This window comes from Pseudomonas sp. KH_040, assembly GCF_057839305.1.
The window spans coordinates 4637501-4695171 of the sequence record NZ_CM174487.1 but is presented as its reverse complement, the minus strand read 5'-3'; the positions used below and the strand labels follow the sequence as shown (position 1 = coordinate 4695171).

The window sequence follows — 57671 nt, the reverse complement described above, 5'->3', positions numbered from 1 at the left end:
CGGCCTTGAGCTTGGCCATCGACGCCAGCCGTGTCACATCCTGACCTTTCACGTATTGCTCGGTCGCCTGATAGACCAGCGCGCGCAGGCATTCGATTTCGGTCTGCAATTCGGCGAGGCGGAAGTGAATGACCTGGTTGTCGATCAGCGCATTGCCGAAGGTCTTGCGCTCCTTGCAGTACTCGATGGTGCTGTCGACGCAATATTCCAGGCCCTTGATCATGTTCGCCGCACCGAACAGACGTTCTTCCTGAAACTGCAGCATCTGCATCATGAACCCGGCGCCTTCATGGCCGATGCGATTGCGCTGGGGCACGCGTACGTTGTCGAAAAACACCTGTGCGGTTTCCGAACTGCGCATGCCGAGTTTGTCGAGGTGCGAACTGAGGCTGATCCCCGGCGTGTTCATCGGCACCATGATCAGCGACTTGTTGATGTGCGGTTTGTCGTCCGAAGTGTTGGCCAGCAGGCAGATGAAATCGGCGCTCGGCGAGTTGGTGATCCACATTTTGCTGCCGTTGATCACATAGTCGTCGCCGTCCTTGCGCGCGGTGGTTTTCAGCCCGGCGACGTCGGAGCCGGCGCCGACTTCAGAGACACCGATGCAGCCGACCTGCTCACCAGTGATCGCCGGACGCAGGAACTCTTCGCGCAGTTCATCAGAGCCGAAGCGGGCGAGGGCGGGGGTGCACATGTCGGTCTGCACGCCGATCGACATCGGAATGCCGCCGCAGTGAATGGTGCCGAACTCTTCGGCAGTGACAATCGAATAGCTGTAGTCGAGGCCCATGCCGCCGAATTTTTCCGGCTTGGAAATACCGAGCAAACCGAGGTCGCCGGCCTTGCGGAAAATTTCGTGAATGGGAAAGCGTCCGGCCTTTTCCCATTCATCGACGTGTGGATTGATCTCGTGCTCGACGAACTGGCGGACGGTACGGCGCAGGGCTTCGTGTTCCGGGGTGAAGATCATTGTTATTGTTCTCCGTAAGATCCGTGGCGGTCAGAACCGGCTGACGCCGAAGCTGTTGGGTTGCAACGTGCGAATGTCGGCTTCGTGGCAGATATCGAGCAAATAACCGAGCAGGGTGCGCGTGTCGCGCGGATCGATCAGCCCGTCGTCCCACAGGTTGGCGCTGCCATAAAGCGCGGTGGACTGGCTGTCGAGTTTCTGCGCGGTGACCTGTTCGAGCATGTCGAGCATCTTCGGGTCCGGCGTCAAGCCGTCCTTGAGCTGTTTGGCTTCGGTAACGATGCGCAACACCTTGCCGGCCTGCGCACCGCCCATCACCGCCGTGCGGCTGTTCGGCCAGGCGAAGATGAAGCGCGGGTCGAGGCCGCGGCCGCACATCGCATAGTTGCCGGCACCGTAGGAACCGCCGACGACGATGGTCAGTTTAGGCACCCTTGCATTGGCCACCGCTTGAATCAGTTTCGAGCCGTGTTTGATCACGCCTTGTTGCTCGGATTCGGTGCCGACCATGAAGCCGGTGGTGTTGTGGAAAAACAGCAGCGGGGTCTGGCTCTGGTCGCACAACTGGATGAACTGCGCCGCTTTGCTTGCACCGTTCGGGGTGATCGGGCCGTTGTTGCCAATGAACCCGCAGGCGCGGCCCTGAATCTTCAATTGGCCGCAGATGGTTTGCTGATCGAACTCGCCCTTGAATTCGACGAAGCAGGATTCATCGGCGATGCGCGCGATGATTTCGCGCACGTCGTAAGGCTTTTTCGGATCATCGGGGATCAGCCCGAGCAATTCATCGATCGGGTAAAGCGGCTCTTTGTATTGCGGCTCCGGCAGCCACGGCAGCTGCTCGTTCCATGGCAGCATACTGAGGATTTCACGCACCTGACGCACGCCATCGGCATCGTTTTCCGCGAGGTATTCAGCCGTGCCAGCGACTTGCGCGTGCATCTCGGCACCACCCAGTTCTTCATCGGTGGCGACTTCGCCGGTGGCGGCTCTGAGCAACGGCGGGCCGGCCAAAAACAGCTTGGCCTTGCCGCGCACCACCACCACGTAATCCGACAGCCCCGGCTGATAGGCGCCGCCCGCCGTCGCCGAGCCGTGCACCACAGTGATCTGCGGCAAGCCCATTGCCGACATCCGCGCCTGATTGGCAAAACTGCGCGCGCCTTCGACGAAAATCTCGGCGGCGTAATTGAGGTTGGCGCCACCGCTCTCGGCGAGGGTGATCACCGGCAGTTTGTTTTCCTGAGCGATCTGTTGCAGGCGCAGGGATTTTTTCAGGCCGCTGGGCGAGATCGTGCCGCCCTTGATCGCGCTGTTGTTCGCCACGATCATCGCGCGGATGCCGCAGACGTAACCGATACCGGCGATCAGCCCGCCACCGGCCGAACTGCCATCCTTGTCGTCATGCAATTTGTAGCCGGCGAGGCTGGCCAGTTCGAGGAATGGCGCACCGGGATCAAGCAACAGGTTCAGGCGCTCGCGGGGCAGCAGTTGCCCGCGCTTGTCGAATTTCGCTTTGGCTTCGGCGGCTTTGTTCAGCAGGTTCTGTTCGAGTTGCTGCACTTGTTCGATGGCCGTAAGCATGGCCGCACGGTTGCGGGCGAACGCTTCGCTGTGCGGATCGAGTTGGGACTGGATCTGCGGCATGAGCTACTCCTTGTCCTTCAGCACATCGGGCAAGTAGGCCCGGTGAAAGCCGTTGAATGACTCGCTGTGAGTGGCCTTGTGCAGTGGCCATGCGCGGCTGCCGAGGCTGGCCGCGCCGTCGATTTTCAACGTGCTGCCACTGATGAAGGCCGCCGCGGGGCTGAGTAGAAACACGATGGCGGCGCTGACTTCCGATTCGGTGCCGATGCGCTTGAGCGGTACATGTTCACGCAGGGTTGGAATCACCGCTTTGAACGCGCCTTCGTAAGTGTCCATGCCGCTGGAGGCGATCCAGCCCGGCGCCACCGCGTTGACCCGCACGCCGGCATGACCCCATTCGAACGCGGCGGTTTTGGTGAAGTTGTCCATGCCCGAACGCGCCGCGCCGGAGTGGCCCATGCCGGGCATGCCACCCCACATGTCGGCGAGCATGTTGACGATATTGCCGCCGTGTTTGCTCATCGACTGGTTGAACACTTCGCGAGCCATCAGGAAACCGCCGACCAGATTGGTGCGCAACACGGTTTCGAAACCTTTCTGATTGATCGAGGCCAAGGGCGACGGGTACTGGCCGCCGGCATTGTTGACCAGACCATGGATCGGCCCGTGTTCGGCAATCAGTTCTTTCACCAATTGCTTCACCGCTTCTTCATCGCGTATATCGCAGGCCTTCCAGGATGCGCGGCCACCGTCCTCGGCGATTTCGGTGGCGACTTTTTCGAGCTTCTCCGGCTTGCGCCCGACCAGCAGCACATTGGCCCCGAGCGCTGCCAGTTCATGCGCGGTGCAGCGACCGATGCCGCTGCCGCCGCCGGTAACGATGATGGTCTGGCCGCTGAACAGATCGGCGTTGAAAATCGACGCGTAAGCCATGCAAACCCTCCTCTAGTCGAGCTGTTCGGCGATGCTCTGTGGCACCGGGATCTGGATTTCCAACAGTTGCTGGGCGAAGGCTTTGCCTTGCGGGTCGATGCGCAGACTGGCCACGCCACCACCGCCAAGCGCGTTTTCCAAAAGAAAATTCAAACTGTGGGTGCCGGGCAGATACCAGCGCTCGACCCGGCCGTGGATCGGGTCGAGCACGTGGCTCATCCAGTCGACGATAACGGCTGTGGTCAGTGCTTCGGCGATCCACGCTAGGTACTCGGGTTTGCGCGGCATGACGCCGATGTTGCTGTGATTGCCTTTGTCACCGGAGCGCGCCACGGCCAGTTTCACCAAGGCCACACTGGCATCGGCGCGGCCCTGTGGTTTGGGCGGCTGATGGGGCAGAGGTAAATTCTCGCTGTCGAGCGCGCCTAGTGAGGGCAGGGTGCATGGATAGTGTTCACCGGCCATGTCGATGTGCAGCGAGCAAGCGCTTTTCTCGATCAGAAAGGAGAACAGACGGATCAACGGATACACCGTTGGCCGTCCGCCGACGATGCCGGTCAGCCCCGGTGCCATGCCGGTGGCGGCCTGGGCGATTTCCCGGGAGAACAGCACCAGTGCCTGTTTCAGCGGGTGGCGCACGGCGAGTTTGATCACCACTTCACGGCTGTCGCGGCGCTGGCCATGAGGGCCGTAGGTGGCTTCGCTGCCGAGCAGTTCGATGTTGATTTCGCTGTAGGGCGCCCAGCCGCGCTGGCTGAACATTTCCGAAGTCTTATCGATGATCGCCTGACTGACGCGTCGTGCCTTATCCACCGCATCGATGCCGGCGATCAGGCAACTGGTGGTACAGCGAAAGCCATCCGGATAGGTGGCGCTGACCTTGTATTTATCCGGCGGCGGCAGGCCTTTGGCGCCGTGGACATGAACGAGGTTTTTGCCTTGTTGCTGAAGTTTGACCTGAGTGAAATCGCAGACCACGTCAGGCAACAGATACGCCTGCGGATCGCCGATTTCATACAGCATCTGCTCGCCAACGGTCAGTGGTGTGACCAGGCCGCCAGTGCCTTCAGGCTTGCTGACGATGAATTGGCCGTCGGCGCTGACTTCGACGATAGGGAAACCGATGTGCTCGTAATCCGGCACCTCGCGCCAATCGGTGAAATTGCCGCCGGTGCATTGCGCGCCGCATTCGATGATGTGCCCGGCCAGCGCGGCCTGGGCGAGTTTGTCGTAGTCGTGCCACGACCAGCCGAATTCATGCACCAGCGCCGCACTGACCACGGCGCTGTCGACCACGCGCCCGGTGATGACGATGTCGGCGCCCAGGCGCAAGGCTTCGACAATGCCCGGCGCGCCGAGGTAGGCGTTGGTCGATACGCATATCGGCGGCAGCGGGGCGCCGCTGAACATCTCGGTGATGCCGCTGAGTTGTTTGAATTGTGGTTGCAGGTCATCGCCGAGTAACACGGCGATTTTCAGCAGGACGCCGGCCTTGTCGCAGGCCGCTTGCAGGGCGGCGGCGCAGGCTTGTGGATTGACCCCGCCGGCATTGCTGATGACGCGGATGTTCTGCTCGGCCAACTGCGGCAACAGAGGCGTGAGCACTTCGATGAAGTCGCCGGCGAACCCCGCCTGCGGATCCTTCATGCGTGCGCCGGCCATGATCGACATGGTGATCTCGGCGAGGTAGTCGAACACCAGATAGTCCAGCTTGCCGCCCTCCACCAACTGCGCGGCGGCGGTGGACGTATCTCCCCAGAATGCACTGGCGCATCCGATGCGAACGGTGGTGGGCATTTTTATCTCCGACTCAGCAACCTGCGACAGAAGTGTCTGGAGGCTACCAAGCAAGCGCTTGGTTTGTAAACAGTTGAAACTATCTTCTGCCCAAGCGCTTGCTTGGTTGCCGCTGGCGGCTTAAATTGCGCGCAACCCTGCGGTTTCAGGGGGCAACAGACTGATCGACTGTAGGAGAGAGCGGGTGGACGAGCAAAAAGCCCTGAGGGTCATGCGTGATTTGGTCGACGAGGGCCAATTGACCGACCCCGACAGCGCCCGTGGCAAATTGCTGCAAGTGGCCGCTCACCTGTTCCGTAACAAAGGCTATGAACGCACCACAGTGCGCGATCTGGCCGGCGCCGTCGGTATTCAGTCGGGAAGCATTTTTCATCACTTCAAAAGCAAGGATGAAATCCTCCGCGCGGTGATGGAAGAAACCATCCGCTACAACACTGCGTTGATGCGTGCTGCACTCGCCGATGCGGCTGATGTGCGCGAGCGCGTGCTGGCGCTGATCCGCTGCGAATTGCAGTCGATCATGGGCGGCAGCGGTGAAGCCATGGCGGTGCTGGTCTACGAATGGCGCTCGCTGTCCGAAGAGGGCCAGGCCAAAGTGCTGGCGTTGCGCGATGTTTACGAAGACATCTGGCTGCAAGTGCTGGGTGAAGCCAAAGACGCCGGATTTATTCGTGGCGATGTATTTATTACCCGACGTTTCCTCACCGGCGCACTGTCGTGGACGACCACATGGTTCCGTGCCGGCGGCAGTTTGAGCCTCGATCAGTTGGCCGACGAGGCGTTGATTCTGGTCCTTGAAGCGCGCTGAAGCACTTTCTATCCGGCCGGGAAACTGGCTAACTTGGCGAAACCGCCTAGCTTGAATGCATTGATCGGTATTTTTTCGGGGAGTGGGGTGTTTTGAAGTCTTCGCCAATTCGGACGGCCGCGGGTTTGATGCTCGCAGCGCTGGCTGCATTTTGGGTTTTGCCCGCTCAGGCAGCGCAACTGGTTCGGGTCGGCGCGGCGCATTTTCCGCCTTACACCATTCGCCCGGAGAACGGTGCCGACACAGGCCTCCTGCCGCAACTGGTCGAGGCCCTCAATCGTTTGCAAAGCGACTATCAGTTCGTCCTCGTGCCGACCTCGATTCCCCGGCGTTTCGGTGATTTCAAGCAGGGCCGGATCGACATGGCGATTTTCGAGAATCCTGATTGGGGCTGGAAAGACATTCCGCACACGGATGTCGACATGGGCCTCGAGGATGCGGAGATTTTCGTCGCGCAACGCGAAGACGGTCGTCAGCAGAACTATTTTGCCGACCTCACCGGCAAGCGCCTCGCGCTGTTCAGCGGTTATCACTACGAATTCGCCAACTTCAACGCCGACCCCAAATTTCTTGCACAGAATTACAAGGCCACGCTGACCTATTCCCACGACAGCAATCTGCTGATGGTCCTTCGTAGTCGCGCCGATATCGCCTTGGTGACCCGTTCCTATCTGTTCGATTATCTGCTGCGTAACGAAAAGGTGCGCGACGAGTTGCTGGTGTCACAACGTATCGATCAGGTCTATCACCACTACGCGATTCTTCGCCCGACGGCGCCGATTACCGGTGCGGCGTTTGGCAAGCTGCTTAAGGGGCTGCGCGACAACGGTGAAATGCTGAAAATTTTCGAGCCTTACAAGATTGCGGTGGTACCGGTGCCGAAGTAACGGCGTGTCATGCCCATCCGTTGGTCGGATACTTGGCTGACCCTGTCAGATCTGACAGTAGACGCGGTATTGGCTTCAGGTTTTGATTCCTTTCCACACCCGCTCTTTGTGAGCGGCTTGAGAAAAAGGAATTTGCCATGTCCAATCCATCCCCGATTTCACTGCGTTGTGTGCCTGCTCCATTCGTAGAGCAAGCCAGCGAGAATGTCCTCACCTTGAACAAACCCGATGGTTCGACCGGCATTACAGTCGAAGTGTCGAGGTGGCCCTTTATGGCGCTCGGGCAACCGACGACGCTGCATGCCTGTGGTCAGACAAGCGATGGTTCGCCAATCATGTTGCGCATCGCCGATGCTGAACCATTGACGCAGCAGGAATTTGAGGAGGGCTGGCGCAGAACGATTGCGTGGGATGACCTGCAGGATCTGAAACACAACAGTCAACTGATGCTTATTTTTCAGCTGGCCCTGAATAACGCGGGTTGTGATTGCCCACTGCTGTTTCCTCCGATCAGCCTCAAAGTGCGAGTTCCCTTCGAGGATCTGACGACCTTCTCCGACGCTGAAGAAGCGCCCTGGAACGGCTGGACAAAAGGCCCGGCGGCAATCGACCCCGGAGATCTGGTTGTCGCCAAGGACGGGGACATCTACGTTCTCAACAACCGCACGTACACCAACGCATCGGCTGGCATCATTCTGGAAAAAAACTTCGCGAACCTTGAAGCCGGTACGCGTTATGAGTTCGGTCTACAGGTTCGTCGAACCAACACCAGCTCCAGTGTGCCGAGTCTGTCGCTTGCAGCAGGCACCCAGACCGTCACTGAAGCCAAGGATTTTCCAGCCATGACTTGGGAATCACTGGAGGGCACGTTTACTGCGGATTCTTCGCAGTGCACGTTGGCAATCATCAGTCATACGGCGAGTGGCAGCGGAAACGATTACGCAATCAAAAGGATCTGTGTCAGGTCTGTTTAGTTTGAGAACATGGGGTTTGTCAGCTTCAGAGAGCCCCGCCAGCAAACAGCATCGTTAGATTGTTGGTGGGGATCTCTAAATTTTCCGGGCGCGATCACGTTCCAGCATTTAACTGTCGACGATTATCGTGAGCCCGACCCATGTCCAATCTGAATGACCTGACTGCCCTGGCCTTGCCTTCGGGCAGCCAACTGATCGCTGATGCCACCGAAAGCCGTCTGAGCCTGAGCCTGGACGGGCAACCGCTGATCCGCTTGCGCCTCGATCGAGAGGCAAAGGGACCGATCCAGATCGATGAGCGCTTTGCGTTGCCGCCCGGGCAGGCGTTGTGGGCAGCCTGTTACTGGCTGTTCGCCCGCGATCCGGCGTGCCAGCAATTGACTTGGCAACTCGATCAGCCACCCACCGAAGCCTTGCTCAGTGGCTTGCTGGTGAACACCGACGTGGCGGGTGAATACCGCTGCGAACGCGCGCTGTTCTGGCAATTGCCGCAACCTTGGCTCGGCACATCGCTGACCGGCAGCTACCCGCAGCAAATGGTCATCACCCAAGGCAAGCGCCATCCACTGCGGCCGGTGAAGCCGCGCGGTGAAGTGTATCGGCGTTTCGATGCCCGTCTGGGCGCGTGGATTTCCCTGCGCACGGTAGAGATCGAAGAGGATTTGCCGCGTTTCAACCGCTGGCAGAACAGTCCGCGCGTTGCCAGTTTCTGGCAGGAAGAGGGCAGCCTCGAGAAGCACCGCGAATACCTGAGCAAGCTCGATGCCGATCCGCACACGCTGACCTTGATCGGCTGTTTCGATGATCAGCCGTTTGCCTATTTCGAAGCCTACTGGGCCAAGGAAGATCGCATTGCGCCGTTTTATGACGCCGACAATTACGATCGCGGTATTCACATGCTGGTCGGCGAAGAGGATCACCGCGGCCCGCACAAAGTGGCGAGCTGGCTATCGGCGCTGGTGCATTACCTGTTTCTCGATGATCCGCGCACTCAGCGTGTGGTCGCTGAGCCTCGGGCCGACAACGCGAAGATGATCGGCCACATGCAGAATCAGTGTTTCCACTGTGAGAAGGAGTTCGACTTTCCGCACAAGCGCGCGGCGCTGATGATGCTGGGGCGTGAGCGGTTTTTTGATCGGTGCAAATTGGCCTGAGGTGATTTAAAAGCAAAAGATCGCAGCCTTCGGCAGCTCCTACAGAGGAATGCATTTCCATGTGAGAGCTGCCGAAGGCTGCGATCTTTTTTATCTGGCGACGCGGTCTTAACGACGACCGGCAATCACCGCATCCTGACGGCTGCCCGAGACCTTGCGGCAGTGCACCAGCGCATCACGAATCATGAAGTTGACCAGGGTTGGCGAAACGCCGAGCTCCTTGGCGATGTCCTTTTGCGGCACGCCATGCAGGCGGTACATCTCGAATGCATAGCGCGTGCGGCTGGGCAGTTCGGTCAGCGCGTCGGCGATGTTTTCCAGGGTCGAGAAGTTGATGTGCGAGGTTTCCGGCGAAGCACCTTGAATAACCACGTTCAGCCCTTCCTCTTCAGGGCCGGAGTACTTCTGCTCAAGCGCCTGTTTGCGGTAGTGATCGATGGCCAGGTTGCGCACGATCTGGAACAGATAGCTCAGTTGCGCCTTGATCGACGACGTGATTGGTGGCGCCGATTGCAGTCGGAAAAACGCATCCTGCACCACATCTTCGGCGCGCGACCGGCAGCCGGTAATACGGGCTGCAATCTTGACCAGAATCAGTCGATTGTCGACGAATGCCTGAAGTAGCGGTGAATCGCACTTGCTTGTGGATACTTGTTCCGTCATGGAAATCACCTTGCTGCCAAATAGGTTAGTGGGACGCCTGGGGACGAGGCCGTCCTACACATCGAGCGACAAATTATGTTGAATGATAATGATTGTCAATTGAGAAAGAGAAGTAATGCGCCACAAAGGTGCGATGTGAGAACTGCGACACGCCGCCACACCCCGGCCCCATTGGCGATCCAGCCTGCCGACTAATTATTTCAAGACGTCATCCGTTCTCATTGGTGAATGGTTCCGGGTGCACGACCCCGGCCAGACAGCATTCCAGCGCCTTGCGCGGTCGGCACAGACCGCGCCCAGCAGGCCCTTCGCGGGGCGTGACGCAACAACCCGATTCCATTAGCAAGCCGAATTCAGGCAGGAAACCTCATGACCGACGCGTTCGAACTCCCCAGCACCCTGGTCCAAGCCCTTCAGCGCCGCGCGGCCCTGACGCCGGATCGACTGGCCTTGCGTTTTCTTGCCGAAAGCGAAGAGCAGGCTGTGGTACTCAGTTATCGCGAACTGGATGAGCGCGCGCGAACTATTGCGGCCGCATTGCAGGTCGAAGCCGAATTCGGCGACCGCGCGGTGCTGTTGTTTCCCAGCGGCCCGGATTACGTCGCGGCCTTCTTTGGATGCTTGTACGCCGGCGTGATCGCGGTGCCGGCTTATCCGCCGGAATCTGCGCGGCGTCATCACCAGGAGCGGTTGCTGTCGATCATTGCCGACGCCGAACCGCGTCTGCTACTGACCAGCGCCGACTTGCGCGACGCCTTGCAGCAGATCGAAGGCGCGCCGCCGTTGCTGTGTGTCGACACTCTCGACCGCACGCAGGCCGAAAGCTGGGTTGAACCGAGCTTGCCGCAAGACCATATCGCTTTCCTGCAATACACCTCCGGCTCCACCGCGTTGCCCAAAGGTGTGCAGGTCAGCCACGGCAATCTGGTCGCCAATGAACTGTTGATCCGTCACGGTTTCGGCATCGATGTAAATCCGGACGACGTGATCGTCAGCTGGCTGCCGCTGTATCACGACATGGGTCTGATCGGCGGTCTGTTGCAGCCGATTTTCAGCGGCGTACCGTGCATCCTGATGTCGCCAGCGTACTTCCTCGGCCGGCCTTTGCGCTGGCTGGAAGCGATCAGCCAATACGGCGGCACCATCAGCGGCGGGCCCGACTTCGCCTATCGCCTGTGCAGCGAGCGGGTCAGCGAATCGGCACTCGAACGCCTCGACCTGAGCCGCTGGCGCGTGGCCTATTCCGGCTCCGAGCCGATCCGTCTCGACACCCTCGAGCGCTTCGCCGAGAAGTTCACTGCGTGCGGCTTCAGCGCAGACAGTTTCATGGCCTCGTACGGTCTGGCCGAAGCGACGCTATTCGTCGCCGGCACCCCGCGCGGCACCGGCATCCCGGCACTGCGCGTGGACGATCAGGCGCTGGCGCAAAACCGTGCGGAGCCGGGTGAGGGCAGCCCGATCATGAGCTGCGGCATCAGCCAGCCGGAACACGCCGTGCTGATCGTCGAACCCAATACCCTCGAAGCGCTGGCCGACAATGCTGTCGGCGAAGTCTGGGCTACGGGTCCGAGCATCGCCCTCGGCTATTGGCGCAACCCGGAAGCCAGCGCCAAGACGTTTGTCCAGCATGCCGGCCGCACCTGGCTGCGCACCGGTGACCTGGGCTTCGTCCGCAACGGCGAACTGTTCATCACCGGGCGCCTGAAAGACATGCTCATCGTGCGCGGCCACAACCTCTATCCGCAGGACATCGAGAAGACCGTCGAGAACGAAGTGGAAGTGGTGCGCAAGGGCCGCGTCGCTGCATTCGCGATCAATCAGAATGGCGAAGAAGGCATCGGCATCGCCGCGGAAATCAGCCGCAGCGTGCAAAAAATCCTGCCGCCGGAAGCCTTGATCAAAGCGATCCGCCAAGCGGTAGCCGAGGCGTATCAGGAGGCACCAAGCGTTGTTGTACTGCTCAATCCAGGCGCCTTGCCGAAAACCTCCAGCGGCAAATTACAGCGTTCGGCGTGCCGCAATCGTCTGGCCGATGGCAGCCTCGACAGCTACGCGGTGTTCCCGTCGACCACAGCCGAAACCGCAGAGTCGGCCACCAGCGCCTCCGAACTCGAAGCGTTGATCGGCAACATCTGGGCCGAACAACTCAACGTCAAACAGGTCAACGCCGACGATCACTTCTTCCTGCTCGGCGGCAACTCGATCGCCGCCACGCAAGTGATCGCCCGGGTTCGCGAAGAACTCAGCCTTGAGCTGAGCCTGCGTCTGCTCTTCGAAGCCCCGACACTGTCGGCATTCGCTGCTGCCGTGGCGCAACAGCAACAGGACGGCGGCAGCGCCCAAGGCGCAATCATTGCGTTGTCGCGCTCCGAGCCAATGCCACAATCGCTGGCGCAAAACCGTCTGTGGATCACCTGGCAACTCGACCCGCAGAGCAGCGCCTACAACATTCCCGGTGCCCTGCGTTTACGCGGCGAACTGGACGAAGACGCCTTGCGCGCCAGCTTCCAGCAATTGATCGAGCGCCACGAATCCCTGCGCACACGCTTCTTCGAACGCGACGGCGTGGCCCTGCAACAAGTCGCTGCCGCCGCCGAATTCAATCTGCAACTGATCGACATCAGCGACCTGCCGGCCCATGAGCGCGAGGCCCGTGCGCAACAAATCCGCGAAGATGAAGCGCGCACCCGGTTCGACCTGGAGAAAGGCCCGCTGCTGTGGGTGACGCTGGTGCGTCTCGACGACGAAGATCACCAACTGCTGGTGACGCTGCACCACATCATCGCCGACGGCTGGTCGCTGAACGTATTGATCGACGAATTTTCGCGCCTGTACGCCGCCGCTTCGCAGGGCGCGACCGCGACCCTTGCGCCGCTGCCAACCCAGTACGCCGACTACGGCAGTTGGCAGCGCCAATGGCTGGCGCAGGGCGAGGGCGAGCGGCAACTGGCGTACTGGAAAACGCAGTTGGGTGACGAACATCCGACCCTGGAACTGGCCACTGATCATCCGCGCTCGACCCAACAAAACCACAGTGCCGCGCGCCACACCGTGCGTTTGGGCGCGCACCTCAGCGAGGCGATCCGCAACACCGCGCAAGCGCAACAAGCGACGCCGTTCATGCTGCTGCTCTCGGCATTCCAGAGCCTGCTGCATCGCTACAGCGGTCAGCGCGACATTCGCATCGGCGTACCCAACGCCAACCGTCCGCGCCTGGAAACCCAAGGCTTGATCGGTTTCTTCATCAACACCCAAGTGCTGCGTGCGCAAATCGATTCGCGCCTGTCGTTTGTCGAGCTGCTGGCCCAGACCCGTCAAGCCGCACTCGGTGCGCAAGCGAATCAGGATCTGCCCTTCGAACAACTGCTCGAAGCCTTCCCGCAAGCCCGTGAACAAGGCTTGTTCCAGGTCATGTTCAACCATCAGCAACGCGACCTGAGCGCACTCAAGCGTCTGCCGGGTCTGCTCGCCGAAGAACTGCCGTGGCACAGCCGCGAAGCCAAGTTCGACCTGCAACTGCACAGCGAAGAAGACCGTAACGGTCGCCTGACGCTGTCGTTCGACTACGCCAGTGAACTGTTCGATTCGGCCACCATCGAGCGTCTGGCCGAACACTTCAGCAACCTGTTGCGCGAAGTCTGCGAACGTCCGGAGCAAGCCATCGGCGACCTGCAATTGCTCTCCGGCGGCGAACACGATAAGCAAAAAAACTGGGGCGTCGCACCGTGCACCCCGGCGCAACAATGGCTGCCGGAACTGCTCAACGAACAGGCGCGTCAGACCCCGGAACGCACCGCGCTGGTGTGGGACGGTGGCAGCCTCGACTTCGCCGAAGTGCACACGCAGGCCAACCGCCTCGCCCATTACCTGCGCGACAAAGGCGTCGGCCCGGACGTTTGCGTGGCCATCGCCGCCGAGCGTTCGCCACAACTGTTGATCGGCCTGCTGGCGATCATCAAGGCCGGTGGCGCCTATGTGCCGCTGGACCCGGATTATCCGGCTGATCGTCTCGCCTACATGCTCAGCGACAGCGGCGTCGAATTGCTGCTGACCCAAACCGAATTGCTCGAGCGTTTGCCGGCCAGCGACGGCGTCAGCGTGATCGCCATGGATGCGTTGCACCTGGAAAACTGGCCGAGCCAGGCGCCAGGTCTGCACCTGCACGGCGACAACCTCGCCTACGTGATCTACACCTCGGGTTCCACCGGCCAACCGAAAGGCGTCGGCAATACCCACGCAGCACTGGCCGAGCGCCTGCAATGGATGCAGAACGCTTACGCGCTCGATGAAACGGATGTGCTGATGCAAAAAGCGCCGATCAGTTTCGACGTGTCGGTGTGGGAATGCTTCTGGCCGCTGATCACTGGCGCGCGTCTGCTGATCGCCGGCGCCGGTGAACACCGCGATCCGCATCGCATTGCGCAGCTTGTTCAGGCCTATGGCGTGACCACGCTGCACTTTGTGCCGCCACTGCTCTCGCTGTTCATCGACGAACCGCTGAGCGCCGAATGCACCAGCCTGCGCCGGGTATTCTCCGGTGGTGAAGCGCTGCCCGCCGAACTGCGCAACCGCGTGTTGGCGCAACTGCCGGCGGTGCAATTGCACAACCGTTACGGCCCGACCGAAACCGCAATCAACGTCACCCACTGGCATTGCACCCCTGCCGATGGCGAACGTTCGCCGATCGGTCGTCCGTTGGGCAACGTGATTTGCCGCGTGCTCGACGCCGATCTCAATCCGGTGCCGGCCGGCGTGCCGGGTGAGCTGTGCATCAGCGGTATCGGTCTGGCTCGCGGTTACCTTGGCCGTCCATCGTTGACCGCGGAACGTTTTGTGGTCGATCCGCTGGGCGAGCAGGGCGCACGTTTGTACCGCACCGGTGACCGTGCGCGCTGGACGTCCGACGGCGTCATCGAATACCTCGGCCGTCTCGACCAGCAAGTCAAACTGCGTGGTTTCCGCGTCGAACCGGAAGAAATCGAAGCGCGTCTGCTTGCCCAGAATGGCGTCGCCCAAGCCGTGGTGCTGGTGCGCGAAACCGCTGCCGGCGCGCAGCTGATCGGTTACTTCACCGCGACCGATGCCAGTGAACATCCTGACGAGCAAAGCGCTCGCCTGAAAACCGCTCTGGCCGCCGAGCTGCCGGAATACATGGTCCCGGCACAACTGATGCGTCTGGACGCAATGCCCCTGAGCCCGAGCGGCAAACTCGACCGCCGTGCCTTGCCCGAGCCGCAATGGCAAGTACGTGAACACGTCGAGCCGGTGACTGCACTGCAACAGCAGATCGCCGCGATCTGGCGCGAAGTGCTCGGTCTGGCGCAAGTCGGCCTGTGCGACGATTTCTTCGCCCTCGGCGGTCACTCGCTGCTGGCCACGCAAATCATCTCGCGCACCCGTCAGGCCTGCGACGTCGAACTGCCGTTGCGCGCCTTGTTCGAGCACAGCGAGCTGGCTGATTTCGCCGAGCAGATCCGCCTGATCCAGGCCAGCGGCCGCACCAACAAACAGCCGTCGATCGACAAGGTCGATCGCAGCCAACCGGTGCCCTTGTCGTACTCGCAACAGCGCATGTGGTTCCTCTGGCAGATGGAGCCGGACAGCCCGGCGTACAACGTCGGCGGCATGGCGCGTCTGCGTGGCGTGTTGCATGTCGAGCGTTTCGAAGCCGCGTTGCAAGCGTTGATCCTGCGTCACGAAACCCTGCGCACCACCTTCCCGAGCGTCGACGGCGTCGCCCGCCAACAGGTGCATGCCGAAACCGGCGTACGCATGGGCTGGAAGGATTTCTCAAAACTTTCCGCCGACGTGCGCGAGCAAAAGGTTCAGCAATTCGCCGACGAAGAAGCGCATCTGCCGTTCGATCTGGAAAGCGGCCCGCTGCTGCGCGCCTGTCTGGTGAAAACCGCCGAGCAGGAGCATTACTTCGTTCTGACCCTGCACCACATCGTCACCGAAGGCTGGGCGATGGACATCTTCGCCCGTGAACTCAGCGCGCTGTACGAAGCGTTTGTCGATGACCGTGATTCGCCGCTTGAGCCGCTGCCCGTGCAGTACCTCGATTACAGCGTCTGGCAGCGCAACTGGCTGGAATCCGGCGAGCGTCAGCGCCAACTCGACTACTGGACCGCGCAACTCGGTCGTGAACATCCGCTGCTGGAACTGCCGGGTGACCGTCCGCGTCCGCCGGTACAAAGCCATCAGGGCGAACTGTTCCGTTTCGACCTCAGCGACGACCTCGCCGCGCGGGTTCGTGCGTTCAACGCGCAAAACGGTCTGACCCTGTTCATGACCATGACCGCCGCGCTCGCGACATTGCTTTACCGCTACAGCGGCCAGACCGATCTGCGCATCGGCGCGCCAGTGGCTAACCGTATTCGCCCAGAAAGCGAAGGGCTGATCGGTGCGTTCCTCAACACCCAGGTGCTGCGTTGTCAGCTCGACGGCATGATGTCGGTCGGCGAGTTGTTCGAGCAGGTGCGTCACACCGTGATCGAAGGCCAGTCGCATCAGGATCTGCCGTTCGATCATCTGGTCGAAGCGTTGCAGCCACCGCGCAGTGCCGCCTACAACCCGTTGTTCCAAGTAATGTGCAACGTGCAGCGCTGGGAATTCCAGCAGAGCCGCATGCTCGCCGGCATGACCGTCGAGTATTTGGCCAACGATGCGCGGGCGACCAAGTTCGACCTCAATCTGGAAGTCACCGACCTCGACCATCGCCTCGGTTGCTGCCTGACTTACAGCACCGATCTGTTCGACGAGCCGACCATCGCGCGCATGGCCAAGCATTGGCGCAATCTGCTCGAAGCGCTGATCGCCGATCCGCAACAGCGTCTCAGCGAATTGCCGCTGCTCGATGCGCCTGAGCAACAACACCTGCTCGACAGCCTCGGCGTCGAGCCGGGTGAGCATCGTCTCGATCAGTGCATTCATCACCTGTTCGCCGAACAGGCACTGGCGCGCAAAGACGCACCGGCCCTGACTTTCGCCGGGCAGACCCTGAGCTACGCCGAACTCGACGCCCGCGCCAATCGTCTGGCCTGGGCGCTGCGTGAGCGCGGCGTCGGCCCGCAAGTACGGGTGGGTCTGGCACTGGAGCGTTCGCTGGAAATGGTCATCGGCCTGCTGGCGATTCTCAAGGCTGGCGGCGCCTATGTGCCGCTGGACCCGGAATACCCGCTCGACCGTCTGCATTACATGATCGAAGACAGCCGCATCGGCCTGTTGCTCAGTGATCGCGCGATGTTCAAAGCCCTCGGCGATCTGCCGCCAAGCGTGGCGCGCTGGTGCCTGGAAGATGACAGCGCAGCACTCGCTGCTTATCCGGCCAGCGAGCTGCCGTTTATCAGCCTGCCGCAACATCAGGCCTACCTGATTTACACCTCGGGTTCGACTGGCAAACCGAAAGGCGTGGTGGTCTCCCACGGCGAAATCGCCATGCACTGCCAAGCCGTGATCGAGCGGTTTGGCATGCGCCCGGATGACTGCGAACTGCACTTCTATTCGATCAACTTCGATGCGGCGACCGAGCGTCTGTTGGTGCCGCTGCTCAGTGGCGCGCAGGTTGTATTGCGTGCACAAGGTCAGTGGGACGCGGAAGAAATCTGCGGTTTGATCCGCACGCATAAAATCAACGTGCTCGGTTTCACCCCGAGCTACGGTAGCCAGTTAGCGCAGTTCCTCTCGACGCAAAACGAAATCCTGCCGGTGCGGATGATCATCACCGGCGGTGAAGCATTGACCGGTGAACACCTGCAACGCATTCGTGCAGCGTTCAAACCGGCGATGTTCTTCAACGCCTACGGCCCGACGGAAACCGTGGTCATGCCACTGGCCAGTCTGGCGCCGGAGGTGCTGGAAGAGGGCGCCGGCAGTGTGCCGATCGGCAGCGTGATCGGTGCGCGCGTGGCGTACATTCTCGACGCCGATCTGGCGCTGGTGCCGCAAGGTGCGACCGGTGAATTGTTCGTCGGCGGCGCCGGTCTGGCGCAGGCCTATCACGACCGTCCGGGCATCACCGCCGAGCGTTTTGTTGCTGACCCGTTCGCCAGCGATGGCGGGCGCATGTACCGCACCGGCGACCTGGTGCGCCAGCGCGCCGATGGTTTGGTGGAGTACCTTGGGCGCATCGACCATCAGGTGAAAATCCGTGGTTTCCGTATCGAACTCGGCGAAATCGAAACCCGTCTGCTCGATCATGACTCGATTCGCGAAGCCGTGGTGTTGGCCCTGGATGCGCCGAGCGGCAAGCAACTGGTTGGCTATCTGGTCACCGAGATTGCCGAGCAAAACGAAACCAGACAGGCTGAACTGCGCGACGCGCTCAAGGCGCACCTCAAGGCACAACTGCCGGATTACATGGTGCCGACCCACCTGATTCTGCTGGCGAGCATGCCGCTGACCGCCAACGGTAAACTCGACCGCCGCGCCTTGCCGGCGCCGGATCCTGAGTTGAATCGTCAGGATTACGTTGCGCCAAGCAACGAACTGGAGCAGACCCTGGCGCAGGTCTGGTGCGAAGTGCTCAACGTCGAGCAGGTCGGTCTCAACGACAACTTCTTCGAATTGGGTGGCGACTCGATTCTGTCGATTCAAGTGGTCAGCCGTGCACGGCAGCAGGGCATTCATTTCAGCCCGCGTGATCTGTTCCAGCATCAGACTGTGCAGACTTTGGCCGCTGTGGCCAGCCGCACTGAACAGGTCACGGCTGAGCAAGGTCTGGTGTCGGGTGAATCGCGCCTGACGCCGATTCAGCACTGGTTCTTCGACACTGCAATCCCCGAGCGTCAGCACTGGAATCAGGCGTTGTTGCTGGAGCCGACCGTGACCCTCGAACCGCATCGTCTGGAGCAAGCGTTGCTGGCGGTGATCGAGCAACATGATGCCTTGCGCCTGCGCTTCACCGAGACCAACGGTCAATGGCAAGCGACGCACCAAGCCGTCTCCGAAGCGGCCGTGGTGTGGCAAGTGCGCGTCACCTCGATGGACAAGTGCGAAGCGCTGTTCGCTGATGCGCAACGCAGCCTTGATCTGCAAAATGGTCCGCTGGTTCGCGCCTTGCTGGTCGACGGCCCTGAAGGTCAACAACGCCTGTTTATCGCCATCCATCACTTGGTGGTCGACGGCGTGTCGTGGCGCGTATTGCTCGACGATGTGCAAACCGTTTACCGCCAACTCGATGCCGACCAAGCGGTGAAACTGCCAGCGAAAACCAGTGCCTTCAAAGACTGGGCCGCGCGTTTGCAAGCCTATGCCGGCAGCGAATCCCTGCGCGAAGAACTCAACTGGTGGCAGACCCAACTGGCCGGTCCGAGCGCCGATTTGCCGTGCGAAAACCCGCAGGGCGGCCAGCAGAATCGTCACGCGCAAACCGTCAGCGTGCGCCTCGATGCCGAGCACACCAAACAGTTACTGCAACAGGCGCCAGCCGCCTATCGCACGCAAGTCAACGACTTGCTGCTGACCGCGCTGGCCCGTGTGCTCTGCCGCTGGAGCGGTCAACCGTCGGCACTGATTCAACTGGAGGGTCACGGCCGCGAAACCCTGTTCGACGAGATCGATCTGACCCGCACTGTCGGCTGGTTCACCAGCGCTTACCCACTGCGTCTGACCCCGCACAACATCGAAGAGGCTGCGGGGCAGGGCGCTTCGATCAAGGCGATCAAGGAGCAACTGCGCGCGGTGCCGCACAAGGGCCTGGGCTACGGCGTACTGCGTTATCTCGCCGATGATCTCAGCCAGCGCAGCATGGCCGCGTTGCCGAACGCGCCGGTCACCTTCAACTACCTCGGCCAGTTCGACCAGAGCTTCGGCAGCGATGCGCTGTTCCGTCCGCTGGATGAAGCGGTCGGTGCCGCCCACGATCCGCAGGCGCCATTGCCGAACGAGCTGAGTATTGACAGCCAGGTTTACGGCGGTGAATTGCTGCTGCGCTGGACCTTCAGCGCCGAGCGTTACGACGCGCAAACCATCAACGATCTGGCCGACGCTTACCTCGGTGATCTGCAAAGCCTGATCGCCCATTGCCTGCAAGACGAGGCCGGCGGCCTGACGCCGTCGGATTTCCCGTTGGCCAAGCTGACTCAGGCGCAACTGGATGCCTTGCCGGTACCGGCCGCGCACATCGAAGACGTTTATCCGCTGACGCCGATGCAGGAAGGCATGTTGCTGCATACCTTGCTCGAACCGGGCACCGGTCTGTACTACATGCAGGATCGCTACCGCATCAACAGCGAACTCGACCCGGAGCGTTTCGCCCAGGCGTGGCAAGCGGTGATCGCCCGTCACGAAGCGCTGCGTGCGTCGTTCTGCTGGAATGTCGGCGAAGACATGCTGCAAGTGATTCACACACCGGGTCGCACGCCGATCGAGTATCTGGACTGGAGTGCCATCGCTGAAACCGAGCAGGAACCGAAGCTGCAAGCGCTGCTGAAAAGCGAGCGCGAGGCCGGTTTCGATCTGCTCAATCAGGCGCCGTTCCACTTGCGCCTGATCAAGGTCGGCGCAGCGCGTTACTGGTTCATGATGAGCAACCACCACATTCTCATCGATGCATGGTGCCGCTCGTTGCTGATGAACGACTTCTTCGAGATTTACACCGCGTTGGGTGAGGGTCGTGAAGCGCAACTTGCCGTGCCGCCGCGTTATCGCGATTACATCGGCTGGCTGCAACGTCAGAGCCTGGCCGAAGCGCGGCAGTGGTGGCAGCACAATCTGCAAGGGTTCGAACGCACCACACCGATCCCGAGCGACCGTCCGTTCCTGCGCGAACACGCCGGTGAAAGCGGCGGCATGGTCGTTGGCGACCGCTACACCCGCCTCAATGTCGAGGACGGTGCGCGTCTGCGTGAACTGGCGCAGGCGCATCAATTGACCATCAACACTTTCGCTCAAGCCGCGTGGGCCTTGGTGCTGCGCCGCATGAGCGGTGATCGTGACGTGCTCTTCGGCGTCACCGTGGCCGGGCGTCCGGTGGAAATGCCGGAGATGCAGCGTACCGTCGGCCTGTTCATCAACAGTATCGCGCTGCGGGTGAAAATGCCTGAGGACGATCAGCGCAGCAGCGTGCGTGAGTGGCTCAGCGCTTTGCTCGACAGCAACATGCAACTGCGTGAGTACGAATACCTGCCGTTGGTGAACATCCAGGAACAAAGCGAATTGCCGAAAGGCCAGCCGCTGTTTGACAGCCTGTTTGTCTTCGAAAACGCCCCGGTGGAAGTGTCGGTACTTGATCGCGCGCAGAGCCTGAATGCGACCTCGGACTCCGGCCGTACGCACACTAACTTCCCGCTGACGGCGGTGTGCTACCCGGGCGATGACCTCGGTCTGCACCTGTCGTATGACCAGCGTTACTTTGACGAATCGACCATCGAGCGCATGCTCGGCGAGTTCAAGCGTTTGCTGCTGGCGCTGGTCGATGGCTTCCATGGCGATATGGCCGACCTGCCGCTGCTAGGCAGTGAGGAAGAGGAGTTTCTGCTGCACGGTTGCAACCAGAGTGCCCACGATTATCCGCTGGAGCAGAGCTACGTTGCGCTGTTCGAAGCGCAGGTCGCCGCGCATCCGCAGCGCATTGCAGCCACGTGCCTTGATCAGCAGCAGAGTTATGAGGAACTGAATTACAACGCCAACCGTCTCGGCCATGCACTGGTCGCGGCCGGGGTGCAGATGGATCAACCGGTGGCCTTGCTCGCCGAACGTAATCTCGATCTGCTCGGCATGATCATCGGCAGCTTCAAGGCTGGCGCGGGTTATCTGCCGCTGGATCCGGGCCTGCCGAGCCAGCGTCTGCAACGCATCATCGAGCTGAGCCGCACGCCGGTGCTGGTCTGCTCTAAAGCATGCTTTGAACAGGCGCAGACTTTGCTGGATGAATTCAGCTGCGCCAATCGACCGCGCTTGCTGGTGTGGGAAGAGCTTCAGGCAGCGGCAACATCGGCGCACAACCCGGAGATTTACAGCGGCCCGGACAACCTCGCTTACGTGATCTACACCTCGGGTTCGACCGGCCTGCCGAAAGGCGTGATGGTCGAGCAGCGCGGTATGCTCAACAACCAGTTGAGCAAGGTGCCGTACTTGAATCTGAGCGACGTCGATGTGATTGCACAGACCGCGTCGCAAAGCTTCGATATTTCGGTCTGGCAGTTCCTCGCCGCGCCGTTGTTCGGCGCACGGGTGGACATCGTGCCGAACACCATCGCCCACGATCCGCAAGGTTTGCTGGTGCACGTGCAAGCGCAGGGCATCACCGTACTGGAGAGCGTGCCGTCGCTGATTCAGGGGATGCTCGCCTCGGATCGCCTGAGCCTGGATGGCTTGCGCTGGATGCTGCCGACCGGTGAAGCAATGCCGCCGGAGCTGGCGCACCAATGGCTGCTGCGTTACCCGGACATCGGTCTGGTCAACGCTTACGGCCCGGCGGAATGCTCGGATGACGTGGCGTTTTTCCGTGTCGACATGGCCTCGACGCGCGGCAGTTACTTGCCGATCGGTACGCCGACCGACAACAACTTGCTCTATCTGGTCGACGGCGCGCTGGAGCTGGTGCCGCTGGGCGCGGTGGGTGAGTTGTGCGTGGCAGGCACGGGCGTCGGTCGCGGTTATGTCAGCGACCCGTTGCGCACCGCACCGGTGTTTGTGCCGAACCCGTTCGGCGCGCCGGGCGAACGTCTGTATCGCACCGGTGACCTGGCGCGGCGTCGCAGTGACGGTGTGCTGGAGTACGTTGGCCGCGTTGACCATCAGGTGAAGATTCGCGGTTACCGCATCGAGCTGGGTGAGATCGAGGCGCGTCTGCATGAGCAACCGGAAGTGCGCGATGGCGCAGTCGGTGTGCAGGAAGGCGTCAACGGCAAGCACTTGGTCGGCTATCTGGTGGCGGCCGATTCGGCACTCAATCCGAGTGAACGCCTGGAGCGGATCAAACAGCGCCTGCGCGCCGAGTTGCCTGAATACATGGTGCCGCTGCACTGGTTGTGGCTCGATCAGCTGCCGCTCAATGCCAACGGCAAACTCGACCGCAAAGCCTTGCCGGCGCTGGAGATCGGCCAGTTGCAGAGTCAGGATTACCTGGCCCCGCGCAATGATCTTGAGCAGACGCTGGCGGACATTTGGGCCGAGGTGTTGAAGGTCGAGCAGGTCGGTGTGCGCGACAACTTCTTCGAGCTGGGCGGGCATTCGTTGCTGGCCACGCAGATCGCCTCGCGGGTGCAGAAAACCCTGCAGCGCGATGTGCCGTTGCGGGCGATGTTCGAGTGCAGCACGGTGGAGGAGCTGGCCGAGTACATTGATGGACTGGCGGCGAGTGATATCACCGAGGAGAAGGTCGATCGGTTGAATGATCTGATGGCGGAGCTGGAGGGCCTTTGATTTTCTAGTGCCTGTAGTGGCCTTATCGCTGGCAAGCCAGCTCCCACAGTAATCGAGTGTAGCCACAGATTTTGTGTTCACTCTGGAACCTGTGGGAGCTGGCTTGCCAGCGATGGCGTCAGCGCGTTCAACACAATTAAACCAGTACAAACGCGTACATTTTCAGGGTTGACGACAAGGAACCGGCAGCTCAGTCTGCCGGTTCTCTTTTTTGTCGCGGGGGTGGTCGATGCCTTTTTTCACGGTGGACGGACAAGCGCTGCATTACATTGATCAAGGCACAGGCCCGGCGGTATTGCTGGCCGGCAGCTACCTGTGGGATCAGGCCATGTGGGCACCGCAGATCGCTGCGTTATCGCCGCACTATCGGGTGATCGCACTGGACTTGTGGGGCCACGGTGAGTCGGGACGGTTGCCTGAAGGCACCACATCACTGGACGACATTGCTCGTCAGGCGCGGTCCCTGATCGATCATCTTGATATCGATCAGGTCACTCTTGTCGGGCTGTCGGTCGGTGGCATGTGGGGCGTACGTCTGGCGTTGTTGGCCCCGCAACGGATCAACGGTCTGGTGCTGATGGACACCTACGTCGGCGTCGAGCCGGAACCGACTCGTCAGTACTACTTCTCGCTGTTCAAGCAGATTGAAGAAACCGGCGAAATCTCCGAGCAGTTACTGGATATCGTCGTGCCGATCTTCTTCCGTCCGGGTATCGATCCGCAGTCGGCGCTGTATCAGGATTTTCGCGCGAAACTGGCGGCGTACTCCTCGGATCGACTGCGCGAAAGCATCGTACCGATGGGGCGTATCACCTTTGGCCGGGATGATTTGTTGCCACGACTGGGCGAATTGAATGCGGCCTCCACGCTGGTCATGTGCGGCGATCAGGACAAACCGCGACCACCGTCGGAAACAAAGGAAATGGCCGAGTTGATCGGTTGCCCGTGGGTGCTGGTGCCGGAGGCGGGGCATATCTCCAACCTGGAGAACCCGCAGTTTGTCACCGAGGTGTTGTTGGCTTTCCTGGCTGACCGCCGTTGAAAAGATCGCAGCCTGCGGCAGCTCCTACAGAAAACGCTTTCCATTTAGGAGCTGCCGCAGGCTGCGATCTTTTGATTTTGCTTATTTAGGCCCGAGAATCTTCACCAACTTGTCCGGCGAAGGCGCACCTTGCTGCTGTTGCAGCTCACCCTTGTCATCCCTATAGAAGATTGCCGGCGTCGCCTGCAAATCGAGGTCTTCCATCAACTGCATGTTCGCCGCCAATTTGCTCTGCACGGCCGCTGGAATATCTTTCAGCGCTTTTAGCGAACTGCCCTTGCCAGCCTTTTCGTGATCTTCCAGCGCCTTGACCGGATCCTTCGCGGCCAGCAGCGCCGCCGATTTACCCGGGCTGTCCTCGCGAATGATGCCGACCATGATGTGCCGCAACTGCACCTTGCCAGCCTTGACCCACGGCCGCGCCTGTTCCCAGAACATGTTGCAGTAAGGACAGTTCGGATCGCTGAACAGGTACACGGTGCGCGGTGCATCCTTGTTGCCGTCCTGAATCCAGTTGCTCGCGTCAAACTTGGCCCAGACTTCCTTGGCCATTGGCGCGTAGACCAGTTTTTGCAGCGGCTCGCTGCTCAGGTCCTTACCGTCGGCGTCGTACAGATTACCGAGCAAAACGTGTTTGCCATCCGGAGTCAGGTACAGGGCCATGCCACGGTTCTGATATTGCGCCGCATAACCGCGCAGACCGTCGGGCGCATCGAACTGGCCGACGATTTTCGCGCCTTTGGCTTCGATCTGTTTGATCGCCGCAGGCAATTCTTCAGCGGCCTGCACCAACGGCAAGTGCAGCAGGGCGGTGCCCAGAGTCAGCGTCAGCAGGTGGCGGAGGCGGGGCATGGCAGTTTCCTTGCAGAGGTGGCCGGTGCAGTGGCCGGGTTCGAATTCGGGGTCGGGGTGTCGAAGTTTTCCAGGGCGCGCGCCAGGCTGGCGTTGGATAACTCGCCCAGGTGACTGCTCAGCAGCCGACCGTCAGGGCTATAGAACAGCGTAGTCGGCAAAGCCATGGAACCCACGGCCTGACCCAGGCGGCCGCTGCGGTCGAACAGCACGTTGTTGAGGCTCAGGCCCTGAGTTTCGAGAAACGTCGCCACGCTTTGCATGCTTTCGGCCTGATTGACGAACAGGAAGGTCAGGTCCGGGCGTTGTTGCTGGGCATTCTCCAGGACTGGCATTTCGCGCCGACACGGCGGACACCAGGTCGCCCACAGATTGATCACCAGCGGGCCGCCCTGATAATCGCTGAGCTGGATGGTTTCCCCGGCCGCGTTGCGCAGAGAGATGTCCGGCAGTCGGGTGCCTTGTTCATAGATGTTTAACGACAACGTCGCCAACAGCCAGAACGCCACACCGCTGGCCACGCCAAAGCCCAGTGGACGACGCAGCCCTGGACGCCGCCAGCCGCGATACAGCGCCGCCAGCAGCAACACAATCACACCCGGCCAGGCAAGGAAGCCACCGTCACGCAAATCGATGATCTGCCACGGGTCATTGCGATAGTGCGACCAGTACAGCAGCACAAAGGCAATCCGCGCCGCGAGCATGCCCAGCAGAAACAGGCTGAACAACGCCGACTCGGGGTTATCACCGCCACGCTTTGCCACCCGCCAGCCGACAAAGGTCGCCAGTGCCAGAGCACTGATCAGCAGCAGGTGATTAAGCGCGATGGCAAAAGTGCCGAGGGTGAAAGTCAGCATTAATTGGCGTCCCGGGTGGTGGCCCAGCGTTGCAGGAACGTCTCGGCATCGACTTCGCCGGTGATGCGCTGGCTGCGGCGTTCTTCGCCATCGGGGCCGATCCAGACGAAACTCGGTGGCCCCGGCACTTTGTAGCGGCTGAGCAGTTCGCGGCTGTCGGCATTGTCGGCGGTGACATCGAGCCTGAGCAGGCGCACGTCATTCAACGCCTGCATGACCTTGTCCTTGCCGAATACCTGTTTCTCCATGACTTTGCACGACACGCACCAGTCGGCGTAGTAATCGAGCAGCACCCACTGACCCTGAGCCTTGGCGGCATCGAGTTCGCGTTGCAGCGCAGCCGGCTCCTTGATCGTGGTGAACGCGTCATGAGTCGATGGCTGCGCTGCGCTGGCGCGGCCGGCGCTGTAGACCTGCAACGGCTGATACGGATCATCGCTGCCGCCTGCCGCGCCAATCACCAGCAGACTGCCCCACAGCCCGAGCAACAGCGAGCTGGCGCCGAACAGCTGGGCTACTCGGCCAAAACCTTCGGACTGTTTCCAGGCACAGAACGCAGCGATCAACAGTAGTGCACCGCACAGGCCCAGCCACAACGAAGCCTCCAGCACCGGACGCAACATCAACAGCGCCGTGGCGAGGAAGAGGAAACCGAACACGCCTTTGAGCAGGTTCATCCACGCGCCGGGTTTGGGCAGGAAGCGATTGCCCACGGTCACCAGCAACAACAACGGCACACCAATGCCGATACCCAGCGAGAACAGAATCAAGCCGCCGTGCAGTGCGTTGCCGCTCTGCGCGATGTACAGCAACGCACCGGCCAGCGGCGCGGTCATGCACGGGCCGACCAGCAGACCGGACAATGCACCGAGGACCCCGGCGCCAATCAGGCTGCCACCGCTGCGACTGCGCGAGGCGTGTTCCAGGCGATCACGCAGGGCCACCGGCAATTGCAGTTCAAAGAAGCCGAACATCGGCAGGGCCAGCACCACGAAGATCGCGGCGAACGTGCCGAGCAGCCACGGATTCTGCAACCATGCCTGCAGGTTTGCGCCGAGCAGCGCAGCGATCACGCCCATCGCCGCATAGACCAGCGCCATGCAGATCACATAACTGCCGGCCAGCGCGAAACCGCGACGCGGGGTGGCGCCACTGCCAACGACCATACCGGCCAGAATCGGCAGCATCGGTAACGTGCAAGGCGTAAACGCGAGCAACAGACCGAGACCAAAAAACACCAGTAAGCTCCAGCCCAGCGCGCGTTGTTGCAGGCTGCTGGCCAAGGCCTGATCCGGCGCTTCAGCGCTGGCGGCCACCGCCGCTTTGCCGCCCAGATCAATGACCCGGGTCTGCGGTGGATAGCACAGGCCGGCATCGGCACAGCCCTGATAGCTGACCTTGATCTGGCCTGTGGCTGTCGCCGGGATTTTCACTTCCAGCCCTTGGCGATAGACCGGTTGTTCCCCGAAAAACTCGTCGCTGTGGGACTCGCCTTCAGGCAGCGCGGGCTGTTGCTCTGCGCTCAACCCGTCGAATTTCAGGCGTTTCTGATACAGGTAATAACCGTCGGTGATTTGCCAGAACAGTTGGGTTTCACCGGATTCCAGGCGTTCGGAGGTGAGCACGAATGCCTGGTCGACCGGCAGAAATTCCGGTTTAGTCTCAAATGGATTGTTTCCAGCCTGGGCCAGGCTGGACATCAGCAGAGCAAACAATAGAAAAAAATGACGCATGGAGGAGCCTTGTCCCTGTGCAAGTGAGGCGCAGAATGGGCGGCGGCGATTAACCGATAATTAACCGTATCCTACAAGGCCCTCCGAGCTTCGGCCAATCAGCCGCGCAGCAGTCCCGGCCAGTTCGCGTCATTAATGGTTTTCGGTCCGGAGACCAGACGGTCGGACTGAATGTTGTAAGTCAGGTATTGGTTGTCGGTCAGGAAGATGTACCAGTAGCTGTCGGCCAAAGTCCGGTCATTTTGCGCTGCCGTGATGATGCGGTCCTTGTACGGTTTCAGCGCGCCCAGCCGATAATCCCCGAAGGATTTGTAGGTCAGGGTCTTTGCCTTGTAGTTAAACGATAGATAGTGTCCGTCGTTGAGGATGAACCTGAATAGAAACGGGTGACCGGTCAGTTGGAACCAGGTGCCGGCGATGATCTTGTCGAAGTAGGGCAATATCGGCTTCCAGATCGAATCGGCAACTTTATAAAAGGCATCGACCTTGTCTTTGTCTTGATTATATTTACACACCACGGGTGTGTTGCCCTGATAGAAAAACAACCAGGCAATATCTTCATCTGACGAGGTGTTCCAGCCGAATGAAGTGGTTGTCAGGCCGAAACGCAAGTCTTTGGCATGGGGGCCAAAGGTGTCCCAGCTATCGCCGACCGATGCGGGATAGTTGGCGGATACCTTATTGTCACCGAGATCGAATCGGGAATAGGTGTCGCTGTCCTTGAAGAAGAAATAAATACGGTCGGGGCCGGAGCGCCAATCGAGCGCGACGAAGTTTTTTAGTTGAGGCATGTTTATTAAGTCCCTTTAAAGTTGTTGGTGGTTGCCAGTCGAAAACTAAATGATCGAAGGGTTATTACATAGGGAGAAACTGTTTCTTTATTAGTGGGAAAGTTTCAGCGCCGGGTGAGGCCCTGCAACAGGTGGCGCCCCGATGTTTTTGCCCGGCTTTCCGTAAGCGCCGGTGACGGCCATAATTGCCGCTTAATCCTCGCCTGCTTCACTCGCCTTTTTTATCCACGGAGCACCCATGCACGTACTGGTTTGCGAAGACGATGAGCTGATTGCCAGCGGGATCGTTGCCGGCCTCACGGCTCAGGGTTTGACCGTTGAGCACGTCAACACCGCGTCGAAGGCGCGGGCGATGCTCAAGGTCGCTGAATTCGACGTGATGGTGCTCGATCTCGGCCTGCCCGACGAAGATGGCCTCAAGTTGCTGCAACAACTGCGGCAGAGTGGCCTGGAAATTCCGGTGCTGATCCTGACCGCGCGCGACTCGGTCACCGACCGCGTCGATGGTTTGCAGGCCGGGGCTGACGATTACCTGCTCAAACCGTTCGATCTGCGTGAACTGTTCGCCCGTCTGCAAACCCTGTTGCGGCGGGTCGCCGGGCGCAGTGTCAACCTGATTGAGCACGGCGCGCTGACCTACGACCCGAGCAGCCGCGAAACCACCCTGGCCGGGCAACCGGTGGACTTGTCGCGCCGCGAGCAATCGCTGCTGCAGGCGCTGCTGCACAATCGTGGTCGGGTGCTGTCCACTGAACAGTTGAAGGACAGTGTCTACGGCTTCAACGATGAACTGGAAAGCAACGCGCTGAACGTGCACATCCATCACCTGCGCAGCAAACTGGGCAAAGGCATCGTCGAAACCGTGCGCGGTCTGGGCTATCGCCTTGGCCCGGCCGATGGTGGAGATCAAGGCAAGTGATGAGTCTGCGACTGCGCCTGAGTCTGACCCTCGGCGCCGCGTTTGCACTGATCTGGGCGCTGGCGGCGGCGTGGATGCTCAGTGACCTGCGCAATCAGATGATGTTTTCCCTCGACCAGCGTCTGGTGGCGTCGGCGCGCATGGTCGCCGGGCTGCTGGAACAGTTGCCGACTTTGCCGAGCAAAGGCGAGGGCACGCATTTCAGTGCCGAACAACTGAATATCCCCGGTGGCATGGCCTGTCAGGTCAGCTCCTTGCGCGGGGAAATCCTCGCGCGCAGCCACAACAACCCCGAACAAGCGCTGGAAGCCGAGAAGATGGGCTTCCATGACCAGATGATCGACGGTGCGCCGTGGCGCAGTTTCACCCTTGCCCGAGGCGATGTGCGGATTACCACCGCTGACCGGCAGATCGAGCGCGAGGCGCTGAACATGTCGATCCTGCTGGCGGCGTCGGTGCCGGTGGGTGTGGCGTTGCTCGGCTGTCTGTGTCTGTTGTGGCTGGGCATTGGCCAGGGTCTGGCGCCGCTCAATCGTCTGCGTGAAGCACTGATGCGGCGCAATGCCGACTCGCTTGAGCCGTTGCAGATCCAGACCTTCCCCAGCGAATTGAAGCCGCTGCTTGAAACGCAAAATCAGTTGTTTCAACGCATCGGCAAAACCATTGAGCGCGAGCGGCGCCTGACCGGTGACGCGGCGCATGAACTGCGCAGCCCGCTGACGGCGATCAAGACCCACCTGCAAGTCGCACGCATGACCGATGGCAACGCCCGCGATCAGTCGCTGGCACGGGCCGAGGAGGGCGCTGATCGCTTGCATCGCACGCTCGAGCAACTGCTGTTGCTGGCGCGGGTCGAGGGCAGTCTGTCGTTCGATGACGGCTCGCAATGCAGCGCCGAGCAAGTGGCACGCCTGGCGATTCAGGACGCCACGGGGGGCGAACGCCTGCGCATCAAATTGCACCTGCCGGCCGAACTTTCTGTTGCACCGTTGCAAATGCCGGCAGTGCTGTCGATTGCGGCGCTGCGCAATCTGCTCGACAACGCCCTGCGCCATACGCCCGAAGACTGCGCGGTTGAGCTGAGCCTGGAAACCATTGGCAACCGCGTGCGGTTTGTCGTGCGCGACCATGGCCCGGGGATTGCGCCGGATGACCTGCAACATCTGACCCAACGCTTCTGGCGCAACGGCCAAAGCACCGGTTGCGGCCTCGGTCTGGCAATTGTTCAGGCGATCGTTCAGCGTTGCGACTGTGCCCTGCATTTCGACAGTCGCCCGGATGGCCTGCGGGTCGAGCTGACCATGCCGTTGCAGCCTGTCTGATTCCAGCACAGCCTGTGGTAGGAAATCGCGCCAGACACATCAAATGTAACTTCTCGGCGTTCGCTATCCGGACCGGGTGGGGATAAGGTCATCGCAGCTTTGACTCAATGGATTGAGGGAACTGCGCCATGGAAGCACCCATCTGCATTCGTCCGGCCACTCTGGCCGACGCCGGTATCATCAGTCGCATCATCGAACGTTCGATCCGCATCGGTTGTGCGCTCGATCACCGTAACGATCCGTCACTCGTCAGCCAATGGATCGGCCTGCAATCCGCCGACTTCATCAGTGCCCGACTCGCCGACCCGCACTTCTATCTGTGTATCGCGTTGCTGGCGGACAAACCGGTCGGTGTCGGCATGGCTCGGGCCAGCGGCGACATTTTGCTGTGTTACGTCCAGCCAGAGTCATTTCGCCGGGGCGTCGGACGGGCGCTGATGGAGGATCTGGAAGGCTGGTTACGGGTTCGCGGTGGTTCTCACGCTGATCTCAACAGCACGTACACCGGCCAGGCTTTTTATCGGCGTCTGGGCTATCACAAGTCAGCGCCGCCCCTCGAATACCAAGGCTTGCAGAGCCTGCCCATGCGCAAGCCGTTGGCATTGCCGGGCTGACAACTCGATCACGGGCTAAATCCTCAGGCCCCTTAAGCGTTTCCAGAACAGGAAAACCTGCAAGTGCGCCCCGCGATCGGAATGCGCACCTGTCCGGTGTGCTGTTTTGGTCACTATCCATAGCCAATTGAGGGGTCGAGAGATGTCAGTCGCCACCAGCCTTATCGAAGAGTCGTCGGCCCGGGTTACTTCGGCGCCGGCCGAAACGTTGTACCAGTTCAATGAATCGCCATTGCTGGCCCGGCAGGCCCGGCAGGAATCCAACGCCCGCAGTTATCCGCGGCGCATTCCGCTGGCGCTGAAGCGCGCCAAAGGCCTCTATGTCGAAGACGTCGAAGGGCGCACGTTCATCGACTGCCTGGCCGGTGCCGGCACGCTGGCGCTGGGGCATAACCATCCGGTGGTGATCGAAGCGATCCAGCAGGTGCTGGCCGATGAATTGCCACTGCATACCCTCGACCTGACCACTCCGGTCAAGGATCAGTTCGTCCAGGATCTGTTTGGCCTGCTGCCTTCCGCGCTCGCGGCTGAAGCGAAAATCCAGTTCTGCGGCCCGACCGGCACCGATGCCGTGGAAGCCGCGTTGAAGCTGGTGCGCACCGCGACCGGGCGCAGCACCGTGCTGTCGTTCTCCGGCGGTTATCACGGCATGAGCCAGGGCGCGCTGAGCCTGATGGGCAGCCTGGGGCCGAAAAAGCCGTTGGGTGCGCTGCTCAGCAATGGCGTGCAGTTCATGCCGTTCCCGTACGACTACCGCTGCCCGTTCGGCCTCGGTGGCGCGGCAGGAGTGAAAGCTAACCTGAGTTACCTGGAAAACCTGCTCAACGACCCCGAGGCCGGTGTGCAATTGCCCGCCGCGGTGATTGTCGAGGCGGTGCAGGGCGAGGGCGGTGTGATTCCGGCGGACATCGAGTGGCTGCGCGGCTTGCGTCGGATCACCGAGAAGGCTGGTGTGGCGCTGATCGTCGACGAGATCCAGAGCGGTTTTGCCCGCACCGGCAAAATGTTTGCCTTCGAACACGCCGACATCACCCCGGATGTGGTGGTGTTGTCCAAAGCCATCGGCGGCAGCCTGCCGTTGGCCGTGGTGGTCTATCGCGACTGGCTCGACACCTGGCAACCGGGCGCGCACGCCGGCACCTTCCGTGGCAATCAGATGGCCATGGCGGCAGGCTCTGCGGTGATGCGTTATCTGGTCGAACACAAGGTCTGCGAACACGCCGCGGCCATGGGCGAGCGCCTCAGCGAGCACTTGCGCATCCTGCAACGCGACTTCCCGCAACTCGGCGATATTCGTGGTCGTGGCCTGATGCTCGGGGTCGAGCTGGTCGAGCCGAACGGCACTCCCGATGCGCTCGGTCATCCGCCGGCGTTTGCCCGACTGGCGCCGCTGGTTCAGCGCGAATGCCTCAAGCGCGGCCTGATTCTGGAGCTGGGCGGTCGGCATGGCGCGGTGGTGCGTTTCCTGCCGCCGCTGGTGATCACTGCTGCCGAAATCGACCGTGTCGCGGAAATCTTTGGCCGTGCTTTGGCCGCTGCCACCGCTGCGCTGTAAATTTTTCGCCGCGCCAAACGTTCTTTCTACATACCCGGCTGCACCCCGTGTGCAGCCCACCCTTACAACGATGGAGAACCAGCATGACGTCAGTATTCGACCGCGAGGACATCCTTTTTCAGGTTGTGGTCAACCACGAAGAGCAATACTCGATCTGGCCGGATTACAAAGCCGTGCCGGAAGGCTGGCGCACCGTGGGCAAGAGCGGCCTGAAAAAGGAGTGCCTGGCCTACATCGAAGAAGTCTGGACTGACATGCGTCCGCTGAGCCTGCGCCAGAAGATGGAAGGGCAGGCCGCCGCGCAATAAGCGGCCGGGCAAAAAGAAACCCGCTGGACTGGAAACAGTCAGCGGGTTTTTTCTTGCCTTGGATTTGTGTTGCCTTTCAGGGCCCCATCGCTGGCAAGCCAGCTCCCACAGGTATTTTGGTGATTACAAAATCTGCGTTCACCGAGAACCCTGTGGGAGCTGGCTTGCCAGCGATGAACGATAACGCGGTGCAACTGGAATCACGCCCCGCTCAAGCCCTTGAGCAGCAAATCCACATTGCCTTCCAGCTCCGCCACCGGGTCCGCCGCATCGGTGCTCAACACCACCAGATGACTGCCGGACTCGGCAATCGCCGCTTTTACCGCGTCCGATGGCTGCCGATGATGCAACACCACCGCCACCTCATTGTCCTTGAGCGTCGCCGTGAGTTTTTTCAGATCTTCAGGCGTCCACTCGGCATCCGGCCGTGGATCCTCGCCGATGAGTTCCAGATTGAGGCTGCCGATCAAATAGCCGAAGTGATCACTCAAGCTCATCACACTGAGATTGTCGGCGCTGGCCAGTCGCGCCTCGCTGTCGGCGCTGAGCTTCAGCAAACGCTGCTTCAATGCCGCCAGATTCGCCTCGATCTTTGGCTTCGCGCTGGGTGCCAGGCGCACCAGATCCGCCGCCATCACATCCGCCATGCGCCCCATGTTGTTGCTCGCCAGCCATGGCTGACTGTTCAAGCCATCGACCTTCAGATCCGGTTGCACGGCGATGCCGGGCAGGGCGCCATCCACCGGTCGCGCGGCGTCGACTTCAACGATGCGGATATTGCTGCGACGGGCGATCGGGTACAGCGGATCATCGGCCCACAGCGAGCGCACGCCGATTACAGCATCGGCGCCGGTTGCCAGTTTGCTCAGTGCCGGCGCGCCGCGACCGGTGAAATACGCGGTCTGACGGCTGCCCGGCAGATTCGCTGGCGCCGCACGTTCAAGGTTGACATCAGTGCCTTTGAGCAGCACTTCGCCCAAACCATAAGTAATCGGCAACGACGCCAGCACTCGCAGCGGTTTAGCATTTTCGGCAGCCATCAACGGCGCGCAGACCACGCCGCACAAGGCCATGGCCAAGGTCAGTTTGCGAATTGAAAAAGTCATTTATCCAAGATTCCCTTTCAGACTCGGGACAACCCCGCGCGCAATGGCGGCAAGGGCAAAGGCAATACCGGCGACCAGAATGATTGCGGCGCCGGACGGAATCGGCAGATCGAACACGATCGGCGCAAGAATCCCGCACAACGTGCTGACCGTGGCGATCAACACCGAGCACCAGAAGAACCCTTTGAGCGACTGGCTGAGCAAGCGCGCCGCCGCGGCCGGGATCACCAGCAGAGCACCGACCAGAATCGCGCCGATGACTTTCACCGCTGCCACGGTGATCAGCGTCACCAGAATCACGAACAGATAATCCAGGGTCTTCACCGCCACTCCGCGCACGGCAGCCAGTTGCGGATTGAAGCTGGCGAGCATGATGCGGTTGTACAGCGGTAGCGCCAATGCCATGACCAGCGAACCGACGATGGCCAGCACCGCCAGATCGTTGCCGTTGACCGTCAGCACTGAACCGAACAGCACGTTCTCGAGAATGTGCACGTTGATCTTGCCCGCCAGAATCAACAGCAGACTCGCGCCCAACGCCAGCGACACCGACAGAAACACGCCAATCAAAGTATCCGGTGCGAGGCCGGTACGGTTGCGCAGGTAATTGAGCAGGATGCCGAACAGCAGGCAATAACCGAACAGGCTGCCATAGGGGCCGGTGTAGGGTTCGCCGAGCAGGATGCCGATGGCCACGCCGGTCAGCGCCGCGTGGCCCACCGCTTCGGAGAAAAACGCGAAGCGCTTGACCACCACCAGCGTGCCGAGGCCGCCGAGCACCGGGCCGATCAGCAGCCCGGCAAGCAGCGCATTGACCACGAAACCGTAGGCCAGCGCTTCCGGCAGATAACCGGACGAGGCCCAGCCTTGCACCATCAAACGAAAGGCTTCGTAACTCATCAGGCAGCGCTCCGTGGATGGGTCGAGAACAGCGTCAGCAGGCGTTCCGGGGTCAGCGCCTGTTGTGGCGTAGCGTCGAACAGCACACGACGGTTCAGGCCGGTGACCCGATCGGCCAGGCGCCCGACCGCTTCCAGATCGTGCTCGATCCACAGCACGGTGATACCTGCCGCGCGCCAGTCATTGAGCAGGCGCTCGAACACCTGAATCCCGGCTTCATCGAGGGCCGACATCGGCTCATCCAGCACCAGCAATTGCGGCGTCGGAATCAAACCTTGTGCGAGCAGCACCCGCTGGCGCTCACCGCCGGACAGCGCACCCATGCGCCGCTTGCGTTTGTCCTGCATGCCGACGCGTTCCAGCGCATCGCCAATGGCGCCGGCGTAACGCTTGCTCAAGCCGAGAAAAGCCGGGCGTCGCTGACACATGGCAGCCATGAAATCGTCGACGGTCATCGGCAGACCGCGATCGAATTCCAGCGCCTGCGGTACATAACCGATGGTGCCGGGTTCGCCGGGCCATTGCAGGCTGAGCTGGCCCTGATGCGGCATTTGCCCGAGCAGGGTCTTGATCAGCGAACTCTTGCCGCCACCGTTGGGGCCGACCAGCGCGTGTACGCTGCCGGGCTGCACCTGGAAGGTGACCTTGTCGAGAATGGTTGTGCGACCCAGCGTCAGACAAACCTGCGCAAAATCCAGCGTCGGCCCCATAACCTGTAGGCCTTCGCCTGCTCGCGATAGCGGTGTGTCATTCAACAAAGATGTCGGCTGATCCGGCGCCTTCGCGAGCAAACTCGCTCCCACAGGGGACTCGGTGTTTTCGGGGGAAAGGTTTTCTCTGGAAGTCATGCGCCAGACTCCTGAATCGCCCGCACCACGGTATTGAGGTTGCCGGTCATTTCCTTTTCGTATTTGTCGGCGGTGTATTCGCCGTAGGAAATGTGCGACAGCGGATACAGCTTGACCCCGGACTCACGCTGGATGGTGTCGACGTAAGTGGACGGGAAATCCATCTCCGAGAAGATCACTTTCACATCCAGTTCACGCAACTGGTCGATGGTCTTCTTCAACTGGCTTGGACTCGGTTCGATACCGTGGGCCGGTTCGACCACTGCGGTCACTTCCAGGCCGAACTCACGCAACAGATAGTCGTAAGCCGCGTGTACCGTGGCCACGCGCAGTTCGGCATTCGGCGCTTGAGTCAGTTTTGCCAGCGCGTCGGCGCGCATCTGCCGCAGGCGCTTGCCGTAGGCGCGGGCGTTCTGTGTATAGGTCTTGGCGTTGTCCGGATCGAGTTTGCCCAGTTCGCGGGCGATGTTGTTGACCTGAGCGATGGAGGCGCTGATCGACAGGAACGTGTGCGGATTCACCACTTTGCCGGCCCCGCGCGCGGCAACGCCGGTGGCGGCCAGCAGCGGAACGTTTTCGTTGGCTTCGATGGTTTTGATGTTCGGCGTTTCGCTGGCGGCGATCATGCGGTCGGCGAAGTCGTCATGACCGACACCGTTGAGCACGATCACATCCAGCCCACTGATGCGTTTGATGTCCTCGGCCCGAGGCTCGTAGGCGTGCGGATTGAAACCGGCCGGGATCAGCGGCACCACTTCGGCCTTGTCGCCGACGATGTTCGCCACGTAGCTGTAATACGGGTGCAGGGTGATGCCGATGCGCAGGCGCTTGGCCTGATCGGCGCTGGCCAGCGGGCTCAGCAGGCAGGCACACAGGCCCACTAAAAACAGGCGTAACAACGGACGGCGAGGCGATGAAATAGACATGGGCAAGCGGTCTTCTCTCGGAGTAGGGCGAGGAATCAATGGCGATGTTCGCGGGTAACCCCGGCATCGTATTGCGCGACGATCTGTTTCCAGCCAGCAGCGGACAGCGCCGCCGCATTCAGTTGCGCCGGGGCTTGAGCGGCGGCATCACGGTTGAGCCAGATGTCCGGCGCAGCCTTGTCATCGGTACTCAGCAGCATGACGAACGAGCCAGCGACAGTCGGATTCTGGCTTTGACCGACATACGCGGTGTTCGCCAGCAACTGCCAGGCATGACCCCCACGGCTGACCGAACTCGCATCCTGGGCAAACGGGGCAAAGCCTTCGTCGGCCAGATTCTGCGGCGTCGGCAGGGCTTGCTGTTCTTCGCGCAGCAGGCGGATTTCGTCGAGGGTCACCCGCAGGTCGGCGTAGATGCCTTGCTCGGCAGCACTGAGGTCGCGACGGGCGTCGAGTTGATTGGACGCAACCGGCTCCGGCTCATGGGAAACCCCGCGCCACGCGACCACGGAACCGGCGACTGCCAGAATCAACAGGCACAACAGCAGCACATTGAGGGTTTCATGACCGGCGCCGGCCGGACGCACGATTTGTGTGGTTGGCGTACTCATGGGGCTTCGATATCCGCCTGGTCGATTTCCACAACGTGGCCTGGACCTGCGTCGAACAGCACGTAGAACTCGGCGCCAGGCTTCTTGAAGGTCAGCGTCGAGTCACTGCCGAGCTTGCCCGGCACCAGGATCGTTTCGTCGTAGCCAATCACATCGAGGGTCACCCCCGGCGCGCCGCTGCCGTCGGAGAACCCACCGGTGCATTTGATCTGCTCGGCGTCGATGGCTTTGCATTCGCACATCGGGTTATGCGCCAGAGCGCTGGCACTGAAGCTGGCGCCGAGCACCAGCAGCGCGGCCTTCAGGCGCAGGCGAGAAGGGCGTTGAGAGCAAGTCATGGTTTGACTCCTTGTTTGTTCAGCCAGGCGAAGGTGGCGGGGGAGGCCTGACTCAGGGGAATCGAAGCCTGGTGCATGCTGCCGTCCCAGCCTTCCATGGTGATCCACAGTTCGGCGTCGGCTCTGGTCTTCTCCGGGATCGGCATTTGTGTGCCCATGCGATAAGGCGTGCCGAAGAAAATGCTGCCGGCGGCGCGCAGGCTGCGTGGCTTGCCGATGCGCAGGTAGGTCGCCTTGACCTGATCGACACAGGCATCGCACAGCGCGGCGCTGAAGTCTTTCATGTAGCCGGCCGGACCGGTCAGCACCGGTGCTTCGTTGCGTAACTCGGCCAGGCGCAGGCTCCATGGCCCGACCTGGACAGTGCCGATCTCGTGCTGGCCCAAGCCGCTGTCACCGCGAAACAGCGAGGCGTCGGCGAAGTACTTGGGCATGAAACCCAGCGGGATCAACAGCAGCAGAACATTGATGTGGAAGCGCCATCTGTGCCAGAAACGCGCCAGTCGAGAAGGTTGGGCCTTGGTGATGGACTTGCTCACAGGCTGGCCTCCGAGGTTTCACGGCTCATGGCCGGTTGTGCCTTGATGCGGTTTTTCTTGTCTTCGCGCTTCAACGCATTGGCGGTGGCCAGGGCGGTGCGTTTGGTCCAGATCAACAAGCCGCTGAGGATCATCATGCTCAGGATCAAACCGAAGAAGAACCAGATCAGCTTGATCCAGATGCCGCCGAAATCCCCGGTGTGCAGTGGTCGCATGGACTCGGTGACGAACTCCAGCGACGAGCGATCGGACAGCAACCGTGAAGCGGCGATGTCGCCGTTGTACGGATTGAGCGTGGCGGTCTGGAACATCAGCGGATACCAGCCGCGCCCGCCAACGCTCATGTGGCTGTAGGCGTTGCCCGGCAGGCTGACGAAACTGGCTTCCAACCCCGGAATCTTCTCTTGCGCGAGCTCGACGGCACGGTCCAGGCTGATCCGTGGCGGCGGGGTGCCGGCGGCAGAGATCGGCACGCTTTCGCGGGACATCGCCGGAATGATCGGCTCGCTGGAGATGGCGATCTGGTTATCGAACAGAATCGCCCGAATCAGAAACCAGATGCCGGTGATGGAAATCACTGCAATGAACCAGATCGACCAGATACCGCACAGCCGATGGAAGTCACCCCAGAAAATCCGTGCGCCGTGGCGCACGCGCAGGGTCGGGCGCAGAAAACCCTTCCAGAAGCGCTTGTAGACCACCAGACCGGTGATCAACGAGACCAGCATCGGCACGCCGAGGAACGACACCAGATACCAGCCCCAACTGAAGCCATTGGTGAACGGCACCAGCCACCAGCCATGCAGAGCCCGGGTGAAGGCTTTGAAATCGAAGGTCGGCGCAGGGCCCTGGATCACCCCGGTGTAAGGATTGACGTAGACCGTCTGCGAACGACCGTCCGGATAACTGACCGCAACGTCGAGCGCGAAGTGTGACTCATCGGGGCGACTGATGCTTTCAACGAGGGTCTGCGGTTCGGCTTTTTTGATCGCTGCCATGATCTGGTCATAGCTGAGCAGCGGCGCATCCTCCGCAGGCTGGCTGGCGCGCATCTGCGGGTTGGCCAGCCAGACGATTTCCTGACTGACCACCGCCAGTGTGCCGGTGACACAGACGATCAGGACAAAGAACCAGATCGGTAACGCCAGCCAGCTATGAACGAGGAACCACAGTTTGGAGCGGGATTTCTTCGACATGATTGCGCGTCTTGATAGCGGTGAAAGGGTGCCTGGCTACGGGCTTCGCAGCACGGGGACCCGGAAAGACCGGACGTGGCTTTTGCCTACGCGAACGGTCTGCATCTCTATAGGACGGATGAGCGAGGAAAATCCCGAAAGATGATATGAAAGCAAATGTTTCCCAATTCGCAGGGTTTGACAGATCCCACTGTAGGAGCTGCGGCACGCTGCGATCTTTTGATCCTGATCTTTAAAAACAAGATCAAAAGATCGCAGCCTCGTTGCACTCGACAGCTCCTACAGGGTTTCGCTGATCGGCAGATCAAACACGATTCATGATCCACGCCATCACTGTCTGCCAATTGATGGCCGACCCGCGCTCCCTATGATGGGAATCACCTGATTTCCCTGAGTGAGCGCCTTGATGACCGCCAGAACCCTCTATGACAAACACATCGATTCGCACACGGTGTGCCGCCTCGACGATCAGGGCCATGTCCTCTTGTATATCGATCGTCAGGTGATCAACGAATACACCAGCCCGCAGGCGTTCAGCGGTTTGCGTGCCGCCGGGCGCGGGGTCTGGCGTCCGGGCACGGCGCTGGCGGTGGTCGATCACGTCAACCCGACCACGCCTGTGCGCATCGCGGCAATGCCTGATGCCGGCGGCGCCCGGCAAGTCTCGTATCTGGCGGAGAATTGCCGGGACTTCGGCATCGAGTTGCTGGACATCCTCGACAAACGTCAGGGCATTGAACACGTGATCGCTCCCGAGCAGGGGTTCATTCTGCCCGGCATGGTCATCGCCGCCGGCGACAGCCATACCACCACCTATGGCGCACTCGGCGCTTTCGGTTTTGGCATCGGCACCTCCGAGATCGAACACCTGCTGGCCTCGCAGACGCTGGTCTACAAACGTCTGAAAAGCCTGCGCGTGACCGTCGACGGCGAGTTGACAGCGGGCCTGACGTCCAAAGACGTGATCATGGCCCTGATCGGTCGCATCGGCGCGTCCGGGGCCAGCGGTTACGCGATCGAGTTCTGCGGCTCGACTATCGATGCCTTGAGCGTTGAAGCGCGCATGACCATCTGCAACATGGCTGTCGAGGCCGGTGCGCGCGGCGCGTTCATGGCCCCGGATGAAAAGGTCTTCGCCTATCTCAAGGGCAAGCCGCGCGCGCCGCAAGGTGAGTTGTGGGAACGGGGCGTGAAGAAGTGGCGCGAACTGCGCAGTGATCCCGGTGCGCTGTTTGACCGCGAGATTCACCTGGATGCCAGCATTCTTGAACCGATGGTCACCTGGGGCACCAGCCCCGATCAGGCCGCCGCGATCGGTGCGCGGGTGCCGGATCCGCAAGCGATCAGCGATCCGATCCTGCGCCAGGACATGCGCCGCGCCCTCAACTACATGGGCCTCGAAGCGGGCATGGCGCTCAGCGACATTGTTATCAGCCACGCCTTTATCGGCTCGTGCACCAACGCGCGAATCGAAGACTTGCGCGATGCCGCCAGCGTCGTACGCGGTCAGCACGTGGCCGGGCATGTACGCGCAATGATCGTCCCCGGCTCCAGCGAAGTTCGCGCGCAGGCCGAGGCCGAAGGGCTGGCGCAGATCTTTATCGACGCCGGGTTCGAATGGCGTCAGTCCGGCTGCTCGATGTGCCTGGCGATGAACGACGACGTACTCGCCCCCGGCGACCGCTGCGCGTCCAGTACCAACCGCAACTTTGAAGGCCGTCAGGGCGCCGGCGCGCGCACTCATTTGATGAGTCCGGCGATGGTCGCCGCCGCTGCGATCAGCGGTCGACTCACCGATATCCGCCACTTTGGAGTACGCCCATGAGCCTGCAACCTTTCACTCTAGTCAGTGGCCAGGCTGCGCCGTTACTGGCAGCGAACGTTGATACCGACGTGATCATGCCCAAGCAGTTTCTCAAGGGCATCGATAGAAACGGGCTGGATCGCGGATTGTTTTTCGATCTGCGGTTTCAGCGCGATGGCACGCCCAACCCTGAGTTCGTGCTGAACCAGCCCGCCTGGAAAGGTGCGAACTTTCTTGTGGTCGGGCCCAATTTCGGCTGCGGTTCCAGCCGTGAACACGCGGTATGGGGCCTGCAGCAGATGGGCATCCGCGCGTTGATCGGCAGCAGCTTTGCCGGGATTTTCTATGACAATTGCCAGCGTAACGGCGTGTTGTTGATCACCCTGGAAGAGGTACAGGTGCAGCGCATTGGACAGCTTGTCGGTGAGCCTGAAACGGCGCGGGTCAGCATTGATCTGGAGGCGCAGCGGATTAGTCTGGCGGATGGCAGCGTGATCGATTTCCAGATTGATAACCTGCGCAAAACCGCGTTGCTGCTCGGCCTGGATGCCATCGGCAGCACCCTGCAACGGCGCGAACAGATCAAAGATTTCGAACGCGAGCATTTGGCCAGTAACCCTTGGTTAGGCTGAACGCATAACCTGTGGGAGCTGGCTTGCCAGCGATGAGGCCGGCACTTCCAGCATTTGTGTTGGCTGAGCTGACGCCATCGCTGCGATGCGTCGTTCCGACAAGCCAGCTCCCACAGGTTTTTGTGGTGTTTTGAGCTACAGCGACAATCCTTTGAAATGCGCCTGCAAAAACTCCACACACGCGCGCAACTTCCCCGAATGCGCCAGCCGTGTCGGGTACACCGCCCAGACATTGGCGCTCTGGCTGTAATCGTCCAGCACCTGCACCAAGCGTCCTTGCTCCAGCAGCGGTTTCACATCCCACAGCGAGCGCAACAACACCCCACGCCCGTCCAGTGCCCACTGCAAAACAATCTCGCCGTTGTTGGACGACAACGGCCCGCTGACCCGCACGCTCTCTTGCCCGCCGTCGCGATCCAGATGCCAGATCCCGAAAGCGTTGTCGCGTTCCTTGATCACCAGGCAATCGTGTTGTTGCAGTTCGTCCAGGGTCTGCGGCGTGCCGCGAAGTTGCAGATAACCGGGGGCGGCGCACAGCACTCGGCGGTTACTGACCAGACACCGGCCGATGTGCTGGCCGGGAATGTCGTCGCCGACGCGGATCTCCAGATCGAAGCCTTCATTGATGATGTCCACCACCCGGTCAAACAGGTCGAGGCGAATCTCCAGGTCTGGATAACGTTCGGCCAGCAGCGACACCGCCGGCGCCACATGATTGCGACCGAAACCGAAACTGCTGCAGAGGTGCAAACGCCCACGCGGGCTGTCGTGGGCGTCGGACAGTTCGTCGTGCAGTTGCTGGAAGTCATCGAGAATGCGCAACGCCCAGCGCTGCACCCGTTCGCCGTCCTCGGTCAGCGAGACGCGACGACTGGTGCGGTGCAGCAGGCGAGTGCCAAGGGTGGTTTCAAGAATCTGGATGCGTTTGCTGACATAGGCCGGCGACAGGCCGAGTTCATCCGCTGCGGCGGCAAAGCCGTTCTTGCGGATCACGGTGAGTAGCACGCGCAGGTCTTCGGGCAGGGGCACGCTGTCTTTCTTCTGTGGCATGTCAAAACGAACACTGGCGGCAGAAGCCGCCAGCATAGCACCGAGATCCGGCGGCTCGGCTCAGCGCAAAAAGGCCAGTGCTTCGCCAAGCAACAGTTCAGGGACTTCTTCGGCAAGGTAATGGCCGGCGGGCAATGCCTGACCGCTGACGTCAGTCGCCACGTGTTGCCATTCCTTGAGCGGATCGAAGCAACGGCCGACGGTGCCTTCGGCGCCCCACAACACGCGCAGCGGTAGATTCAGGTGATGCCCGGCCGAGATGTCGGCGCGGTCGTGCTCAAGATCGATGCCGGCGCTGGCGCGATAGTCTTCGCAGATGCCACGGGCGCTGCCCGATTGGCGCAGGCAGCGCAGGTATTCGCCGAAGGCTGCATCGGTAAACGGCTTGAGCCCGGCGCTGCGGCTGCCCATGACGCTGCGCAGATAACCTTCGGGATTGGCTTCGAGCAAGGTTTCCGGCAATGGCGCCGGGCGGATCAGGAAGAACCAGTGCCAATACGCGCGAGCAAAGGCTTCGTTGGTTTGCGCGTACATCGACAGGGTCGGCGCGATGTCGAGCAGCATCATCCGTTGCACGGCATCCGGGTGATCGAGGGCGAGGCGATGGGCGACCCGCGCGCCACGGTCGTGAGCGAGAATCGAAAACTGCTCGAAGCCCAGCGCCTGCATCAACTCGACATTGTCGCGGGCCATTTCGCGTTTCGAGTAATTAACGTGCAGCTCATCGGCGGCCGGGCGACTGCTGTCGCCGTAACCGCGCAGGTCGGCGGCGACCACGCTGAAGTGTTCGGCCAGTTGTTCGGCAATCTTGTGCCAGATCACATGGGTCTGCGGGTGCCCGTGCAACAGCAACAGGCCCGGGCCGCTGCCGCCGAGGCGGTAGGCAATGTCGACGCCGTTGACGTGGCGCTGGTCTTTGCGGAATCCGGCAAACATCGGGCTGATCCTTTTTCAGGGTTCTGGTTGGCTGCATCCTGAAATCGTCCGGCGTTTGCGGCAAGGGGCAAAACGTGGTGGGCCGGTTCATGAAGTGTGATGGGTGTTGATAGTTATGGCCTCATCGCGAGCAGGCGAAGGCCTACAGTTGAAATGCGTTCCCCTGTAGGCCTTCGCCTGCTCGCGATAGCGCTATTGCAGACACTGCAACTCTCAACCCTGACTAAACATCTCCATCGCCCGCTGCTTGATCTGCTCTTCAGTCAGATCTTCCTTGCGCGAGGCGAGAAACCACAGATGCCCATACGGATCCTTCAACGTCCCGCTGCGATCACCGTAAAACTGGTCCTTGACCTCCGACACCGCCTTCGCTCCGGCATCCAGCGCTCGCTGAAAGGACTTGTCGACATCGGTCACATACAGATGCAAACCAACTGACACGGCTTGATCAGGATTACTCAACGGCCCCTGATCGCACGGCGAGCCGAGCATGATCGCGCTGTCGCCGATGCGCAGTTCGGCGTGGCCGATGCCGCCGTCAGGCATGGCCAGACGCATGACCTCGGTGGCGCCGAAGGCTGTTTTATAGAAGTCGATGGCCTCGGCGGCTTTGTGGATGCCGAGATACGGGGTAATGCTGTGATACCCCTCGGGAATGGGTTTGACGCTCATGACGTTCTCCCTGAATTGTTGTTCTATGGGACAGGACTCCACCGAATTTGTGGAAGATTCACTATAGAACCGTCCTCGCCGTGCAGACTTTTGCCCGACGAGCAGTCAATCCTTTGGAAAGTGCGGGCCAGGCCCTTGTTCGCCGAGTACATCGCCCTGATTGCGCAGCGGACAGGCCTCCATCGACAAACAGCCACAACCGATGCAGCCATTGAGCCGATCGCGCAGCAGCGTCAGTTGCTCGATCCGCGCGTCCAGTTCCTGTCGCCATTGCTGTGAGAGGATTTTCCAGTCTGCCGCGCTGGGCGCACGATCCTCCGGGAGGATTTTCAATGCCTCGCCAATTTCCGCCAGCGGAATCCCCAGCCGCTGCGCGACTTTGATCAACGCTACGCGGCGCAGTACTTCGCGCGGATAGCGCCGCTGATTGCCGGCATTGCGCTGGCTCTTGATCAGGCCTTTGGATTCATAAAAGTGCAGGGCGGTGACGGCCACGCCACTGCGCGCTGCGACTTCACCAACCGTTAACTGTTTGTGCACATTTTCTTTGCTGATCATTTGAAGACAGCTCTTGACCTTGACTTAACTAGAGGTTTTACCCTGCAGGTCTTCGAGTCGCAAGGCTCGTCTTACGCTGAGTGGGGGCATTCCATGAACAACCGCAGTTTTACCCAATTGATCGAATTCGAAATCGAACCACGCCAACAACCCGCCTTGGTCACTGCACTATCAATGCAAACCGAGCGCCTGGCGCAACGTTATGCCGGTTTTGTCAGCGCCAGTGTGCAGGCCAGCGATGACGGCCGGCGCGTGCTGAGTTTCCTCCAATGGCAGTCCCGCGAGGCGGGTGAAGCGGCATTTCGCAGCTTCGAAAGCGGCGAGCAGGACTTCTGGCAACTGATTCACACCCATCAGGCGAAAACCGTCACCTTCAATTCGTTCCAGGTGCTAAGCAGCATCGCCCGCAGTCACGACGATGCGCTGCACTGTCACCTGGTCGTCTAGATCGACAACTGGATCAGGCGTTCGCCCTGCAGATTCTCCGTGAGCCGCCGCTTGTTTACCGCCAGTTCGCCGATCTTGATCAGTCGCGTGCGGGTGACGTTGCGGCTCAGACCGAGCAACGCGGCGGTGTGCACCTGGTTGTAATGGCAGAAGCGATACGCCGCGCGCAGCAAAGCGTCTTCGACTTTTTCGTGCAGCGCGCCGGCCTGTTGCGCGAAGAGTTTTTGAAAGGCCTGTTCCAGTAAGGCCTCCGGTGAATCATCGGCACTGCTGTGATGATCGTCCGGGCGTTCGATGCGCAGGTTCGACAGACGCAAATCATCGCGTTCGATCACGCCGTTGCGGCAGATCAGCAAGGTGTGATGGATGACGTTCTCCAGCTCGCGAATATTGCCCGGCCAACTGTAAGCGCGCAGTTTGTGTTCGGCGCCGGGGCTGATGCTGACCCGCCCGTAACCGAGGCGTTGGCTGTAGGCTTCGATGAAATGTCGAGTGAGAGGGAGGATGTCGCCGGGACGGTCGCGCAGTGGGTTCAGTTCCAGATTGACCACGTTGAGGCGGTAATACAGATCCTCGCGGAAATGACCGGCATTGATGGCTTTTTCCAGCTGCACATTGGTCGCCGCCAGTACCCGTACATCGATGGGAATGCTTTTGCGCGAGCCCAGTCGCACCACTTCGCGTTCCTGCAAAACCCGCAGCAACTTCACCTGAATCGCCATCGGCAGATCGCCGATCTCATCGAGAAACAAGGTGCCACCATCCGCTTCCTCGAACCATCCGGCCTTGGCGCTCAGCGCGCCAGTGAACGCGCCTTTTTCATGACCGAACAACTCCGCTTCCACCAGTGATTCGGAAAACGCCCCGCAATTGACCGCGATAAACGGCCGATGACGGCGATTGCTGAGGTTATGAATATGTCGCGCCACCAGTTCTTTACCAGTGCCGGTCTCGCCGATGATCAGCACACTCGCTTCACTCGGCGCGACCTGCTGTAAATGTGCGAGCAGGGCCTGGGACTTCGGGTCCTCGAACACCTGCGCAGTGGCGCGGATCGACGTGGCGAGCGCGGGGGAGGGCGGTAGGGTCAGCAGTTGCATGGGCTCGTCCTTCTTTTTAGTTCAAATGCAGGCAGGTCAGGAATAGAAGGTCGGCACCGGCAGCGACTGATTCAGCGCCCAGTCGCCCAACTCATGGAGTTTGTAGTCCAGCGGGTCGTGCAGGGTTTGCGTGCGCAGGTTGCGCCAGTGGCGATCGAGGCGCAGGGACGCGTGAGTGGAGCGCGCGCCGGTCACTTCGAACAAACGGCTGCAAATCTCCAGGCCCTGACGGCTGGCGGCAACTTTCGCGGTGGCAATCGCTGTCGCGACTTGGCCGCGTTCTTCGGCGCTGAGGTTCGCGCCTTTGGCCCAGGCCTCATCGAGCAACGCCGCCGCGCGTTCGACCAACAGGCGGATGCCTTCCAGCGCCACCCAGAACTCGCCGTAATGGGCGAGCACGTACGGATCTTCACGCACATCGCGCGCCGAGGATTTATGCCAGAGTCGGGTTTCGCTGAGGGTGTATTGCCGCGCCTCCTCGAAAGCGCCTTCGGCAATTCCGAGAAACATATGCGTGAAGGTCAGCTGCGCGATTAGCGGTCGCAAGCACGCAAACGGCGTGCTCAGCGGGCCGGGATCGAGCAGCAGTTCCGACTCTTCGACCCGGACCCGTTCAAACGTAGCGCTGCCGCTGTCAGTCTGACGCTGGCCGATGTTGTTCCAGTCGTTGTGCAGGGTGATGCCACTGCGGCCGCTGGGAATCGCCGCGATCAGCAATTTGCCGCCGGCACTTTCATCGACCGCCGAAGCGATCAGCATTTGTGAATCACTGGCGCCGGAGCAGAAGCTTTTCTTCCCGGAAAACTCGCGCCAGCCACCGAGGTCCTTGACCACGGTACGGGTGTCGAGCGGGTTCAGTGCGTTGCCCCAGAACCAGTTCTGCCGCGCGGTCTGTTCGAACCACGGCTGCCATTGTTCCGGCCGGGAAAACAGGCGCACGGTGGCGAGCATCAAATGATGGAAACCGAAGACGTGAGCAATCGAGCTGTCGACCTTGGCGAACTCGCGAACGACCTGCAGGGTTTCGCTCCAGCTTGCGCCGAGGCCGCCGTAGCGGGTGGGAATGCTCAGGGCCAGCAGGCCGCTGTCGCGCAGGGCATCGCGCTCGGCCTTCGGTGTGCCGCCACGTTCGTCGCGTTCGACGGCAGTCAGGGCAAATTCGGCGGCCAGTTGGCGGGCGGTTTGCAACGGGGATAACAAAGTACTTTGCGGTTTAGCGGTCACACGGTGTTCCTCGAAATCGACGCATTCCCTGTAGGAGTGAGCCTGCTCGCGATGAGGTCGGCACAATCGACATCATCGTTGACTGACCCACCGCATACGTCGGAGCGCCGCCCGGAGCAGGCTCGCTCCCACAAGGGATTTGGTTCAGGCAGTGGCTTTGGTGGGCAACACATCATTGGCAATCATTTCGCCAAACGGCCCGGTCAGATTGGTCACGCCACGCCCGGCCAGACTCGCATAAGGCTCGGGCAACAGCGGGAACACCAGCTCGGCAAAGCGGTAAGCCTCTTCCAGATGCGGGTAACCGGAGAAGATGAAACTCTCGATGCCCAGATCCGCGTATTCCTTGATCCGCGCCGCCACTTGCTGCGGATCACCCACCAGCGCCGTACCGGCACCGCCGCGCACCAGACCGACGCCGGCCCACAGGTTCGGGGCGATTTCGAGGTTGTCGCGACGGCCATCGTGCAATGCGGCCATGCGCCGCTGACCCTCGGAGTCGAAGCGCGAAAAGGATTTCTGCGCCGCTTCAATGGTTTCGTCGCTGATGTGTTCGATCAGTTTGTCGGCGGCTTTCCAGGCCTCTTCGGCGGTCTCGCGCACGATCACATGCAGGCGGATGCCGAACTTCACCTTGCGCCCATGTCGCGCCGCGCGTTCGCGCACGTCGGCGAGTTTTTCCGCGACGGCGGCCGGTGGTTCGCCCCAGGTCAGATAGACGTCAACTTGTTCGGCGGCCAGATCATGCGCGGCATCGGATGAACCACCGAAATACAGCGGCGGATAGGGTTTCTGCACTGGCGGATACAGCGCTTTGGCGTTCTGCACCTTCAGGTGCTTGCCGTCGAAATCCACCGCTTCGCCTTGCAACACGCGACGCCAGATCTTCAGGAATTCATCGGTGACTTCATAGCGTTCGGCGTGGCTGAGAAAGCTGCCGTCGCCCCGGTTCTCGTCCGGATCGCCGCCGGTCACCACGTTGATCAGCAAGCGCCCGTTGGACAGCCGATCAAGGGTTGCAGCCATGCGCGCCGAGACTGTCGGCGAGATGATCCCCGGACGGATCGCCACCAGATAACGCAGGCGCTCGGTCAACGGCACCAATGCCGAGGCGATCACCCAGGAGTCTTCGCAGGAGCGCCCGGTGGGAATCAGCACGCCGTGGTAGCCGAGACTGTCAGCGGCCTGCGCCACCTGTTTCAGATAATTGAGCGTGACCGGGCGCGCGCCTTGAGTGGTGCCCAGATAGTGGCCGTCACCGTGGGTCGGCAGGAACCAGAAAACATCCATGAACGGCTCCTCAGGCGATTTTCAGCAAGGGTTTGATTTGTGTGGCGAACAGCGGCGCCGCGCGTTCGGCGGCGAGGCGGATGCGCGCCTTCAACAGTTCGCTGGTGATCTGGTAATCGGCGAAGTCGGCTTCGGTGGCGTACACGCCGATCGGCAACGTCATGGCTTGGAAGAAGCTGAACAGCGGGCGCAACTGGTGATCGAGGACCAGCGCATGGCGTTCGCTGCCGCCGGTAGCAGCGAGCAGCACCGGGGTGTCGATCAGGGCGTTGAGGTCGATCAGGTCGAACAGATGCTTGAGCAGACCCGGGTAGGAACCGCGATAAACCGGCGCGGCAACAATCAGCAGATCGGCCTGCTCGATGGCCTGCAACTCGGCTTCAACTTCCGCACTGAGTTCCTGACGCGATAGCGCAGCGCCGAGCGGACGAGCGATATCACCGAGTTCGATCAAATGGCTTTCGATGGTCAGGTGCCCAGCCAGTTCGGCGAGCAAGGCTTGGGTCAGCACCAGAGTACGGGACGGACGCCAGGTGCCGCCGGAGAGGGCGACGACTTTCAGGGGACGCGACATGATCAGTTCCTTTTTTCAACAGTTGCTCAGGGAGCAGTGAATGAGTCACCTAGTCTGAGCAAGCGCTGTACCAATTCCCGCAAGCCCCGGTTTACAAGGCGTTGAGCGTAAGCGTGGCGGTCGCCCGTGTGAGTAACAGGGCGCTTTGTTGAATCGCTGTTGGCTGAGCAACAGTTGCTGGAGCAACAGTGCTCAGCGCATGGATGGAGTTATAAAGGCTGTTTGTTATTCCGTAAAAGAACGTTAATCGATATTTATAGATCGTTAGGAGATATGCGCCGACGCGTGTCGATTTCCTGATAGCCACTATTGAGAGCGTTGATTTCTGCGCGGGCGTGCCGGGGCGTAGCCTTTGTCCATCGACTCCCCATTGCTCGCCAGGACGCTCCCATGAATCGTTTACTGACCGTTTCGCTGTTGCTCGCTGTCTCTGTACTCGCCGGTTGTGCCGGACACGTTTCGCCGGAGCTGCGTCCTTACACCGATGAAGAATCCCGCGAATTGGCGATGGAAGCGCTCAATCGCAGCGGCCTGTCCTTCGACGAATACCACGCGAAAAAAGCGCAATTACTCGGTCAGACCCAGTTCGACAAAAAAGCTGAAATGAGTGCCGAACGTGCCGTACAGCTGCACGGTCGTCCTAGCTGAAAACAAACTGTACTGGTAGAAGTTTTACCCAACTGTCCGTGGGCTTACCGGGCGGTGTGGGATAGGGTCAACACCTGAATGACCCTGATGGATTGCCTGCCATGACCCTCTCGCTTGACCTGCTGTTGGGCTTTGCCCTGTTTGCCCTTGTCACCTCGATTACGCCGGGGCCGAACAACACCATGTTGCTGGCATCGGGGGTTAACTTCGGCTTCAACCGCACCATCCCGCATATGCTCGGAATTACCTGTGGCTTCTTCGTTCTGGTAGTCGCGGTGGGCTTTGGCCTCGGCGCGGTGTTTCAGAGCTATCCGATTCTTTATACGGTTCTGCGCTATGTCGGCGCGGCGTATCTGCTGTATCTGGCGTGGAAAATCGCTCACTCGGGACCGGTCGGTGACAGCGCCGCAGGCGAGGCGAAGCCGATCAGCTACCTTGGCGCCGCCGCGTTTCAGTGGGTCAATCCCAAGGCGTGGATCATGGCCATCGGCGCCATCAGCACCTACACGCCGATGCAGGGCTATTTCACCAATGTGGTGGTGATTGCTGCGGTATTCGCCATCATTAACCTGCCGAGCGTCGGCGTCTGGGCAGCTTGCGGTACGTTGTTGCGCAATGTGCTGAAGGATCCGCGCTGGTTGCGCGTGTTCAACTGGGGCATGGCCGCACTGCTGGTGATTTCGCTGTACCCGTTACTTCTCGAAAGCTTTAGCTGACGCATCGCTTCAACCGCAGGCCGGATGCCTGTTAAGCTCGACTTCAGGAGCGTTCCTACGCACTTTGAATGAAGTTGTTCTTCTTTAACGGCATCCGATCAGGTATTGATGACGCTCTCGAACCGACGCGCAGCTCACAAGGCTGCGCCGTACCGTTTGCAGACACGAGCCTCCTGATCCCGGAACACGCTCTGCGAGTCTTTTATGAACACACGTCCGTTGTATTTCGATTACGCCGCCACGACCCCGGTGGACGAGCGGGTCATCCAGGTGATGATCGAGTGTCTGGGGTTTCACGGTAACTTTGGCAACCCGGCTTCCAGCTCCCACGCGTTCGGCCAGCAGGCCCGACACACGGTCGAGCAGGCCCGCCGGCAGGTCGCCGAACTGGTCGGCGCCAATGCTGAGCAGATCGTCTGGACCTCCGGTGCCACCGAGTCCAACAACCTTGCCCTTAAAGGTGTGGCCCAGGCGCGCGGCGTGTCCGGCGGCCATATCATTACCAGCCAGATCGAACACAAAGCCATCCTCGATACCGCCCGCCAGTTGCAGGACGCCGGCATCGCCGTGACCTATCTGGTGCCGGACGCCGATGGCCTGATCACCCCGCAAGCGGTCAGCGAAGCCATGCGCGACGACACCTTTCTGGTGTCGCTGATGCTGGTCAACAACGAGTTGGGCACCGTCAATGATGTTCAAGCGATTGGCGAAGTGGTGCGCAGTCGCGAGGCGTTGTTCCATGTCGACGCGGCGCAAGGCGCCGGCAAAGTGGCCATCGATCTGGGGCAATGGCCGGTGGATCTGATGTCGTTTTCGGCGCACAAACTTTACGGTCCCAAAGGCATCGGCGCGTTGTACGTCGGCCCACGGGCGCAGCAGCGTTTACAGGCGCAGATTCACGGTGGCGGACACGAAGGGGGATTGCGCTCCGGAACCCTGGCGACGCACCAGATTGCCGGGATGGGCGCAGCATTTGCCTTGGCCGCCGAGGCGTTTGATGTCGAGAAAAAAACCATCGTCGCGCTGCGTGAACGCTTGCTCGAACAACTGCTGAGCCTGCCGGGCGTACGCCTCAATGGCTGCGCCACTCAGCGCATTCCGCACACCTTGAGCCTGACCTTCAGCGAAGGCGAATTCAACAGCGCGGCGTTGAGCCATTCGCTTGCTTTCTCCGCGACCTCGGCTTGCAACTCCGCCAGTAACACGCCATCCCACGTGCTGTTGGCGCTGGGGCATGACGCGCATCTGGCCGGACGCACCATTCGCTTGAGCCTCGGCCGTTTTACCACCGCCGAGGACATCGACAAGGCCGTCGAACTGATCAAGACCGCCTGCGCCAGTGCTCCGGCATTCTGGGCGACAGGGCTTTAAACGAGCCGATTTAACGGCGACGAACAATAACGATGAAGTGATTAGCAGGAGACATGATGAGTACCCAGACCTCGACCGAAGGATCGGTGCCCCAGCGCCTGGCGCACACCCGTGAACTGATGCGCCGCGAAGGCATTCACGCACTGTTGGTGCCGTCCGCCGACCCGCATTTGTCGGAATATCTGCCGGGTTACTGGCAGGGTCGGCAGTGGTTGTCGGGCTTCCATGGTTCGGTCGGGACGTTGATTGTCACCGCTGATTTCGCCGGCGTCTGGGCCGACAGTCGTTACTGGGAGCAGGCGAGCAAAGAACTCAAGGGCAGCGGCATCGAACTGGTCAAGTTGCAACCGGGTCAACCGAGCCCGCTGGACTGGCTTGCCGAGCAGACACCGGAAGGTGGTGTGGTCGCGGTTGACGGTGCGGTGATGGCCGTGGCTTCGGCACGTACGCTGAGCAGCAAACTGGAAGCACGCGGCGCACGTCTGCGCACCGACATTGATCTGCTGCAAGAAGTCTGGCGCGATCGCCCGAGCCTGCCGAACGCACCGATCTATCAGCATCTGCCACCGCAAGCGACGGTCAGCCGTGGCGAGAAACTGGCCAAGCTACGCGAAACCCTGCAAGAGCGCGGCGCTGACTGGCATTTCATCGCCACCCTCGACGACATTGCCTGGTTGTTCAACTTGCGCGGCGGCGATGTGTCGTTCAACCCGGTGTTTGTTTCGTTTGCGTTGATCGGTCAGCAGCAGGCCACGTTGTTCGTAGCGTTAAGCAAGGTCGACGCAGATTTGCGCTCGGTGCTTGAGACGGACGGCGTGACGTTGCGTGATTACAGCGAAGTCGCTGATGCCCTGCGTGCCGTGCCGAGTGGCGCGAGTTTGTTGGTTGATCCGGCGCGCGTTACCAGCGGTTTGCTGGATAACCTCGACAGCACGGTGAAACTGGTCGAAGGCTTGAACCCGACCACGCTGGCCAAGTCGCAGAAAAGTGAAGCGGACGCTGCACATATCCGCAAAGCGATGGAGCAGGATGGCGCGGCGCTGTGCGAGTTTTTCGCCTGGCTGGAATCGGCCTGGGGGCGCGAGCGCATTACCGAACTGACCATCGACGAAAAACTCACCGCTGCCCGTGAGCGTCGTCCGGATTATGTCTCGCTGAGTTTCAACACCATTGCCGCGTTCAACGCCAATGGCGCCATGCCGCATTACCACGCCACCGAAGAAGAACACGCGGTAATCGAAGGCGACGGCTTGCTGCTGATCGACTCGGGGGGTCAATACCTGGGCGGCACCACGGACATCACGCGAATGGTGCCGGTTGGTACGCCGAGCGAAGAGCAGAAGCGCGATTGCACGCGCGTGTTGAAGGGCGTGATTGCCCTGTCGCGCGCGCAGTTCCCGAAAGGCATTCTCTCGCCGCTGCTCGATGCTATTGCCCGTGCGCCGATCTGGGCCGAAAGCGTCGATTACGGTCACGGCACCGGTCATGGCGTTGGCTACTTCCTCAACGTCCATGAAGGTCCACAGGTGATCGCTTATCAGGCCGCGCCTGCACCGCAGACGGCCATGCAGCCGGGGATGATTACTTCGATCGAGCCAGGCACCTACCGTCCGGGTCGTTGGGGCGTGCGGATCGAGAACCTGGCGATGAACCGCGAGGCGGGCAGCAGCGAATTCGGAGAATTCCTCAAGTTTGAAACCTTGACGCTGTGCCCGATCGACACGCGTTGCCTGCTGCCGGCGTTGCTGACTGAAGAAGAGAAACAGTGGTTCAACGCCTACCACGCGCAAGTGCGTGAGCGCTTGAGTCCATTGCTTGAGGGTGCGGCGCTGGAATGGCTGAACACCCGTACTGCGGCGATCTGATCGGCTGGGATTCAGGCGCTGTGTTCAGCGCCTGAATGATCGTTTAGCCTTGGCGCAAGGCTTCCGCAACGAAGTCCAGCCGATCCTGGCCGAAGAACAGTTGATCGCCGATAAACATGCTGGGTGCTCCGAAAACACCACGTTTAACAGCGGTTTCGGTGTTCTCCTTAAGCGCTGCTTTGACCGATTCATCGTTGCTCAGCGCCAGTACTTCCTGCGGATCGAAACCGTGTTCGCTCAGCACAGCAGCGACAGTCGCCGGTTCGTCGAGGCTGCGTCCTTCAACCCATAGCGCCGTGAACAGACAATCGATAAACGCCTGAAAGCGTGCTGGCTGACGCAACTGGATGCCGGTTACCGCACGCATCAACATCAGTGTGTTGATCGGGAAGTGCGGATTGAATTTCAGCGGCACCCCGTAGCGTTTTGCGTAGCGATCCAGATCCTCAAACATGTACCGACCCTTCGCCGGAATCATCGCCGGTGAAGCGTTGCCGGTTGCCTTGAAGACGCCACCGAGCAGCATCGGGATGTAGATCAGCTCGCTGTTGGTCTCGGCGCAAATCTTCGGTAACTGGGTGTAGGCCAGGTAGGTGGCAGGGCTGCCGAGGTCGAAATAGAACTCCACGGTTTTCGTCATTTTCGCGTCTCTGTCGTTATTGTTATGGCGGGGGGGGCTTACCAGCGTTCGTTCCAGGGGCGCAGATCCAGCTCGAACGTCCAGGCATCCCGTGGCTGACTGTGCAGATACCAGTAGTTCTCGGCGATGTGCTCGGGATTGAGGATGCCGTCCTGATCTTTGGTGGCGTACTTCTCGGGGAAACTGTTGCGAATGAAATCGGTGTCGATCGCACCATCGACTACGACGTGGGCGACGTGGATGTTCATTGGCCCCAGTTCCCGCGCCATGCTTTGTGCCAGCGCGCGGATACCGTGTTTGGCTCCGGCGAAGGCGGCAAACCCGGATGCGCCGCGAAGTCCGGCGGTGGCACCGGTGAACAGGATAGTGCCGCGTTGGCGTGTGACCATGCGTTTGGCCACTTCACGGGCATTGAGGAACCCTGAGAAGCAGGCCATTTCCCAAATCTTGAAATACTTGCGTGCGGTTTCTTCAAGAATGCTGCACGGCACATTGGCGCCGATATTGAATACAAAAGCTTCGATCGGACCGAGGCGAGTCTCGATGTCTTCAATCAGAGCAATGACGTCTTCTTCTTTGCGCGCATCGCAGGCAAAACCGTGAGCTTCACCGCCTTCAGCCTTGATCGCGTCCACTAGCGGCTGCAATTTGTCGGCGCTGCGTCGGGTGACGCAGGCGATGAATCCCTCTTTGGCAAAACGCTTTGCAATCGCTCCGCCCGTGGCATCGCCAGCGCCGACAACCAATACGACCTTCTTGTTATTCATGGGTGATTGCCTTTATTAAACGATCGTTAAGTGAACGAACGTTATGCTAGGATCCAGACAACGTCAAGGCAGTCGATTTGAGGGCAAATACATGCGTTACTCCGCCAGTCACAAGTTGGAAACACGGGAAAAGCTGCTGCAGAGCAGCGCGCTGTCAGCAAAGCGTTCCGGTTTTTCCACGGTGGGCGTTGATGGTTTGATGAAGGCTATCGGATTGAGCGGTGCGGCGTTCTACAGCCATTTCTCATCGAAAGATGCGTTGTTCACTGCCATCGTCGAACGCGAGTTGGGTCAAAGCCTTGAACGATTGGGGGGGGAGGGCACGCGGGATCGTGAGCGACTGGAGCGCTGTCTCAAGCACTACCTGAGCATGGCTCACGTAGAGCAACCTGAGGCCGGTTGCGCGTTGCCGGCGTTGGGCGCAGAAATTGCCCGATCGGATGTTCTGGTGCGCGAGCAGGCCGAGCTGTGGATTTGCCGGCTTCAGGAGCGTTGGGCACAGATTCTTGAGAGCGAGACCCTGGCGTGGTCGGTGCTGTCGCAATGCGTCGGGGCGTTGGTGGTGGCGCGTATGTTGGCCACGCCGGACGTTCAGCAAGCGGTGCTGAAGTCCAGCCATGAAGAAATTGGCCGGCAGATTGCCGGGCAGCGCTGATCTATTTACAGATGACAATCATGCTGCGGCTGGTGTAGCCCGCAGGATTGAGACCGAACGGGTAATCGCCGGGCTCTTCCACGGCGTCACCGGATTTTGCGATGACCTTGTAGCCCTTCGGCAAGCAGGCATTGGCGGCACTGGCGTAGCACTTGTCCCAGGAGGACGATAGCCCTGAGCAGTTGATGTGCAGCCCTTTTTTCCCGCGTTTTACCTGAGTTTCCGAAGTCGCCGCACAACCTGCAACTGCCAGTATGGCGATCAGTATCAAAATTCGTTTCATTACCGTCCTTATAACGGCCACGAGTCTAATGCTCGGGTTTGCCTGTGTTCGCGTGCGCTCTAAGCTTTTGAAATCCCTGTCCGAAAAAATCCATGTCTGGCATTGGGTTACAGGTCTAAACATGGCCTAAATGCGCGTCAATTGCCAGACCTTCGTCGAATCCTCTTTCAATCAGCCGCGATGGCGGGTTTCGCAGCACTCCCCATGGTCATGGTTGCGCCGACAGATGCCAGAATAATGCACAGGATCGCCATCCATTGTGACAGTGTGAGGAATTCGTGCAGGAACAACAGGCCTGAGAGGGCTCCGAAGGCCGGTTCGATACTCATCAATGTGCCGAAAGTGCGTGCCGGGAGGCGGGTGAGGGCGACCATCTCCAGTGTATAGGGCAGGGCGGTGGACAGAATGGCGACGCCGATGGCAATCGGGATCAACGAAGGGGTCAATAGGGCTGAACCAGCATGCACGATGCCGATAGGGGCCACGAACAGCGCTGCGATCATTACCCCCAGAGCTGCTGTCGTTACACCGTTATCGGCGCCGGCCTTCTGACCGAACAGAATGTATAGCGCCCAGCAGACACCGGCTCCCAGTGCATATCCGGCGCCCACCAGATCGATTCCGGCGCTGGTTGTGCCTGTTGGAATCAGCAGCATCAAGCCGGCGGCAGCCAGGGCAATCCAGAGAAAGTCGATGGCACGGCGGGAAGCAAGGATGGCTACGGCCAGTGGCCCGGTAAATTCGAGGGCGACGGCAATTCCCAACGGCACCGTTTGCAATGACATATAGAAGAGGAAGTTCATGCCGCCCAATGCCATGCCGTAGACGAGGACTGTACGCA

General features: G+C 60.6%; 48 protein-coding genes (2 of these 48 running past the window's edge). 19 read left to right on the top strand and 29 right to left on the bottom strand.

Going from position 1 to position 57671, the window contains the following annotated elements:
* The 4 genes in view from atuD to AC3IUF_RS20785 are tightly spaced (at most 30 nt apart) and all read right to left on the bottom strand, a layout consistent with a single transcriptional unit that may run on beyond the window.
* Positions 1-970, bottom strand: the 5' portion of a protein-coding gene (gene atuD, locus AC3IUF_RS20800) for a citronellyl-CoA dehydrogenase (RefSeq protein ID WP_489279188.1). 188 nt of this gene lie to the left of the window's left edge; 970 of the gene's 1158 nt are visible here — the first part of the coding sequence; its start codon is at positions 968-970; its stop codon lies beyond the left edge, outside the window.
* Between the two features lie 30 nt (positions 971-1000).
* Complete coding sequence (gene atuC / locus AC3IUF_RS20795) at positions 1001-2617, bottom strand: geranyl-CoA carboxylase subunit beta (protein WP_489279186.1); 1617 nt, start codon at positions 2615-2617, stop codon at positions 1001-1003.
* A gap of 3 nt (positions 2618-2620) precedes the next feature.
* Positions 2621-3490 (bottom strand): SDR family oxidoreductase, encoded by an 870-nt coding sequence (locus AC3IUF_RS20790; RefSeq protein WP_007908689.1) that lies wholly within the window; start codon positions 3488-3490, stop codon positions 2621-2623.
* 12 nt (positions 3491-3502) lie between these two features.
* On the bottom strand, positions 3503-5287 hold the full coding sequence (locus AC3IUF_RS20785) for an acyclic terpene utilization AtuA family protein (protein WP_489279184.1): 1785 nt from the start codon (positions 5285-5287) through the stop codon (positions 3503-3505).
* 184 nt (positions 5288-5471) lie between these two features.
* Here AC3IUF_RS20785 and AC3IUF_RS20780 point away from each other — a divergent pair, with 184 nt between their 5' ends.
* The 4 genes from AC3IUF_RS20780 to AC3IUF_RS20765 all read left to right on the top strand — a co-directional run bounded on the left by AC3IUF_RS20780 (position 5472) and on the right by AC3IUF_RS20765 (position 9110).
* The gene (locus tag AC3IUF_RS20780) at positions 5472-6095 is read left to right on the top strand and encodes a TetR/AcrR family transcriptional regulator (RefSeq protein WP_007908692.1); all 624 of its coding nucleotides are present in this window, start codon (positions 5472-5474) and stop codon (positions 6093-6095) included.
* 92 nt (positions 6096-6187) lie between these two features.
* Positions 6188-6982, top strand: coding sequence for a substrate-binding periplasmic protein (locus tag AC3IUF_RS20775; RefSeq protein ID WP_007908693.1), 795 nt, complete (start codon positions 6188-6190; stop codon positions 6980-6982).
* A gap of 137 nt (positions 6983-7119) precedes the next feature.
* Positions 7120-7956, top strand: a complete 837-nt coding sequence (locus tag AC3IUF_RS20770) for a carbohydrate binding domain-containing protein (protein ID WP_414894808.1) — start codon at positions 7120-7122, stop codon at positions 7954-7956.
* Between the two features lie 140 nt (positions 7957-8096).
* A complete protein-coding gene (locus AC3IUF_RS20765) occupies positions 8097-9110 on the top strand; it encodes a GNAT family N-acetyltransferase (RefSeq protein WP_489279182.1) in 1014 nt (337 codons plus the stop codon).
* Positions 9111-9218: 108 nt separating this feature from the next.
* Here the strand turns inward: AC3IUF_RS20765 and AC3IUF_RS20760 are convergent, their stop codons facing one another.
* Positions 9219-9773, bottom strand: coding sequence for an RNA polymerase factor sigma-70 (locus AC3IUF_RS20760; protein WP_007908696.1), 555 nt, complete (start codon positions 9771-9773; stop codon positions 9219-9221).
* A gap of 369 nt (positions 9774-10142) precedes the next feature.
* Here AC3IUF_RS20760 and AC3IUF_RS20755 point away from each other — a divergent pair, with 369 nt between their 5' ends.
* Together AC3IUF_RS20755 and AC3IUF_RS20750 are read left to right on the top strand one after the other, a co-directional pair.
* Complete coding sequence (locus AC3IUF_RS20755; RefSeq protein WP_489279181.1) at positions 10143-23141, top strand: non-ribosomal peptide synthetase; 12999 nt, start codon at positions 10143-10145, stop codon at positions 23139-23141.
* Between the two features lie 229 nt (positions 23142-23370).
* A complete protein-coding gene (locus tag AC3IUF_RS20750) occupies positions 23371-24183 on the top strand; it encodes an alpha/beta fold hydrolase (protein WP_007908698.1) in 813 nt (270 codons plus the stop codon).
* 81 nt (positions 24184-24264) lie between these two features.
* Here AC3IUF_RS20750 and dsbG read toward each other — a convergent pair whose 3' ends face one another.
* The 4 genes from dsbG to AC3IUF_RS20730 all read right to left on the bottom strand — a co-directional run bounded on the left by dsbG (position 24265) and on the right by AC3IUF_RS20730 (position 28416).
* A complete protein-coding gene (gene dsbG / locus AC3IUF_RS20745) occupies positions 24265-25035 on the bottom strand; it encodes a thiol:disulfide interchange protein DsbG (protein WP_489279180.1) in 771 nt (256 codons plus the stop codon).
* On the bottom strand, positions 25011-25892 hold the full coding sequence (locus tag AC3IUF_RS20740; RefSeq protein ID WP_007908704.1) for a TlpA disulfide reductase family protein: 882 nt from the start codon (positions 25890-25892) through the stop codon (positions 25011-25013). Before AC3IUF_RS20740 ends, dsbG begins: the two co-directional genes overlap by 25 nt.
* Positions 25892-27625, bottom strand: a complete 1734-nt coding sequence (gene dsbD, locus AC3IUF_RS20735) for a protein-disulfide reductase DsbD (RefSeq protein ID WP_489279178.1) — start codon at positions 27623-27625, stop codon at positions 25892-25894. The genes AC3IUF_RS20740 and dsbD overlap by 1 nt, the downstream gene beginning before the upstream one ends.
* A gap of 98 nt (positions 27626-27723) precedes the next feature.
* Entirely contained in the window at positions 27724-28416 is a 693-nt protein-coding gene (locus tag AC3IUF_RS20730) for a hypothetical protein (RefSeq protein ID WP_007908708.1), read from the bottom strand.
* A 238-nt stretch (positions 28417-28654) separates the two neighbouring features.
* On the opposite strand from AC3IUF_RS20730, the gene AC3IUF_RS20725 reads away from it, so the two are divergent.
* The 5 genes from AC3IUF_RS20725 to AC3IUF_RS20705 all read left to right on the top strand — a co-directional run bounded on the left by AC3IUF_RS20725 (position 28655) and on the right by AC3IUF_RS20705 (position 33134).
* Positions 28655-29335 (top strand): response regulator, encoded by a 681-nt coding sequence (locus tag AC3IUF_RS20725; RefSeq protein WP_007908710.1) that lies wholly within the window; start codon positions 28655-28657, stop codon positions 29333-29335.
* Positions 29335-30657: an ATP-binding protein gene (locus AC3IUF_RS20720; RefSeq protein ID WP_095113055.1), complete on the top strand. Its 1323-nt coding sequence runs from the start codon at positions 29335-29337 to the stop codon at positions 30655-30657. Before AC3IUF_RS20725 ends, AC3IUF_RS20720 begins: the two co-directional genes overlap by 1 nt.
* A gap of 128 nt (positions 30658-30785) precedes the next feature.
* Positions 30786-31271, top strand: coding sequence for a GNAT family N-acetyltransferase (locus AC3IUF_RS20715; protein ID WP_007908713.1), 486 nt, complete (start codon positions 30786-30788; stop codon positions 31269-31271).
* Between the two features lie 142 nt (positions 31272-31413).
* Positions 31414-32826 (top strand): aspartate aminotransferase family protein, encoded by a 1413-nt coding sequence (locus tag AC3IUF_RS20710; protein ID WP_007949601.1) that lies wholly within the window; start codon positions 31414-31416, stop codon positions 32824-32826.
* 83 nt (positions 32827-32909) lie between these two features.
* Positions 32910-33134, top strand: a complete 225-nt coding sequence (locus tag AC3IUF_RS20705) for an MbtH family protein (protein WP_003226665.1) — start codon at positions 32910-32912, stop codon at positions 33132-33134.
* Between the two features lie 200 nt (positions 33135-33334).
* Here AC3IUF_RS20705 and AC3IUF_RS20700 read toward each other — a convergent pair whose 3' ends face one another.
* The 8 genes from AC3IUF_RS20700 to AC3IUF_RS20665 all read right to left on the bottom strand — a co-directional run bounded on the left by AC3IUF_RS20700 (position 33335) and on the right by AC3IUF_RS20665 (position 39598).
* A complete protein-coding gene (locus tag AC3IUF_RS20700; RefSeq protein WP_123375546.1) occupies positions 33335-34240 on the bottom strand; it encodes a metal ABC transporter substrate-binding protein in 906 nt (301 codons plus the stop codon).
* The gene (locus AC3IUF_RS20695; protein ID WP_007917717.1) at positions 34241-35140 is read right to left on the bottom strand and encodes a metal ABC transporter permease; all 900 of its coding nucleotides are present in this window, start codon (positions 35138-35140) and stop codon (positions 34241-34243) included. It lies immediately after the preceding gene.
* A complete protein-coding gene (locus AC3IUF_RS20690) occupies positions 35140-35850 on the bottom strand; it encodes a metal ABC transporter ATP-binding protein (RefSeq protein WP_414916880.1) in 711 nt (236 codons plus the stop codon). Before AC3IUF_RS20690 ends, AC3IUF_RS20695 begins: the two co-directional genes overlap by 1 nt.
* A gap of 134 nt (positions 35851-35984) precedes the next feature.
* A complete protein-coding gene (locus AC3IUF_RS20685; protein ID WP_007917720.1) occupies positions 35985-36914 on the bottom strand; it encodes a metal ABC transporter substrate-binding protein in 930 nt (309 codons plus the stop codon).
* A gap of 35 nt (positions 36915-36949) precedes the next feature.
* Entirely contained in the window at positions 36950-37525 is a 576-nt protein-coding gene (locus AC3IUF_RS20680) for a DUF6162 family protein (RefSeq protein ID WP_095113061.1), read from the bottom strand.
* Positions 37522-37863 carry a hypothetical protein gene (locus AC3IUF_RS20675; protein WP_447786514.1) on the bottom strand — a complete coding sequence of 114 codons (342 nt, stop codon included), beginning with the start codon at positions 37861-37863 and terminating at the stop codon, positions 37522-37524. The genes AC3IUF_RS20680 and AC3IUF_RS20675 overlap by 4 nt, the downstream gene beginning before the upstream one ends.
* The gene (locus AC3IUF_RS20670) at positions 37860-38402 is read right to left on the bottom strand and encodes a hypothetical protein (protein WP_007917723.1); all 543 of its coding nucleotides are present in this window, start codon (positions 38400-38402) and stop codon (positions 37860-37862) included. Before AC3IUF_RS20670 ends, AC3IUF_RS20675 begins: the two co-directional genes overlap by 4 nt.
* Positions 38399-39598 carry a PepSY-associated TM helix domain-containing protein gene (locus AC3IUF_RS20665; RefSeq protein WP_007917724.1) on the bottom strand — a complete coding sequence of 400 codons (1200 nt, stop codon included), beginning with the start codon at positions 39596-39598 and terminating at the stop codon, positions 38399-38401. Before AC3IUF_RS20665 ends, AC3IUF_RS20670 begins: the two co-directional genes overlap by 4 nt.
* Before the next feature lie 406 nt (positions 39599-40004).
* Between AC3IUF_RS20665 and leuC the strand changes: the two genes are divergently transcribed.
* Positions 40005-41423, top strand: a complete 1419-nt coding sequence (gene leuC / locus AC3IUF_RS20660; protein WP_123375548.1) for a 3-isopropylmalate dehydratase large subunit — start codon at positions 40005-40007, stop codon at positions 41421-41423.
* Entirely contained in the window at positions 41420-42034 is a 615-nt protein-coding gene (leuD, locus tag AC3IUF_RS20655) for a 3-isopropylmalate dehydratase small subunit (protein WP_414894820.1), read from the top strand. The genes leuC and leuD overlap by 4 nt, the downstream gene beginning before the upstream one ends.
* 135 nt (positions 42035-42169) lie before the next feature.
* Here leuD and AC3IUF_RS20650 read toward each other — a convergent pair whose 3' ends face one another.
* The 4 genes from AC3IUF_RS20650 to soxR all read right to left on the bottom strand — a co-directional run bounded on the left by AC3IUF_RS20650 (position 42170) and on the right by soxR (position 45250).
* Positions 42170-43120, bottom strand: a complete 951-nt coding sequence (locus tag AC3IUF_RS20650; RefSeq protein ID WP_095113065.1) for a LysR substrate-binding domain-containing protein — start codon at positions 43118-43120, stop codon at positions 42170-42172.
* Positions 43121-43144: 24 nt separating this feature from the next.
* Positions 43145-44020 carry an alpha/beta fold hydrolase gene (locus tag AC3IUF_RS20645; protein WP_095113066.1) on the bottom strand — a complete coding sequence of 292 codons (876 nt, stop codon included), beginning with the start codon at positions 44018-44020 and terminating at the stop codon, positions 43145-43147.
* Positions 44021-44233: 213 nt separating this feature from the next.
* Complete coding sequence (locus AC3IUF_RS20640) at positions 44234-44692, bottom strand: VOC family protein (RefSeq protein ID WP_007917729.1); 459 nt, start codon at positions 44690-44692, stop codon at positions 44234-44236.
* 105 nt (positions 44693-44797) lie between these two features.
* On the bottom strand, positions 44798-45250 hold the full coding sequence (gene soxR, locus AC3IUF_RS20635; RefSeq protein WP_007917730.1) for a redox-sensitive transcriptional activator SoxR: 453 nt from the start codon (positions 45248-45250) through the stop codon (positions 44798-44800).
* A gap of 93 nt (positions 45251-45343) precedes the next feature.
* On the opposite strand from soxR, the gene AC3IUF_RS20630 reads away from it, so the two are divergent.
* On the top strand, positions 45344-45697 hold the full coding sequence (locus AC3IUF_RS20630; protein WP_489279171.1) for an antibiotic biosynthesis monooxygenase: 354 nt from the start codon (positions 45344-45346) through the stop codon (positions 45695-45697).
* On the opposite strand, the gene AC3IUF_RS20625 is transcribed toward AC3IUF_RS20630, so the two are convergent.
* From AC3IUF_RS20625 to msuE, 4 genes are all read right to left on the bottom strand, one after another.
* Complete coding sequence (locus AC3IUF_RS20625; protein ID WP_123375551.1) at positions 45694-46797, bottom strand: sigma-54 interaction domain-containing protein; 1104 nt, start codon at positions 46795-46797, stop codon at positions 45694-45696. The two genes, AC3IUF_RS20630 and AC3IUF_RS20625, sit on opposite strands and share 4 nt — an antisense overlap.
* Before the next feature lie 36 nt (positions 46798-46833).
* The gene (locus tag AC3IUF_RS20620) at positions 46834-48021 is read right to left on the bottom strand and encodes an acyl-CoA dehydrogenase family protein (protein ID WP_007949712.1); all 1188 of its coding nucleotides are present in this window, start codon (positions 48019-48021) and stop codon (positions 46834-46836) included.
* Positions 48022-48165: 144 nt separating this feature from the next.
* The gene (ssuD, locus tag AC3IUF_RS20615; protein WP_095113068.1) at positions 48166-49311 is read right to left on the bottom strand and encodes an FMNH2-dependent alkanesulfonate monooxygenase; all 1146 of its coding nucleotides are present in this window, start codon (positions 49309-49311) and stop codon (positions 48166-48168) included.
* Between the two features lie 10 nt (positions 49312-49321).
* A complete protein-coding gene (msuE, locus tag AC3IUF_RS20610) occupies positions 49322-49885 on the bottom strand; it encodes an FMN reductase (RefSeq protein ID WP_007917546.1) in 564 nt (187 codons plus the stop codon).
* A 390-nt stretch (positions 49886-50275) separates the two neighbouring features.
* Here msuE and AC3IUF_RS20605 point away from each other — a divergent pair, with 390 nt between their 5' ends.
* The 4 genes from AC3IUF_RS20605 (at position 50276) to AC3IUF_RS20590 (ending at position 54485) form a co-directional block, all read left to right on the top strand.
* Positions 50276-50533, top strand: a complete 258-nt coding sequence (locus AC3IUF_RS20605) for a hypothetical protein (RefSeq protein WP_007917547.1) — start codon at positions 50276-50278, stop codon at positions 50531-50533.
* A gap of 101 nt (positions 50534-50634) precedes the next feature.
* Positions 50635-51249, top strand: coding sequence for a LysE family translocator (locus AC3IUF_RS20600; RefSeq protein ID WP_007917549.1), 615 nt, complete (start codon positions 50635-50637; stop codon positions 51247-51249).
* Between the two features lie 204 nt (positions 51250-51453).
* Positions 51454-52620 carry an aminotransferase class V-fold PLP-dependent enzyme gene (locus AC3IUF_RS20595; protein WP_007917551.1) on the top strand — a complete coding sequence of 389 codons (1167 nt, stop codon included), beginning with the start codon at positions 51454-51456 and terminating at the stop codon, positions 52618-52620.
* Positions 52621-52676: 56 nt separating this feature from the next.
* On the top strand, positions 52677-54485 hold the full coding sequence (locus tag AC3IUF_RS20590) for an aminopeptidase P family protein (RefSeq protein WP_095113072.1): 1809 nt from the start codon (positions 52677-52679) through the stop codon (positions 54483-54485).
* A 43-nt stretch (positions 54486-54528) separates the two neighbouring features.
* On the opposite strand, the gene AC3IUF_RS20585 is transcribed toward AC3IUF_RS20590, so the two are convergent.
* Both AC3IUF_RS20585 and AC3IUF_RS20580 read right to left on the bottom strand, forming a co-directional pair.
* Entirely contained in the window at positions 54529-55125 is a 597-nt protein-coding gene (locus AC3IUF_RS20585; protein ID WP_489279167.1) for a 2-hydroxychromene-2-carboxylate isomerase, read from the bottom strand.
* A gap of 38 nt (positions 55126-55163) precedes the next feature.
* On the bottom strand, positions 55164-55892 hold the full coding sequence (locus tag AC3IUF_RS20580; protein WP_123375559.1) for an SDR family oxidoreductase: 729 nt from the start codon (positions 55890-55892) through the stop codon (positions 55164-55166).
* 91 nt (positions 55893-55983) lie between these two features.
* Here AC3IUF_RS20580 and AC3IUF_RS20575 point away from each other — a divergent pair, with 91 nt between their 5' ends.
* A complete protein-coding gene (locus AC3IUF_RS20575) occupies positions 55984-56547 on the top strand; it encodes a TetR/AcrR family transcriptional regulator (RefSeq protein WP_007917559.1) in 564 nt (187 codons plus the stop codon).
* Position 56548: 1 nt separating this feature from the next.
* On the opposite strand, the gene AC3IUF_RS20570 is transcribed toward AC3IUF_RS20575, so the two are convergent.
* Together AC3IUF_RS20570 and rhtA are read right to left on the bottom strand one after the other, a co-directional pair.
* Complete coding sequence (locus AC3IUF_RS20570; protein ID WP_007917561.1) at positions 56549-56830, bottom strand: hypothetical protein; 282 nt, start codon at positions 56828-56830, stop codon at positions 56549-56551.
* 167 nt (positions 56831-56997) lie between these two features.
* Positions 56998-57671 carry the 3' portion of a threonine/homoserine exporter RhtA gene (gene rhtA / locus AC3IUF_RS20565; RefSeq protein ID WP_042704914.1) on the bottom strand. Its footprint extends 214 nt past the window's final position, so 674 of the gene's 888 nt are visible here — the last part of the coding sequence; its start codon lies beyond the right edge, outside the window; the stop codon is at positions 56998-57000.

Bases quoted from the DNA above. Each gene is read 5' to 3' on its own strand.
- atuC (WP_489279186.1), bottom strand. From the start codon at position 2,617: ATGCCGCAGATCCAGTCCCAACTCGATCCGCACAGCGAAGCGTTCGCC.
- AC3IUF_RS20790 (WP_007908689.1), bottom strand. From the start codon at position 3,490: ATGGCTTACGCGTCGATTTTCAACGCCGATCTGTTCAGCGGCCAGACC.
- AC3IUF_RS20785 (WP_489279184.1), bottom strand. From the start codon at position 5,287: ATGCCCACCACCGTTCGCATCGGATGCGCCAGTGCATTCTGGGGAGAT.
- AC3IUF_RS20770 (WP_414894808.1), top strand. From the start codon at position 7,120: ATGTCCAATCCATCCCCGATTTCACTGCGTTGTGTGCCTGCTCCATTC.
- AC3IUF_RS20765 (WP_489279182.1), top strand. From the start codon at position 8,097: ATGTCCAATCTGAATGACCTGACTGCCCTGGCCTTGCCTTCGGGCAGC.
- AC3IUF_RS20760 (WP_007908696.1), bottom strand. From the start codon at position 9,773: ATGACGGAACAAGTATCCACAAGCAAGTGCGATTCACCGCTACTTCAG.
- AC3IUF_RS20755 (WP_489279181.1), top strand. From the start codon at position 10,143: ATGACCGACGCGTTCGAACTCCCCAGCACCCTGGTCCAAGCCCTTCAG.
- AC3IUF_RS20750 (WP_007908698.1), top strand. From the start codon at position 23,371: ATGCCTTTTTTCACGGTGGACGGACAAGCGCTGCATTACATTGATCAA.
- dsbG (WP_489279180.1), bottom strand. From the start codon at position 25,035: ATGCCCCGCCTCCGCCACCTGCTGACGCTGACTCTGGGCACCGCCCTG.
- AC3IUF_RS20740 (WP_007908704.1), bottom strand. From the start codon at position 25,892: ATGCTGACTTTCACCCTCGGCACTTTTGCCATCGCGCTTAATCACCTG.
- dsbD (WP_489279178.1), bottom strand. From the start codon at position 27,625: ATGCGTCATTTTTTTCTATTGTTTGCTCTGCTGATGTCCAGCCTGGCC.
- AC3IUF_RS20730 (WP_007908708.1), bottom strand. From the start codon at position 28,416: ATGCCTCAACTAAAAAACTTCGTCGCGCTCGATTGGCGCTCCGGCCCC.
- AC3IUF_RS20725 (WP_007908710.1), top strand. From the start codon at position 28,655: ATGCACGTACTGGTTTGCGAAGACGATGAGCTGATTGCCAGCGGGATC.
- AC3IUF_RS20720 (WP_095113055.1), top strand. From the start codon at position 29,335: ATGAGTCTGCGACTGCGCCTGAGTCTGACCCTCGGCGCCGCGTTTGCA.
- AC3IUF_RS20715 (WP_007908713.1), top strand. From the start codon at position 30,786: ATGGAAGCACCCATCTGCATTCGTCCGGCCACTCTGGCCGACGCCGGT.
- AC3IUF_RS20710 (WP_007949601.1), top strand. From the start codon at position 31,414: ATGTCAGTCGCCACCAGCCTTATCGAAGAGTCGTCGGCCCGGGTTACT.
- AC3IUF_RS20705 (WP_003226665.1), top strand. From the start codon at position 32,910: ATGACGTCAGTATTCGACCGCGAGGACATCCTTTTTCAGGTTGTGGTC.
- AC3IUF_RS20700 (WP_123375546.1), bottom strand. From the start codon at position 34,240: ATGACTTTTTCAATTCGCAAACTGACCTTGGCCATGGCCTTGTGCGGC.
- AC3IUF_RS20695 (WP_007917717.1), bottom strand. From the start codon at position 35,140: ATGAGTTACGAAGCCTTTCGTTTGATGGTGCAAGGCTGGGCCTCGTCC.
- AC3IUF_RS20690 (WP_414916880.1), bottom strand. From the start codon at position 35,850: ATGGGGCCGACGCTGGATTTTGCGCAGGTTTGTCTGACGCTGGGTCGC.
- AC3IUF_RS20685 (WP_007917720.1), bottom strand. From the start codon at position 36,914: ATGTCTATTTCATCGCCTCGCCGTCCGTTGTTACGCCTGTTTTTAGTG.
- AC3IUF_RS20680 (WP_095113061.1), bottom strand. From the start codon at position 37,525: ATGAGTACGCCAACCACACAAATCGTGCGTCCGGCCGGCGCCGGTCAT.
- AC3IUF_RS20675 (WP_447786514.1), bottom strand. From the start codon at position 37,863: ATGACTTGCTCTCAACGCCCTTCTCGCCTGCGCCTGAAGGCCGCGCTG.
- AC3IUF_RS20665 (WP_007917724.1), bottom strand. From the start codon at position 39,598: ATGTCGAAGAAATCCCGCTCCAAACTGTGGTTCCTCGTTCATAGCTGG.
- leuC (WP_123375548.1), top strand. From the start codon at position 40,005: ATGACCGCCAGAACCCTCTATGACAAACACATCGATTCGCACACGGTG.
- leuD (WP_414894820.1), top strand. From the start codon at position 41,420: ATGAGCCTGCAACCTTTCACTCTAGTCAGTGGCCAGGCTGCGCCGTTA.
- AC3IUF_RS20650 (WP_095113065.1), bottom strand. From the start codon at position 43,120: ATGCTGGCGGCTTCTGCCGCCAGTGTTCGTTTTGACATGCCACAGAAG.
- AC3IUF_RS20645 (WP_095113066.1), bottom strand. From the start codon at position 44,020: ATGTTTGCCGGATTCCGCAAAGACCAGCGCCACGTCAACGGCGTCGAC.
- AC3IUF_RS20640 (WP_007917729.1), bottom strand. From the start codon at position 44,692: ATGAGCGTCAAACCCATTCCCGAGGGGTATCACAGCATTACCCCGTAT.
- soxR (WP_007917730.1), bottom strand. From the start codon at position 45,250: ATGATCAGCAAAGAAAATGTGCACAAACAGTTAACGGTTGGTGAAGTC.
- AC3IUF_RS20630 (WP_489279171.1), top strand. From the start codon at position 45,344: ATGAACAACCGCAGTTTTACCCAATTGATCGAATTCGAAATCGAACCA.
- AC3IUF_RS20625 (WP_123375551.1), bottom strand. From the start codon at position 46,797: ATGCAACTGCTGACCCTACCGCCCTCCCCCGCGCTCGCCACGTCGATC.
- ssuD (WP_095113068.1), bottom strand. From the start codon at position 49,311: ATGGATGTTTTCTGGTTCCTGCCGACCCACGGTGACGGCCACTATCTG.
- msuE (WP_007917546.1), bottom strand. From the start codon at position 49,885: ATGTCGCGTCCCCTGAAAGTCGTCGCCCTCTCCGGCGGCACCTGGCGT.
- AC3IUF_RS20605 (WP_007917547.1), top strand. From the start codon at position 50,276: ATGAATCGTTTACTGACCGTTTCGCTGTTGCTCGCTGTCTCTGTACTC.
- AC3IUF_RS20600 (WP_007917549.1), top strand. From the start codon at position 50,635: ATGACCCTCTCGCTTGACCTGCTGTTGGGCTTTGCCCTGTTTGCCCTT.
- AC3IUF_RS20595 (WP_007917551.1), top strand. From the start codon at position 51,454: ATGAACACACGTCCGTTGTATTTCGATTACGCCGCCACGACCCCGGTG.
- AC3IUF_RS20590 (WP_095113072.1), top strand. From the start codon at position 52,677: ATGAGTACCCAGACCTCGACCGAAGGATCGGTGCCCCAGCGCCTGGCG.
- AC3IUF_RS20585 (WP_489279167.1), bottom strand. From the start codon at position 55,125: ATGACGAAAACCGTGGAGTTCTATTTCGACCTCGGCAGCCCTGCCACC.
- AC3IUF_RS20580 (WP_123375559.1), bottom strand. From the start codon at position 55,892: ATGAATAACAAGAAGGTCGTATTGGTTGTCGGCGCTGGCGATGCCACG.
- AC3IUF_RS20575 (WP_007917559.1), top strand. From the start codon at position 55,984: ATGCGTTACTCCGCCAGTCACAAGTTGGAAACACGGGAAAAGCTGCTG.
- AC3IUF_RS20570 (WP_007917561.1), bottom strand. From the start codon at position 56,830: ATGAAACGAATTTTGATACTGATCGCCATACTGGCAGTTGCAGGTTGT.